Source organism: Polaromonas sp. CG_23.6, from assembly GCF_029892315.1.
Taxonomy (GTDB): Bacteria; Pseudomonadota; Gammaproteobacteria; order Burkholderiales; family Burkholderiaceae_C; genus Polaromonas.
Genome location: NZ_JARXUY010000001.1, coordinates 1419713 through 1477383, shown reverse-complemented (window position 1 = coordinate 1477383; position 57671 = coordinate 1419713). Strand labels below are relative to the sequence as shown.

Here is a 57671-nt window from a genome sequence, read left to right as displayed (position 1 = left end):
GCTGCTGGCCGGCAGCGCGGTGTTGGCGGCCCAGACCAGCGGCCCGGTGGCAATCATGCCGACCGGCATGAACTGGCGCAGCGGGTCGTAGTGCGCGCCGGGCACCGACGCGGCCACGGTGGTGAAGGGCGATGCGGCCAGCAGCAGCGTGTAGCCGTCGGCCGGCGCCTGCGCGACGTATTGCGTGCCGATGGCGCCTGAGGCGCCGGCGCGGTTGTCAACGACAAAGGTCGCATTCATGACCTCGCCGAGCTTTTGCGCCACCAGCCGGGCCATCGCATCGGTGCCCGCGCCGGGGGCAAAAGGCACGACGATGCGGACGGCGCGTTCGGGGTACACCGCCAACGGCGTGGACACGCCTTGCGCTAGCGCGGCCGGCATCCACAGGCCCACCACGGCGGCGGCTGACAGCGTCAGCGCCTGGCGACGGCGCGGGATGGCTTTTGAATCGACAGGCATGGTTGCGCGAAAAAGTGGGGAATAGCCAGATTGTCGCCTCGGACGATGACAACGGCATGACGGGTCAGCGCACGCTGCAGCCGTCCCGCTTGCGCTGCAAAAAAATCTCTTGGAGCCGTCGCCATGCAACCGTCCTGCAAGAGACCTTGCGCATTTGCAGTACCCTTTGCTTTTTCAGCACGTGTTCAACAAAAAGTCAGGAGACACCATGGATAAAGCCCTTTCCTCCGCCGAAATGGCGCTGCGCGAAGCCGCACGCGACTACCACCGCCTGCCCACACGCGGCAAGATTTCGGTCAATCCCACCAAGCCCCTGTCCAACCAGCGCGACCTGTCGCTGGCCTATTCGCCCGGCGTGGCCTATCCCTGCCTGGACATCCAGGCGGACCCGTCGCTGGCGCACGACTTCACCTCGCGTGGCAACCTGGTCGGCGTGATCACCAATGGCACCGCCGTATTGGGCCTGGGAAACATTGGCCCGCTGGCCGCCAAGCCGGTGATGGAAGGCAAGGGCTGCCTGTTCAAGAAGTTTGCCGGTATCGACGTGTTCGACATCGAACTGGCCGAAAACGACCCCGACAAGCTGGTCGAGATCATTGCCGCCATGGAGCCGACGCTGGGCGGCATCAACCTCGAAGACATCAAGGCGCCCGAGTGCTTCTACATCGAGAAAAAGCTGCGCGAGCGCATGAACATCCCGGTGTTTCACGATGACCAGCACGGCACCGCCATCATCTCGTCGGCTGCGCTGCTCAACGGGCTGGAGCTGGTGGGCAAGGAAATCGGCAACGTGCGCATCGCCGTCTCCGGCGCGGGCGCCGCCGCCCTCGCCTGCCTGGACGTGATGGTCGGGCTGGGCGTGCGGATCGAGAACATCTATGTCTGCGACTCCAAGGGCGTGATCTACGAAGGCCGGCCCGGCGGATTTGACGAATCCAAAGCTCGTTATGCGCAGCTAGGGGCCGAGCGCAGCATGGCCGATGCGGTCAACGGCGCCGACGTGTTTTTGGGCTGCTCGGCGGCCGGCGTCCTGACGCAGGACATGGTCAAGACCATGGCCAGCAAGCCCATCATTCTGGCGCTCGCCAACCCGGAGCCTGAAATCCGGCCCGAACTGGCCAAGGCCGTGCGGCCCGACTGCATCATCGCCACCGGCCGCTCGGACTACCCGAACCAGGTCAACAACGTACTGTGCTTTCCCTACATCTTTCGCGGCGCGCTCGACTGCGGCGCGACCAAGATCACCGAAGCCATGAAGCTGGCCTGCGTGCGCGAAATCGCCAACCTGGCCAAGGCCGACATCAGCGAGGAAGTGGCCCGGGCCTATGCTGGCCAGGAACTGACCTTTGGCCCCGACTACCTGATCCCGACGCCGTTCGACTCGCGGCTGATCTTGCGCATCGCCCCGGCGGTGGCCAAGGCCGCCGAGGCTTCTGGCGTGGCCACGCGACCGATTCAGGACATGGAAGCCTATCGCCAGAGCCTGAGCCGCTTTGTGTATTCCACCGGCATGCTGATGCGCCCGGTGTTCGGCGCCGCCCGCGCATCGTCAGCCAAGCGCGTGGCGTTTGCAGAGGGCGAGGACGAGCGCGTGCTGCGCGCTGCCCAGCTGGCGCTGGACGACGGCATCGCCACGCCGATCCTGATCGGCCGTCCGGCCGTGATCGAGACACGCATTCTGAAAGCCGGCCTGCGGATGCGCCTGGGCAAGGACGTGGAATGCGTCAACCCCGAGGACGATTCGCGCTTTCGCCAGTATTGGGAAGCCTACCACCGGCTGCTCGGCCGCGAGGGTGTCAGCCCCGAAGCCGCCAAGGCCGCCGTGCGCCGCTCGACCACCAGCATTGGCGCGCTGATGGTTCATCTGGGCGACGCCGACGCCATGCTGTGCGGCATGCACGGCCGCTTCGACGTGCACCTGGACCACATCCGCGACATCATCGGCCTGAAAGAAGGCGCGCCCGGCTTTGCCACGGTCAATGCGCTGATGCTGCCCAAGCACACGCTGTTCATCGCCGACACTTTCGTCAACGAAGACCCGAGCGCCGAGCAGCTCGCCAGCATTGCGCTGATGGCTGCCGATGAAGTGCGCCGCTTCGGGCTGCCGCCCAAAGTGGCGTTCTTGTCGCATTCCAACTACGGCTCGTCCAAGCGCTCTTCTGCCCTGAAAATGCGGCGCGCCCGCGAGCTGTTTGCCAAAATGGCGCCAGATGTGGAATGCGACGGCGAAATGCACGGCGACGCCGCCCTGTCCGAGACGATTCGCCGAAATGCGCTGATGGACACCACGCTGACCGGCGAAGCCAATATCCTGGTCTGCCCCAACCTGGATGCCGCCAACATCCTGTTCAACGTGCTGAAGGTCACCGGCGGTGAAGGCGTGACAGTCGGCCCCATCCTGCTGGGCGCCGCCGCCACGGTGCATGTCATGACGCCCTCGGCCACCGTGCGACGCATCCTGAACATGACGGCGCTGGCAGTGGCCAACGCGGGCGCGGGGCGCTGAGAGTCTGACCTGCGCCTTCCCCTATGGGGGAAGGTTGCCATGGGTCGTACTCGATTCTTGCGTCACGCTGAACCTGATTGGTCAAAGTCAAGGTTTGACAGTGTTTTGAGGGTCTTGCGCAGGTTCCGCTTGCGTAAGTCGCTATTGATTTTGTAGTGCCTGGACCGGCTCCATTCAACGACGAAGAGGGTTTGGAAATTCGGCCCTCGTTTGCATGGCCCTGAATACAAAATTATCTGCACTGTTCAACTCAGCATCCACGCTGTCGAGCAAATAGCCGTTCCATCACCTTTGCGGCACCGTCCGGTATCGTTTGACAAGCTGTGCTTGCTTTGCTAAGACCCTGACGCGCTGCCTTGCCATGTCCGAAAAACCGGTCAAGCGTACTAAAAATTGATGGCGACTTCCCCGCACACATGCAATCCAGTGCATTTTCTGGCAGGCTGGAACTGGGAAAGAATACAGGCGCCCAAGCAAAAAGCCCAAGTGAAGGATCACTTGGGCTTTTGATTGGAGGAGAGGGTGGGATTCGAACCCACGGTACCTTACGGTACGCCTGATTTCGAGTCAGGTACATTCGGCCACTCTGCCACCTCTCCAGTGTGTGGTGAGGGCAATTCTAGCAGGCTGAATGGCCGTTTCTGGCTTGCTTCAGGCCGCATGCGCCGAAAGAGTCGCCATGCCGCCCATGTAGGGCTGAAGCACTGCGGGAATATCGACGCCGCCGTCTTCGCGCTGGTAGTTTTCCAGCACCGCCACCAGCGTGCGGCCGACGGCAAGTCCGGAGCCATTCAGGGTGTGCACAAACTCGTTCTTGCCCTGCGCGTTCTTGAACCGGGCCTGCAGGCGGCGCGCCTGGAAGGCTTCGCAGTTGGACACCGAACTGATCTCCCGATACGTGCTCTGCGCGGGCAGCCAGACTTCCAGGTCGTAGGTTTTGGTGGCGCCAAACCCCATGTCGCCAGTGCACAGCAACATGACGCGGTACGGCAGGCCGAGCTTTTGCAGGATGGCCTCGGCATGGCCGGTCATGGCTTCGAGCGCTTCGTAGCTTTTTTCGGGATGAACGATCTGCACCATCTCGACCTTGTCAAACTGGTGCTGGCGGATCATGCCGCGCGTGTCACGACCGTAGCTGCCGGCCTCGGAGCGAAAACACGGCGTGTGGGCAGTGAACATCAGCGGCAATTGCGCTTCCTGGATGATTTCGTCGCGCACCAGATTGGTCAGCGGCACCTCGGCCGTCGGGATCAGGTACAGCGCGGCATTTTCGGCCTGGCCTTCCTGGCCGCCTTTTTTGGCCGCAAACAGGTCTTCCTCAAACTTGGGCAACTGGCCGGTGGCGCGCAGCGAATCGCTGTTGACGATGTAGGGAACATAGCATTCGGTGTAGCCGTGTTCGGCCGTCTGCACGTCGAGCATGAACTGCGACAGGGCGCGGTGCAACCGGGCCAGCGGGCCTTTCATGACGGTGAAGCGCGAACCGGTCAGCTTGGTGCCCAATTCGAAGTCCAGCCCCAGCGGCTGGCCGACATCGACATGGTCTTTGGGCTCAAAACTCAAGGCGGCCGGCTCGCCGCCCAGGCCTTCGAACGGGCTCCACTTGCGCACCTCGACATTGCCTGCCTCGCCGAGGCCCAGCGGGACGCTGTCGTGCGGCAGGTTGGGAACGGCCAGCAACAGCGCCTGCATCTCGATCTGGATCTGTTCAAGCCGGGCGGCAGAGGTTTCGAGCTCGGCCTTGGAGGCAACGACCATGGCCATCACGCCGCTGGCGTCCTCGCCCTTGGACTTGAGCTGGCCAATCTGTCGGGACAAGGTTCCGCGCTGGCCTTGCAGATCTTCGGTCCTGATCTGAACCGCCTTGCGTTCGGCCTCCAGCGTCTGGAAGGCCTCGACATCAAGGAAGGCTTGCGGATGCTTGCGGGTTTCCAGGCGGGCAATGGCCGAGGGCAGGTCTTTACGGAGCAGGTTGATGTCTAGCATGGGGTCGATTGTATTTTGTGCCTCAAGGGCCAGGAATGGGGTGGCCGCTTCAGTTCAGGCTGGCCGGATCGACGTTGGCGCCGCAAATGACCAGGCAGACGGTTTCGTCCGCACGCGGCACATAGCGCCGGCTGTGCAGCGCGGCCAGCGGCAAGGCGGCGGCAGGCTCGACGGCCAGCTTGAGTTCTTTCCACAGCCACAACTGCGCTGCCCGAATGGATTCATCGGTGAGCAGCAGCGCATCGCGCACCTGCGCCTGTGTGATGTCCCAGGCCAGGCTGCCGATACGCCTTGCACCCAGCGAATCGGCCGCAATGCCGCTGACCTCGACATCCACCGGCCGACCGGCCTCACGCGCCCGGAACAAAGCGGGGGCGCGCTCGGGCTCCAGCGCCACCACGCGGCTGTGCTGCCCGAACCAGCTGGCCACGCCGCCAATCAGGCCGCCGCCGCCCACGCTGACCAGCACCGAGTCCGGCAGGCCGCCCTGCCGTTCTATTTCCAGTGCCAAGGTGCCAGCACCCGCCAGCACTTCGGGCTGATCGTAGGCATGCGTCAGCAATGCGCCGGTTTCCTGCTGGCGCGCCAGGCAGGCTTGCAGCGCATCGGCATAGGCGGCGCCGCCGACCACCACGCGGGCGCCCAATGCGGCCAACCGGGCACGCTTGGCCGCGCTGGAGATGTCGGGAACAAACACTTCGCACGGCACGCCCAGTTCACGGGCCGCCGCCGCCGTGGCAATGCCCGCGTTGCCGCCCGATGCCACGATCACGCCGCTGGGCGGAATCGGGTTGGACAGCAGGCGGTTGAGCATGCCGCGCGCCTTGAAGCTGCCGCCGGTCTGCAGGTGCTCCAGCTTGAGCCAGACTTCGGCGCAGTCCACGCCCAGCGCCCGGCCAGGCAGCTTCCACAGCGGAGTTTGATGAATAAAGTGGCTGTAGCGCTCGTCGAACTTACGTTTACAGCTCTCTATTTGATAGCAATCAATGGCCATCGGCACTCAGCTCAACTGGTGGAGCTGGCTGCCGCCGAGTTCCAGCTGATGGCCCTGCGCGTCGAGCTTGAGTCCCTTGGGAAGCGGAAACTTGATGGTTTCCTCCACCCCGTCCATCTTGCGAATCGACACCGCGCCCAGTGCCTTGATGCGGTCAATCACCTGTTTGACCAAAATTTCGGGTGCCGACGCGCCCGCCGTCAGGCCAACGCGGCTTTTGCCGTCAAACCAGGTTTCCTGCAGTTCGCTGGCGTCATCGACCATGTAGGCCTCGGTGCCCAGCTTGGCGGCCAGTTCGCGCAGGCGGTTGCTGTTCGAGCTGGTCGGGCTGCCCACCACGATCAGGATATCAACCTGCGGGCTGAGCAGCTTGACAGCGTCCTGCCGGTTCTGCGTGGCGTAGCAAATGTCCTGCTGCTTGGGCTTGCGCACCTGCGGAAACCGCGCCACGATGGCTGCGCTGATTTCGGCGGCGTCGTCCACGCTCAGCGTGGTCTGCGTGACCACCGCCAGGCGCTCGGTCTGCAGCGGCGAGATGCGCGCCACGTCAGCCACGTCCTCGACCAGATGAATGCCGCTGTCGAGCTGGCCCATGGTGCCTTCGACCTCGGGGTGGCCCTTGTGGCCGATCATGATGAACTCGTAGCCTTCCTTGTTGAGCTTGGCGACCTCGACATGCACCTTGGTCACCAAGGGACAGGTGGCGTCGAAAATCTGGAAACCGCGCGCCCTGGCCTCTTCCTGCACGGCCCGGCTGACACCGTGGGCGCTGAACACCAGCGTGGCGCCGGGTGGCACATCGGACAGCTCTTCAATGAAAATCGCGCCCTTGACCTTCAGGTCGTTCACCACGTAGGTGTTGTGCACGATCTCATGGCGAACGTAGATCGGTGCGCCAAACTTGGTCAGTGCCCGCTCGACGATCTCGATCGCGCGGTCCACCCCGGCGCAAAAACCGCGCGGCTCGGCCAGCAGGATTTCTTCGAGCTGCGGGGCGGGTGTCGGTGCCGGTTCATGCTGGGGCGCAGCAAGGTTCTCCCGTGACGGAACAGCAGGCGAAGCGACAGGTATCTGGATATTTTTCACAGCACGCCGATCACGTGGACTTCAAACTCCACCGGCTGGCCAGCCAGCGGGTGGTTGAAGTCAAACTGCACGGCATTGCCGTCTTCCTTGATCTGCTGCACGGCGCCGGCGTACTGGCCCATGCCGTCAGGCGTGGGGAACTGCACGACGTCGCCCACGCTGTAGCGTTCATCCGGGTCACCCAACTCGTTTAGCAGCTTGCGCGCCACCCATTGCACCAGTTCGGGGTTGCGCTCGCCGAATGCCTCGCCGGCGGCCAGTTGCATCGTGGTGCGCGTTCCTTCTGGCAGGCCGAGCAGGCGCTGCTCGATGGCGGGCGACAACTCGCCATTGCCCAGGCTGAGCGTGGCCGGCTTGCCCTCGAAGGTGTTGATGATGCTCGCGCCGCCCGGTGCCGCCATTCGGTAATGCAGCGTCAGGAAGGAGCCTGGCTCGACCACGAGGGGCGTGGTGGACACAGTTGGGGGTTGCAAAGTGGACATAAGACTTTCGCGCCAGCCAGGGTCGGCCAGCAACAGGGACTGAACTGGCCCTATTGTAGAAAGCCCGGCTTGCGCGGGTTGGCCAGCAGGCCTTTTCATGCTTTTTCAACAGGGTTCACGGCCATGGATCGCCCTGCCCTGCGGCATACTCCACTTACTTTTGCTTGCACTTCTTCCTAAACGGCCTTATTCATGCTTCTTAAAGATCTGCCCGCAGACGCCCGTCCGCGCGAAAAACTGCTGGCGCGCGGCCCTGCGGCACTCAGCGATGCCGAATTGCTGGCGCTGCTGCTGCGCACCGGCCTGCCGGGCAAGAATGCGCTGCAGATGGGCCAGGAGTTGCTCGACAACTTTGGCGGTGTGGCCGGGCTGCTGCACACCGGACCCGAGGCGCTCAAATGCATCAAGGGACTGGGGCCGGCCAAGCGTGCCGAGATCGTCGCCGTGCTGGAACTGGCGCGGCGCGCACTGGCCGCAGAGCTGAAGGAAAAAGCGTTGTTCAGCACACCGCAGGCAGTGCGCGACTACCTTCAACTGCAGCTGGGCAGCCGTCCACACGAGATTTTTGCGGTGATGTTTTTAAACAGCCAGAACCGGTTGATTGCCCTGGAGGAAATGTTTCGCGGCACCCTGACGCAAACCAGCGTGTATCCGCGCGAGGTGGTGATCCGTGCGCTGGCGCTGAATGCCGCCAGCGTGGTGCTGGCGCACAACCATCCCAGCGGTGCGGCCGAGCCTTCGCGCGCGGACCAGATGCTGACCCATACCCTGAAAACCGCGCTGGCGCTGGTGGATGTCCGGGTGCTCGACCATTTTGTGGTGACGGCTTCGCAATCGGTCTCGATGGCCGAGCGGGGACTGCTTTAGGATGGGGCCTTTTGGCATCCATGCCCTTCCATTTCCACCGCCATCATGTTTGCGCCCTCCTTCCCACGCCAAAAAAGCCTGCTGATCCGGGACTTCAAAGATTTGCTGCCTGTGCGCCGCGAACTGGAACAGCGCGCCCAGCAGGAAGCACAACGCCAGGCCGAGGTCCGCGCTGCCGCAGCGCGGGTGCGCGCTGAACAAGAGCTGTTTTCACGCGCTGTCGGGCGCGTCATGGCGCTGGCTCCGCGACACCAGCCGGGTCTCAAGGCCAGCCTGGAACGGGCGCGACCGGCGCCAGTAGCCGAGCAGCGCCAGCGCGACGAGCTAGCGGTGATGCAGGAAGCGCTTTCCGACGGGTTTGACGTGGAAAGCCTGCTCGACACCGACGAAGCCCTGAGCTTTCGGCGCCCCGGCATCGGTGTCGATGTGGTGCGCAAGCTGCGCCGGGGCAACTGGAGCATCCAGCGCCAGCTCGACCTGCACGGTTTTCGGCGCGAGGATGCGCGCAATGCGCTCGGCGCCTTCATTCGCGACGCCAACAAAGCCGGCCTGCGCTGCGTTCGCGTGGTGCACGGCAAGGGCCTGGGCTCACCCGGCAAGACGCCGGTGCTCAAGGGCCGGGTGCAAAGCTGGCTGGTGCAGAAAAAGGAAGTGCTGGCCTTTGTGCAGGCGCGGCCGGCGCATGGCGGCGCCGGGGCACTGGTGGTCCTGCTGGCGCCGTGGTGAAAGGGCCAGCGCCTGAAACCGGTAATGCTATTGATTCAATAGCTATAAACGCCCATTCTTAAAGCGTAAAAGCCACTTTTAATACTTAATTTATCGCTCTTGCAAAGCGTGGCTGACTGCAGGCCGACAGTGTGCGCCGGTGCTAACGCAGACGGCATATTGACAATTCTTCCGGGCGGCTTCAGTATGCTTTGGTGGGCGCTTCCTGTGCGGTTTTGTATTTCTGCACGGGATGTCCCTGATGCCGGTGCAAGCCTGGCTGCAGGGAGAAACCATGGGTTCTGCGGACCGCCCAGACGCCGTTGAACCGGGTGGGTGAGACACAGCACCGAAAGGAGTCATCATGTCACGCCAATACATCGATTGCCGGGAATTTCCCAGCGCCATGAACTGCAGCGTCGCGCTGTCAGCGGACAGCGACAAGGAGCTGCTTGAGGCCGCCGTGCAGCATGCCGTCGCCGTGCATGGGCACAACGACTCGCCAGAGCTGCGCAAGCAGCTGGCCTCAATGTTCAAGCAGGGCACGCCGCCGCTGGCGGTGGCGCAGGCCGGCATGGCCAGCGCCTGATCAACACATTGGTGTCAAGCAGGAACCGCCGCCTTCACTCGCCGCGGTTGCGCATCCAGTCGGCGGTCTGGAAAAACGAGGCATTGAGCCGTGCACGCAGGGCGTCGTCCACGCCGGTTTCCTGCATTGCCTGGTCCATGCAGGCCAGCCACTGGTCGCGCTCCTTGATGCCAATGCTGCCGCCGCCGGTCTGCTGCGGCATGTGGCGCTGGCGCAGGCGCGGATGGCCGAAGCGTTCGGTGTAGTGTTGGGGGCCGCCCATCCAGCCGCACAGGAACCAGAACAGGCGCTCTCGGGCATTGTCCAGGGTGCTGCCGTGCGCTGCACGCAAGGCGGTGTAGGCCGGCTCCAGATCCATGAGGTCGTAGAAACGCTCGACCAGCGCCTTGACGCATTCCTCGCCACCGATCCAGGCAAAAGGGGTTTCGTGGAGTGGAGTTTCGGCGGGTTTGTCATCAGTGTTCATAGCGAGGATTTTATGAACCCGCCAGCCGCCCTTGCCGCGAAGTCGCGAATCCGGGGATACGCGACAGCCAGCGCGGCCGGATTCCCGCTTGTGCGGCAGTGCCAAGGCCACGCAGCTGGGTTTTACTGGGCCTTGCGCAGCGTTTCCACCACCGGGGTCTTCAGAACGGCGCGCAGTCCCCACCAGCCGGCGGCCAGCGCCAGGGCCGCGCCGGCCAGGCTGCCAAACACCGGCACAGTCCACGAACCGGTCCAGTTGAAGTCGAACACATAGCGCGCCAGGCCCCAGCCGACCACCAGCGCCACCATCGACGCCAGGAAACCGGCCAGCAAACCGACACCGGCCAACTCGGCGCGCTGCACCTGCCGCAGCAGTGACGCCCGGGCGCCCACGGCGCGCATGATGGCGAATTCTCGGGCGCGTTCCTCGCGGGTGGCGGTGATGGCGGCAAACAGCACCACCAGTCCCGCCGCCAGTGTGAAGCCGAACAGAAACTCGACCGCCCGGATCACCTGGTCGAGCACCCGCTGCACCTGCGCCAGCGTGCTGCTCATGTCCACATTGGTGATGTTGGGAAAGGCACGCACCAGCGTGTTGTCAAAGCTTTGCGGCCGGGGCTGCCCGCTGGCCACCGGGTCGGCGGGTTCGGGTGCGCGAAAAGCGCTGATGAAGGTCACCGGCACGTCGGCGGCAAGTTGTGCCACCGGGTACATGACGAAAAAGTTCACATGCATCGAGCCCCAGTCCACCTTGCGCAGGCTGGTGATCCTGGCTTCGTTGGTCTGGCCGGCAATGTCGAAACGCAGGCTGTCGCCAAGCTTCAGGCCCAGCGTTTCGGCCAGACCTTCCTCGACGCTGATGGCGCCTGCTTCATTGGGTGTCCAGCGGCCGGCAACCACCTGGTTGTGGGCCGGCTTTTCGGCGCTGTTGGACAGGTTGAACTCGCGGTCCACCAGTCGCCTGGCGCGGTCGTCCTCGTAATTCCCGGGCGTGATGTCCTTGCCGTTGATGGCCACCAGCCGGCCGCGAATCATCGGGTACCAGTCAAACTTGGTCACGCCGCCGTCCTTGAGCGCCTGCTGAAAGGCGTCGCCCTGGTCGGGCTGCACATTGATGACAAAACGGTTGGGCGCATCCGCCGGCGTCGCCTGGCGCCAGCTGCTGATGAGGTCGGTGCGCAGCAGCACCAGCAGCATCAGCGCCAGCAGGCCGATGGCCAGGGCGCTGGTCTGCACCACTGCATAGACCGGCCGGGCCGACAACTGGCGCGTGGCCAGCACCAGCCAGCGCGGCGCGGTGGCTTCATTGACGCTAGCGCGCAGCAGCCTGACGGCGGCGTAGCTGGCAGCGGCAAACACCAGAACGGCGCCGGCAAAGCCGCCAACGGCGATCAGGCCGAGCTTCAAGTCGCTGCTGGCAGCCATCAGCAAGGCTGCAAAGCCCAGAATGCCCACGCCCAGCACCAGCATCGACACCGGCTTAAGGTTGCCGACATCGCGGCGAATTACCCGCAGTGGCGGCACCTGGGCCAGTTGCAGCACTGGCGGCAGCCCGAACGCCAGCAAAAGCGTCAAGCCCATGCCCATGCCAAACGCCGCCGGCCAGAAGGTCGCAGCCGGCAAGGTAGCGCTGACCAGCCCGGCCAGCAACAACACAAACACGTAATGCACGGCAAAACCGAGTGCCACGCCCAGCGCGCTGGCCACCAGGCCGGCAAGCACAAATTCAAATGTGTAGGCCAGTGCAATGGTCCGCTGCGGCTGACCCAGCACGCGCAGCATGGCGCAGTCGTCCAGGTGCTTGGCGGCAAAGCTGCGCGCAACGATGGCGACGGCCACGGCGCTGAGCAGCGCGGCCAGCAGCGCCACCAGGTTCAGGAATTTTTCGGCCCGCTCCAGCGTCTGCTGCATCTGCGGGCTGCCGCTCTCCAGGGATTCGAGCCGCGCGCCGCGCAGCGCTGTTTCAGCGCCCGGCTTGTTCAGCTCGTCGGTGGCCCAAGTGACATAGGACTTGACGGCTTGCGCGTCATTGCTTGCCACGGCAAAGCGGTAATTGGTGCGGCTGGCTGGCTGGATCAGGCCAGTGGCAGCGACGTCAAGCTGGTTGACCATGACGCGCGGTGAAAAGCTGATGAAGCCGGAACCCCGGTCAGGTTCCTGCACGATCACGCGGGTGACGGTGAATCGGGCATCGCCCATCAGCAGCGGCTGGCCGAGCTTCAGCCCCAGCGCATCGAGCAGCGCTGCATCGACCCAGGCGGTGCCGGGTGCGGGAATGTCACGCGTCGGCTGCGCCGTGGTTTCATCAAGGCTGGTGGCTACCCTCATGTTGCCGCGCAGCGGGTAAGTTTCGGGAACAGCCTTGAAAGCCACCAGCTTGCTGGCGCCACCGTCCTCTTCCCGGGCGCGGGCCATGGTCGGAAAAGTGACGGTGGAAATGGCGTTCAGGCCCAGTGACCGGGCTTTTTCAATGAAAAGCGCCGGAATCGGGCCATCGCTGCGCACCACGGCATCGCCGCCGAGCAACTGCAGGGCGTCCCGCTGCAGCCCGCCATTGAGCCGGTCGGCAAAAAACCCGACAGCCGTAAGAGACGCCACAGCCAGCGTGACCGCCACCATCAGCAGTCGCAACTCGCCCGCCCGCAGATCGCGCAGCAGGGTTTTCCAGCCGAGCTTGAGAAAAAGAGTGTTCATGGCGTGACCTTAGCGCAGAACCGGTAAGGGGTACGCAATTAAGGGTTGATGTGCGGGGATAAGCAGTCTCGCGGCCAAGCTGGCCTTGCCAAGGTTTTCAGGTTATTTTTACAAGCCAAAAATGTAGTTTGCGCATATTGCGCTTGTGCTGACAGCTATCAAAAAAGAATCTTGTCTGCGCTGGCAACACGACTCACCCCGCACCGGCTGAAACAGAAGCTGCAACCAGCAAGCCAGGCTCCAGTCGAAGCCGCTCGGCATGGGTATAGCAAAGAAACCGTTTGTTGGTGGCACGGCCAATTGCGCACAAGCCGACCAATTGCGCCACCTGGTGGCCCATTTGCGTGATGCCGCTGCGCGAGACCACCACCGGCACGCCCATCTGCGCCGACTTGATGACCATCTCGCTGGTCAGCCGGCCGGTGGTGTAGAAGACCAGCCCTGAAGCAGTTGAAGCCGCGGCATCCGATACAGCATGCGCAGCTGAGTCATCCGCCTCTGCACCAGCAAGGGCCGCTGATCCGGCTTTGCCGGGCTGCAGGCGCAGCGCCCCTTCGGCGGGGTCCGATACAGCAAGCGCGGGGGAGTTCTGCGTCTCTGCACCAGCAAGGGCCGCGGAACCGGCTTTGCCGGGCCGCAGGCGCAGCGCCCCCTCGGCGGGGTCCGATACAGCAAGCGCGGGGGAGTTCTGCGTCTCTGCACCTGCAAGGGCCGCGGAACCGGCTTTGCCGGGCTGCAGGCGCAGCGCCCCTTCGGCGGAGTCCGATACGGCAAGTGCGGGGGAGTTCTGCGTCTCTGCACCTGCAAGGGCCGCGGAACCGGCTTTGCCGGGCTGCAGGCGCAGCGCCCCCTCGGGGGGCAGCGAACCACACGGAGTGGGGAGCGTGGGGGCTTCATTCATCCACATCCAGCCGGCGATGGTGTCGATGGCGTTGTGCCGCCCGACATCTTCGACAAACAGCAGCATGTCGGATTCGCCGGAAGCAGTTGAAAACAACGCGCAGGCATGAACCGAGCCGGCTGACTTGTAGGTGGTTTCCTTGAGCCGGATGGTGTTAACCAAACTGTAGAGCTGGCTTTGCGTGATGGCTGCCTCTTCGGGCAGTGCGATCTGGTCCACCTCGTCCATCAGGCCACCAAACACGCTGCCTTGCCCGCACCCGGTAGTAACCACCCGGTGTGCGGTTTTTTCCTCGATGTCCTCGATGCCGTGGCGCGTTTTGACGGCGGCGGCACCCACATCCCAATCAACCGTGATCGACTCGATGTCGGCGACGTCCCGCACCAGGCGCTGGTTGCGCAGGTAGCCCAGCACCAGCAGTTCGGGGTTCGCCCCCAGCGTCATCAACGTGACCAGTTCGCGCTTGTCAACATACACCGTCAGCGCACGCTCGGCAGGAATCGAGACTTTTTGCTGTTCGCCAAATTCGTTGACCGCATCAATCTCGCTGGTCAGCGGTGCCCGGGCTTTCGTCAGATAGGGAAGTGTCATGGAAAAAAGAGTACCGTAAAAAAAGGCCGGCACCTTGCGGTCCGGCCTTTCAGAAAAAGAAATAGCAAAAATCAGGGCTTTCTGGCCGGATTCATAACGGCATCAGGCACCGTGCTGCTGGGCGGGCTGGCAGCCGTGGTGGCTGGTGAATGGGCGCCTGACGCCTCAATGGGTTTGGCCGCATTAGCAGGTGCAGCGACGTAACTGCCCGGATTGGCACAAGGCGGAGTGGCCGTCGCCGGCTTGGTTTCTTTGCCAGCAGTCTGAGCAGAAGCCATATACATGGCGGCTACCCGGTCCTGCGCCTGACACAGCTGGTAAGCATCGACTTTTGAAGTCCATGCTGCCTTGCCGGCAGCTTCATCGGACTTGGCCTTGGCCTCGGCCGAAAGTGCCGGCAGTTTCGCCATTGCCAGCGTACAGACACCGAGCATCAGGCTGGTAATGAGGTATTTTTTCATGGAAATCCTTGGCTCTTGTCTTTATGCCTGAACCGCCGGTATGGCAGGGGGCACGGGTTGGCTGCGCTGGGCAGGAATGCGGCCCGCCTTGACCTCGTCATACCAGTATTCGTGGTGGTCTTTGGCCCAGGCTTCGTCCACATAACCGGTTCTCATTGCTTTGTAGGCATCCTGCATGCCGATGGTGCCCAAATAAATATGCCCCATGAACATGGCCATCATGAAAACTGTGGCCACGGCATGGACCATGTGCGCAATCTGCATGGTTCCCCGCTCATAAACCATGCCAGGCACAATTTTGTCCAGCACGAAGCCGGAGGACACCACGATCAAGCCCAGGAAGAACACGCCGCCCCAGAAAACAACTTTTTCACCCGCGTTGAAGCGGTTGGATGCAGGCTCGTTGCCTGAAAACAGGCCGCCACCTTTTCGCAACCAGTTCAAGTCGCCCTTTTGCGGCCAGTTGTCGCGCAAAAATGTAAAAAATACAATCACCAGCGACACGGCAAAAAGTGGACCGGCAAAGTTATGCATGTTTTTCAGAACATAGGTCAGCCAGCCATACAGCGTGCCCCCCATGACCGGCAACATGAAGAACTTGCCAAATGCCATCACCAGGCCCGAGATGGCCAGAATCGAGAAAGCTATCGCATTGGACCAGTGCGCTGCGCGTTCAAAAGGTGTAAAACGCTCAATCTTTTTTCCGTTGTCAGGCGTATGGTTCTTGATTGAACCCTTGCTGAAATAAAAGAGCGCAATGGCAAGCACCACGATCACCAGCAGCGCGCCGCCATAAGGAATCAGCCAGTTGTTGCGTACCTGGCGCCACGCGTCGCCCGCATTGGTCAGGCGTGAACCAGGATATTGCACGAAGGGCTGAATCAGGTTGCCAGCCTCCGGTGCCTGACTTTTGGGCAGGCTGCTGTGTCCCGTGACACCCGCACCGACCTGGCGCCACATGGGGGCATTGTTGCCGGGCTGGACCTTGGCGCGCTCGCCATTGGTCTGGCTGGCATAACCCGGAAGTTCATTGGCGTCAGGCTTGACTTCGAAAATGTTCTGGCTCTGGACACCTCCCATGGCAGGCGGTGCGCTGGGCGCAGCCTGGGTGGTGGCAGGCGCTTGCGCCTCCATGGCGGGCACAGAACCGACAGGCGCCGGGGCCTGCGCAGCAACCGGTCCTGCCAAACCAATTGCTATTAAAAATATAGCTAATTGCGCATGCTTCATAAGGCCTCCGGTCAGTTTATCTTGGAGTACTCGTTCTGGGTGTTCTGCATGCGGGTTTTCAGCCCCTGCTCCCAGCTGTTTTTGTCACCCGCGTTCCAGCCCGGGGTTACAAACGAGTTTTTCGCGCCTTGAAACGCGGCAACGTGGCCTTTGTTACCGCCCAGGGTCTGCGGTTTTTCGCCGCAGGCAGACAAGCCCGCCAAGGCGACCAAAACCGGAATCAGCAAGACAAGCCTTGTCATGATTTCGCTCCTGCTGGCGGCTGGCCCGCCTGCTTGGAGCCGTAAGCCGTGCCCCAGCCCCAGACTTCGGCGCCCTTGCCGCGCTGCACGACGCGGTTGCGGAAAATATCCGCCACCACATCGCCATCGCCCGCAAGCAATGCCTTGGTCGAGCACATTTCGGCGCAGGCAGGCAACTTGCCTTCCGCCAGCCGGTTGCGGCCGTATTTTTCAAACTCCGCCTGGCTGCCGTTGACCTCGGGGCCACCGGCACAAAAAGTGCATTTGTCCATCTTGCCGCGCACACCGAAGGTGCCGGTGGAAGGAAACTGCGGCGCACCAAACGGGCAGGCATAAGAGCAGTAGCCACAGCCAATGCAGATGTCCTTGTCGTGCAGCACCACACCTTCGTCGGTGCGGTAAAAGCAGTTGACCGGACACACCGCCATGCAGGGGGCGTCGCTGCAGTGCATGCAGGCCACCGAGATGGATTTTTCTCCGGGAACGCCATCATTGAGTGTCACCACGCGGCGACGGTTTACGCCCCAAGGGACTTCGTTTTCGTTTTTGCAAGCGGTGACGCAGCCGTTGCATTCAATGCAGCGTTCCGCGTCACAGACAAATTTCATGCGTGCCATTTTTATTCTTCCTTATGCTCGTTCGACATTACAAACCGTCGTTTTCGTTTCCTGCATCATCGTCACGCTGTCGTAGCCGTAAGTGGTGCCGGTGTTGATGGCTTCACCACGAACAACGGGGTGCGCACCTTCCGGGTAATACGCCAGCATGTCGGCGCCCTGCCAGCGACCTGAAAAATGGAAAGGCATGAACACGGTGTCGGGACCGACACGTTCGGTCACCATCGCCTGCACATTGAGACGCGCGCCGGTCGGCGTGCTGACCCAGGCGCGCTCGCCGTTGCGGATGCCTTTTTCGGCGGCCACCTTGGGGTTGATCTCGATGAACATTTCCTGCTGCAACTCGGCCAGCCACGGATTGGACCGGGTTTCCTCGCCGCCGCCTTCGTATTCGACCAGCCGGCCGGACGTCATGATCAGCGGAAATTTCTCATGCACCTTGTCGGCGATGTTCTTGTCCTGCAATGTTTTGTACAGTGTTGGCAGGCGCCAAAAAGTCTTCTTATCATCATGCGTCGGATATTTAGCCGCCAAGTCAGGCCGAGTGCCATAAAGCGGTTCCCGATGCTGCGGAATCGCATCAGGAAAGTTCCATACCACGGCGCGCGCCTTGGCATTACCGAACGGATAGCAGCCGTGGTTTTTCATGACCACACGGATGATGCCGCCGGATGAATCGGTCTTCCAGTTCTTGCCCTCGGCAGCGGCTTTTTCAGGTTCGCTCAATTCGCCCCACCAGCCGAGCTTTTTCACCAGGATGTGGTCGAACTCCGGATAACCCGTGGTGATGTCAGCCCCCAGCGAATGCGAGCCGTCTTCAGCCAGCAAGGTCTTGCCTTCACGCTCGACGCCAAAGTTGGCGCGGAAGTTTCCGCCGCCGTCCATGACGTGCTTGGAAGTGTCGTACAGGTTGGGTGAGCCGGGGTGCTTCAGCTCCGGCGTGCCCCAGCACGGCCATGGCAGGCCAAAATAGTCGCCTGTCGTGTCGTAACCGGTCAGCTTGTCCTTGCCGCCTTTGGATTTAAGGGTCTTGACATCAAACAGGTGCATGTTGCGCATGTGCGCCTTCAGGCGCTCCGGACTCTGGCCGGTGTAGCCGATGGTCCAGCAGGTCTTGTTGATTTCGCGCAGGATGTCCTCGGGCACGGGCTCGTCCATGCCCTTGACCTTTTGCATTTTGTAGTTCTTGGACAACTCCTTGCCAAAGCCCAGGCGGTCGGCGAACTGCTGCATGATCATGTGGTCGCTACGGCTTTCCCACAGCGGCTCAATCACTTTTTCACGCCATTGCAGCGAACGGTTCGATGCAGTCACTGAGCCGCTGGTTTCAAACTGCGTGGCCGCCGGCAGCAGGTACACCGCGCGGTTCGGGTTCAAATCTTCGGCCTTGCCGGGCATGGCGGCCATGGCAGCGGTGGCTGACGGGTACGGGTCCACCACGACCAGCAAATCGAGCTTGTCCATGGCCCGTTTCATTTCCAGTCCCCGGGTCTGGGAGTTGGGGGCATGACCCCAATAGAAGACGCCGCGCAGGTTGGAATCCTGGTCAATGTATTCGTTTTTCTCCAGCACACCGTCAATCCAGCGCGACACGGTGATGCCGGGCTTGCCCATCATGGCAGGCGAGGCGTAGCGGCTCTTGATCCAGTCAAAGTCAACGCCCCAGGTCTTGGCAAAATGTTTCCACGAGCCTTCGGCCAAGCCGTAGTAGCCCGGCAGCGAGTCAGGATTGGGGCCGACATCGGTAGCGCCCTGCACGTTGTCGTGGCCCCGGAAAATGTTGGTGCCGCCGCCGCTTTTACCTACGTTGCCCAGGGCCAGCTGCAGGATGCAAGACGCGCGAACGATGGCATTGCCAGTGGTGTGCTGGGTCTGCCCCATGCACCAGACAATGGTTGAGGGCCGGTTCATCGCCATCATCTGTGCCGCTTTGAACACTTGCGCTTCCGGCACGCCGCAGGCTTCCTCGACCTTGTCAGGCGTCCATTTGGCCAGCACTTCTTCCTTGATTTTCTCCATGCCGTAAACACGGTCGTTGATGTACTTGGTATCTTCCCAGCCGTTCTTGAATATGTGGTGCAGCATGCCGAACACAAACGGAATGTCAGAGCCGGAGCGAATGCGGATGTATTCGTCAGCCTTGGCGGCAGTGCGCGTGAAACGTGGGTCCACCACGATCATCTTGCAACCCTTTTCCTTGGAATGCAGCATGTGCAGCATGCTGACCGGATGGGCCTCGGCGGCGTTCGAGCCGATGTACAACGCGCACTTGCTGTTTTGCATGTCGTTGTACGAATTGGTCATGGCGCCGTAGCCCCAGGTGTTGGCAACACCCGCCACCGTGGTCGAGTGGCAGATGCGGGCCTGGTGGTCGCAGTTGTTGCTGCCCCAGAAACTCATCCACTTGCGCAGCAAATACGACTGCTCGTTGTTGTGCTTGGACGAACCGATCACATACACCGAATCCGGGCCGCTTTCTTTGCGCAAGGCCAGCATGCGCTCGGTGATTTCATTCAGCGCCGTGTCCCAGCTGATACGCTCGTACTTGCCATTGACCAGCTTCATCGGATAGCGCAGGCGGTACTCGCCATGGCCATGCTCGCGCAGTGCAGCACCTTTGGCGCAGTGCGCACCCAGGTTGATGGGCGAATCAAATACCGGTTCCTGACGCACCCAGACGCCGTTTTCGACTACTGCATCGACTGCGCAGCCGACTGAGCAATGCGAGCAAATCGTGCGTTTCACCTCTATTTTTGAGGTACCCGTGGCTTCACCAGATGCAGCGGCATTGGCTTTTTTGACCAGTGTCAGCTGCGTTGCTGCCAAACCGACGCCAACCCCCAAACCTGAACGCCGCAGGAAAGCGCGCCGATCCATGGTGGGCAGGGCGTGGGACAGACCACGTGTAAGGCTTTGCACAAAGCGCGGAGAACCTGCGCGGTGCGCTGTCGAACCCAAGGTACTGGAAGATTTTTTCGTGAGCAGCATGAAGCTCTCCGTGAGAATTAAAGAAGAAATATCCGGGAAGAGAGATCAGACGAGATCAGACGCGCGCCGTCTTGTAATAGCGCTCGACATGCTCCGAGACGCTATAGCCACCGCCTTTTTCAGGTGCGGGCTTGGGAACCGCAACGGCAACTTCAGCGAGCTGCACTCGCGGCAGCGCCATCACGGCAGCAGCGGCTGCGCCGGTGGCTGCGGCACCGAAGAAGAAACCCCGGCGGGAGGGTTTGGGCTGGCTTTCTTGCATTTTTGCTTCCTGAAATTTTGGCGGTATATATGTAGCAATTTTCATAACTTTACGTCAGAGACAAGCGCACCACAATGGGTCACGGAGATAATGTCCAAAAACCAAGGGGAAACCATAGCGAATCAAAGATTTACATGTGCGCACCATGCTGGATATGGCTGTCACTCCGTGGCGGCGATCACGGGCTGAAAATAAAAGGTCTCAGTCCAGCATGTCAAAACCCTGCGTTTCAACGCTGACAAAGGATTGCGCAAAGCCGCAGAGTGCACGGTAGAAACGCGCCTTCGGATGCCGCATGACCGCCTCGCACATCATGGGGAACCAGGGCTGCACATGGCGGGTGAAAAATGTCCGCTGGCGCGTGAGATTGGCCACTTCGACATCGTCGCCGGCAATCAGGTAACGCATGACTTCGCACAGGTAGGCAGCATGGTCTTCTGTCTCTGACATGGCGCCGTCGCGCGCCAGGCCAAGGTCCGCCAGGTCGGTGCGCAGCGCTGCCAGCGGTTTTTCATTCAGAAAGCCGCTGAGGTAGTGGGAGCCGAAAAGATAGACCTCGGGTTTGCCCACGCCGCCGAACAAGGCGTCGTATTCACGGCGGATTTCGTCCAGCGACTGTTCACGCGCAGCAGCAACCAGCTCGCCCCAGGGGCTTTCCAGCAGCGCGCCAGCGGCCGGGGCCTGGGTCACGGCCACGCGCAGCCTGTCGTGCAAGTCGGCTGAAGGCGCCGCATAAAGCAATGCGGCGAGCAGGCCGTAGACCTCGGCACGCGCGGTTTCTTCGTCGAGGGTGGAGGCGGTGAGTTGGGCTTGCATGGATCGTTGCCAGTGGTTAGCGAATGTCGGAAATCTTGACTTCGTTGTCGGCCGAATAGATGTCGATCACCCGGCAGTCGCTGCACATCTTCAGGCGATCAGCCGCCGCACCCTGGAACATGGCATGGCCGGCCAGTTTGCCCAGCATGGATTCGATTGCCTTGAGCGTACCGAAAGGCTTGCTGCAGCGGATGCAGGCATAGGGCTGCATCTCGTTGATCACCACGGCTTCCCTGCGCTGGGGCGTGAGCCTGAGCTGGGGCACCAGCGTCAGCGCGTTTTCAGGACAGGTCGTGACACACAGACCGCATTGCACGCAGTTTTTTTCAATGAACCGGAGCTGCGGGCGTTCGGCGTTGTCCTGCAGGGCGCTGGCCGGGCAGGCGCTGACACAGCTCAGGCACAGCGTGCAGGCATCCTTATTGATGGCCAGCGCACCCAGCGGCGATGCGGCCGGCAACGCAATCGCTTCGGTTTTGAGCGGCTTGACTGGTGTGATTGAGGTAGCCGACATAACCGGCGCCTGCGCCATCAAATGGTCGAGCGCCAGCTCCAGCGTGGCGCGCTTGTCGGCCTGCACGGCAAAGCCGGCGGGCTGGGCAACGCCCTGCGCAGGCGCGGGCTGCAACTGCAGATCAAGCGCCGCCAGATCGCGCGCATCTTTTGCCTCCAGCAAACGGAAATGCTCACCTGAAAAACCGAGTCCGGTGAGGATGGCCTGCGCCACGTCCATCTGCTCGCGCACGGCTTCACGGTACTGCGGCGCTTCTTCGCCAGTCATCAGCACCCACACCTGCGACGCGCCATACGCCACGCTGGAGAGCCACAGCTCCAGGCCGGTTGAAGCGGTGTGAAACAGGCCCAGTGGCATCACGCGCGCCGGCACACCACGAATCGCCGGGTCGAGCCGGGCCCTGCGGCCCAAGTCGCCGAGCAGACGCGTGCCGGCTTCCTGGCTGTGCAACAGCAGCGCGGCATGCTTTCCGCCGGATTTGGCGTAGGTGGTCAGCAAGGTCTTGATTTTTGTACCCTGCTCGGCAGGGCGCGGGTAGGCATAAGAAATGGCGCCGGTCGGGCAGACCGTGGTGCAGGCGCCGCAGCCAACGCACAGATTGGGATTGACCTTGATCTGCTGGCGACTTTTTTCACTGCTGATGGCAGAGGCCGAACACACGTCAATGCAGGCATTGCAGCCCACGGTGTTGTTGCGGCTGTGGGCGCACAGCTTTTGCTTGTAGTTGAAAAACTTGGGCTTTTCAAACTCGCCCACCAGCGAACGCAGTTGCAGCAGCATACGGCTGTCCTGGCCATCCCAGCGGAAATAGCCTTGCGGCAGCGCATGCTGGGTAAAGGCGGGTGTGGCGCGCAGGTCGAGCACCAGGTCGAATTTTTCGCTCAGTGCTTCGGGCTCGCGGCTGAAATCGATGGCGCCGGCGACGCCGCAAACCTTCACGCAGGCCCGGTGCGACTGGCACAGGCTCATGTCGATCTGGTAGTCAAAGCCAATGGCGCCTTCCGGGCAGGCCGACAGGCAAGCGTTGCAGCGGGTGCACAGGTCCAGGTCAATCGGGTTGTTGCGCGTCCAGTTCAACTCGAAAGCGCCCAGCCAGCCGGTCAGTTGCTTGATTTGCCCGGCCAGCACCGGATAGCGCCGTTCCTGCAGACCGCCGCCCTGGCCTGCGCCCAGACTGAACAGTGTGACGTCAAGCGCATCCGAGACCAGTTCGGCAGCGCGCTCGGCGGCATCGAGCGGGCCAATGATAAGCAGGCGACCGGCGCTTTTGTAGGTCACCGTGGGCACCGGTTCGGCATCGGGCAGATGGGCCAGCGCCAACAAGGCGGCAATCTTCGGGCTGGCCTGAATGGCGTCCTTGCTCCAGCCGCCGGTTTCCCGGATATTGACGAACTTGATAACGGACGTGGCGCCTTCGGTTTGCTGGGCGAGTTCGGCAAACAGCCGGGTTTCCTGGGTGCAGGCGACGATGACGTCGTCGCCGGACTGGATGGCTTTCTGGAATGCGCCCGCTTCGCGCCGGCACAGCGTCGAATGCAGCGTCAGGTTTTCATCAAGTGCCGTGCCCAGCGCGCGGGGCTGAAGGGGCATGGTCTGGTTGCAGTCGCAAATGAGAGTTGGCATGGTCGTCGGGTTGGCTGGCGCCGTGATCCTCGAAAGGCTCGGGCTGGCTGGGGAGTTCAGCGATTGGGGTTGTCGGACTGAGAATGTCTTGTGAATTTCCAGGCTGCCTCGACATCTCAAGGTCGTTTTCAACCAATTCAACCGATTTCGTTGAATTTACAGGAGATTGCACTGCAGCGGCTTCTGGATCACTCTCATTATTTTCATCATCTTCGTTAAAAATTTTCAACAGCTTGGCGCCGACCATCTGGCGCAGCATGGATTCCGGAATCGGGTCGGCAATGGAATAGTCGCTGATATAGATGTCGAGGCCGTCCATCACGTTGTAGTGCGGGTCGGTGAAGAGTTTTTTCATGGCGGCGTTGCGCACGTCGGCACCGACATTTTGGGCCATGAAGGGCTTGAAGTCGGAATCCTGGGTAAGGGCTTTCACGTCGTCCAGCGAGAGCAGTTTTTCCGGCGATTCTGCCGGCGGCGTCGAAGGCGCAGAGGCCTGGGCCGAGTCGGCTACAAGCGCGGCGGGTGAGGCGGCGGTGGCAATTACTGGCGCGGCTTTTACCGGTGCGGCAGGCTCGGCCAGTGGCTTGCCCTGCAGCACGTCGGTCTTGCGCCGCGACCAGCGGCCAAGGAATCCGGTGGGCTCTTCAGCCACGACCGCCTCCGCCTCCGCCAAACTTCTTTTCGGTGCTCACGCGGGCCGGGCTGCCAAAGCGGTCGACCAGCGGCTGAAAACTTTGCGGACGCTGGCGGCGCTTGGCTTCAAGCACATGGTGTTCATCAACAAAATGCTGTATCCACTGCACCACGTCGGGCGGTGCGGGCACCTGCTCGACGGTTTCCTGCGCATCGAGCCAGCGGCCGGCGTCGTGGTAGCTCACGGTGACGATTTGCGGTACGGCAACAGGCTCTTCGGCCAGCGCAGCTACTTCTTCCATGCGCCAGACGACCCAGAAGCACGGCTGCGGCGTGGTGACATTGAGGTAGTAGCCTTCTGCATCGCCCCGGTGCAACTCCACCCGGAAGCCGGGATGCAGCCAGCGTTCCTCGCGCTCGTCCTTCAGCAACAGGCGCGGTTGCGTCCCAAAACTGGTCTCATGCGGCACCACATCGGCCAGCGTCCAGCGCCACGGCTGCCACACGTTGTCGATGCGCTCGCGGCGCATCACCACGGCCACATCCATGCACGGTCTGCGAAGGGCGTCATCGGTGTCGGGGGATTGCATCAGGAAATCGGACATGGCCGAAGTGTACGGCGCGCCTGATGCCCGCTGGAATCAAAGTCTTTTTCCGACAGACGTCTGCGGTAGGATGCCACTACAGCTCGCCTGCAATCTGCGAACGGTTTGAGGCGACCGGCTGGTACACACGCTGGCAGGCATCGCGTGCTGCAATTTTGGCTGGAGATTCAATGGTCCATCAGGCATATTCACGAAGGGGATGGGGTCAGTGGCTGGGCAGCATGACGCTGCTGGCTTTTGCCGGTTGCGCCACACAACCCGACCGCAGCCCGCGATCCCTGGACGCTTCACGTACCGGGAGCGATATTGCGCTGTTTGCGCTGTCGCTGCTGGACAGGTCCTATGTGTACGGTGGCCGCGGCCCGGCAACCGGGTTTGATTGCTCAGGACTGGTGTCGCACGTTTATCTTGAGGCCGCCGGCATCGCACTGCGGGGAAGCGCAGCGTCGATGGCCAAAGTCGCACGCCCGGTGAATACGGCCGACCTGATGGCTGGCGACCTGGTGTTTTTCAACACCCTGGGCTATTCGTTTTCGCATGTTGGCATTTATGTGGGCGACGGGCGCTTCGTGCATGCCAGCAACCCGCGAACCGGCGTGAGGACGGACAGGCTGGACAGCAAATACTATGCAACCCGGTTTGAAGGCGCGAAAACAGTATTGAGCTAAGCGTGAGCGTTGAGTGCGCGTGTCGTTTTTTCAGCGCGCCTGCAGCGCCCCCGACCCACCGCCCGGCTTGTTAGCGGCCATTCCCAAACACTCCATCATGAGCGATGCAAGCCCGATTTTTAAAAAACACCGGGTCTGCATACATCCCAATCCCGCTTTCATACACTATAAAATTAATAGCTACTCACGCATACAGGACGTGCGCAATAGCCATTTATCATACATAAGCAGTTACTACTCAGCGCACTCGAAGGGCTTCGCACTTTCTTTTGTCATTACGGACGGAGCCTGCCCGGGACTCGATCCGGGCAGGCTCCGTCCATGACCTCTCTGGGAGAAGTCATGGGTAAGCAAGCCGGGCAATACACCTCGAATCCAGCGCCATCATTGTGGCAAATGGTGTGCCTGAGCAGGTTGCCAGTGTTGGGGCAGCAGCTGTGCAATAAGCCCGTCTGTAAGGGTGCGCTCTGTTACTCGATGACTCGCCGCTTCGCCTCACGCCGAATACCGTCATCAAAGAAAAGCAATTTCAGCAGTTTAGTAATACTTGACTGTGTGGGCAGTCCCTGTAAGCCAGGTAAAGCCCACGATAAAGAGTCGAATAGAGGCCCCGGTTCAACTTTTAGCATGCATATGGGGCCCAGAAGTAAGTGCTGATGGTGGGGTTGTAGCCCGGATTTGCAAACTTGGCAATGTAGAGCTTGCTGTTGTACGACACGACACTGCCGGCAGCATATTGCTGTCCCTGCACCCAGTTTGAAAAGGTGCATGTCGGTGGCGGTGGGGGTGGCGGTGGCGGTGCTTCAGAGCAGGAATATACCGCCCAGAAGTAAGTGCTGATGGTGGGGTCGTAGCCCGGGTTTGCAAACTTGGCAATGTAGAGCTTGCTGTTGTACGACACGACACTGCCGGCAGCATATTGTTGTCCCTGCACCCAGTTTGAGAAGGTGCATGTCGGTGGCGGTGGCGGTGCTTCAGAGCAGAAATATACCGCCCAGAAGTAAGTGCTGATGGTGGGGTCGTAGCCCGGGTTTGCAAACTTGGCGATGTAGAGCTTGCTGTTGTACGACACGATACTGCCGGCAGCATATTGTTTTCCCTGTACCCAGTTTGAAAAGGTACATGTCGCTGGCGGTGATGAGGAGGTTGTCGTGAACGACAAGGCATTCGATGTGCTTGTGTCAGGATTCACCACCGTAATTTGCGCAGTTCCGGCGGCTGCAATATCTCCCGCCGCAATCGCTGCCGAAAGCTGGCCGGAGTTGACAAATGTCGTTGTCCGGCTTGAGCCGTTCCAGCGCACCACGGAGGCGGTTACAAAATTTGAACCCTTCACTGTCAGCGAAAAACTCGGTCCCCCTGCTGTTGCCGTGGCCGGCGCCAGAGACGATACAGCAGACAGCAGGCTACTGGACTGCGGAGTCAGTTGGATCACTCTGGCTGTGGATGGCACGCCATTCTTCAAAAGGAAGACCATGTAATGGCCTGCGGGAACGGTCAGGCTGTTCGGTGCAACGATATTAATACCGCCAGCTGCCTGCGTGATGCTGGTCGAGCTAAAGAAACCTTGATGCATATTGTTTGTATGGGTGACCGAGGGCAGTGCAATCCAGCTCACAGCGTCGATGCCCGCCGCGTCAGGCGTGCCGACGAAAAGACTTTGCCCTTTGTTAACGCTGGCAGGCGCTGATGAAATGACAGGCCTCGCTCCCGCAAAAAGATAGGGCGGCGAAAATATTTCGGTTTGCGTGAGCCCATTGCCTCCGGCAACCAACACGCGGGCATCGGGCAGCAGCAGTGCAGTTGAGTGGTAAATCCTGGCAAGTCTGCCAGCCGCCATGAGGCGCCAGGACTCCGTGACAGGATTCCACAGCTCTGCTTCAAGCACCGGCATGCCCGGACTGCCATTGTTAAACCCTGGTCCGCGCGTGCCGCCGGTTGTCAGCACGGTGCCATCGGGCAGCATGGTTGCATTCATGGATCTTCGAGCCACGCTCATCGAGCCCACGGCACGCCAACTTGGCGTGGCTGCGTTCAGGTCGATGACTTCAGCGGTATTCGTGGGCGGATCGCTCCCGCCTACTGTGAGGATTTTTCCTGGCGCATACATCACGGCGCTGCCGTAATCCCGCACTGCATTGAACGTTCGATTGGCAACGAACGACCATGCCCCCGTGCCGGCAGTGTTCAGATATCGGGTTGCAACTTCGGGGCCTGCATTAAAAACAGAGCCATTAGGCGCAACAAACATGTACGGATAGATAGGCAGGCTCAATTGCGCGGCGGTGAGGTCGCGCCAGGTTCCGGTGGCGGCCTGCCACACTTGCGGCAAGGGATTGGTGCCGTTGGGCGTGTCCACGGCACCCGAGACCACCAGCACGTCCCCGTTGGGAAGCCCGGTCACGGTGGGATACCACCTGCCGAGGTTCATCCGCGCCTGCCGCGTCCAGCTGTTGTTGACAGGGTTGTAAATTGCGGCATCGGGCAGCCCAACCCAGTTGTCAATGTGGCCTCCTGCGACGAACAGCCGTCCGTCCGGCAAGAACGTATGCGCGCTGCAAAACGGATCGAAACCAATCCGGCTCAGGGCTGTCACGCTGCCCGACACGGGGTCCCAGAGCCTTGGGTCATCTCCACTTACGCCGTCCCCTGGCCAAAGCATGACGGTCAAATTGGGAAGCATGTGGATGTGCGTGGGGAAATAGGGGAAATCGGGCCCGTTTTGCCATTGACCGCTCGTTTGAGGGGTTTGCGCCCAAAGCCAGGGCGATCCAAGTGTGCACATTGCCAAGGCAAACCGTAGCAGCCACTGAACCATCAGGTAGACAGGATTTTTCATGATTGCTCTCACCTCAATGGATGCAAAACAAAAATGCGCCGGGCAGCATGGTGGTCCACATGCTCATGGGACTCCTGGGGCGCGCCAGTTTGCCCGTCATGCCCCATCACCACGATGTCCCCTCTCTTGTTGATGCTCAGTGCATCGGTCATCACCAGCCCAGGGATGGTCACCAGCGAATTGAGGTCCAGCATGCCGGTTGCCGCAGTCCAGACAAAAGCGCGATCGCCTTCGGTGCTGCTTGATGTGCCCACCACCTCGCCCCGGTTGTTGACATCGCGGGCTCGGCTGTCACTGCCGCCATTGAGCGTCCCAAGGTCCCGAATGCCGACGCCGCCTGGCTGCCACAGCACTGCCCGCGAACGGTTAGGAAATTCACCAGCGCCAATTGCCACGCCGGCGATGGCGCCGTTTTCAGTGATGCTGACAGCCTCGCTGTTGACAAAGCCAGGCAGTGTGCCCAGGCTGATGATGCCGCCCTTGCGCGGCCAGGCCACAGCCGTCTTCACTTCATTGCCGGATACACCCACGATGTCGCCCCTGTCGTTGAGGTCAAGGGCCCGTGTTGTCAGTGCGCCAATACTTTGGAGCAACTGGACCTCGCCGCGCCGGGTCCACCACACCGCGCGAATTCCAACATCCCCACTGGCATAGCCGGCAGCCTCGCCCAGTTCGTTGATCGCATAGGCTATGCCGCCGTTGGTGCCCGGTGGCAGCGTGAGTTTCTGTACCCCGCCCCTGCGCACCGCTCGGAAAGGATGAAGCGCCTCACTGGTGTTCAAGGCCCCGACAATCTCGCTCTGGTCATTGATGCCATAGGCAACGCTGTTGCCAGCGCCCTGCTCGCCAGCAACGTCCTCGACGGCGTTGTTTGCCATGAAAATCAGCGCTGACGAAGCTTTGCGTTTGTCCTTTTGGAAGCCGCCAGCCACCTCGTTGGTGGAATTCATTCCACGGATTACGGTGGTGGCGCCCGGATTGTCAAGCCTGGCGTACTCAATGGCAGTATAGGCAGGGCGCGTTTGCGCTTGCAACGATGGCAGATACAGCAGGGGGCCCACAGCTGTCACCAAGAGCAACGCCCAATGGAAGACATACAAGCCAAAAAAATGCTCCGAATGCTTATTTCTGCACTCAGTCTGTCTTGACTTAACCATGGCAAGCCTTTCAGCAGACGGTTGTTACCATCTTAAAATTTGTAATTGCAGCTTATTTCCTGTTTCGCATTGATTCACTGCTTCAACACCTGCACCCCTCGCAGCGACGCAATGCACTTGGAAAGTTTCATAACATCACAAGCAATTTTTTCCTTAAATACAGTTATGTATTAACAAGCAAAAAAAATTTCTGTACAAGCTGTACCTAACAAAAACCAAGCGTTCTTATATTTAGAAACATCCCCACGCTTCATAACCGTCGGTGACGTTACCCCGGAGTCAGACAGGTTTGACACCAGTTCAAGTTGTACTGATTTCACGCGGCTGGACGGCGCTGCCCCGGTTTTTGCATTTGGTGTTGCTGACGCCTGGCCTCCTCGAACCCAGCCCCCTCTTACTGGAGCGCAGCACAACCGAGAGTCTTTCTTGGGTCGGGTCCTTATCCACGACCATCGCGCCGCCGCTTGACGTCTTGTGAAGCTCCTGCGGCGTTTGATTTTTCAGGGACGTGTGTGGGCGCTGCCATGAAACATAAATGCCATAACGCTTTTTCCTCCTCGCTGTACAGAATCACGCCACGCCTTTGCGGGACCCTGCACCTGAGTCAAAACCACCTTTTAGCCGCCGTCTGCTCATAGCCTGCCAACTTGGCCACTGCGCCCCCGCGCCTGATGGCCACGGCGCAATACTTGAACTCCGGAATCTTGCCGAACGGGTCAAGCGCGGCGTTCGTCATCAGGTTCGCCGCTGCTTCGTAGTAGGCAAACGGGATGAACACCGCGCCGGACGGCGTGCCGTCGTCGCGGCGCACGTGGATGGCCACTTCGCCCCGGCGTGACAGCACGGTGATGACTTCGCCCGCCTGCACGCCGAGCTTCAACAAATCTGCGCCGCACAACGAAGCTGTTGCCATCGGCTCGATGGCGTCAAGTACGCTGGCGCGGCGCGTCATGCTGCCGGTGTGCCAGTGCTCAAGCTGGCGGCCGGTGATGAGCACAAACGGGTAATCGGCATCGGGCCGTTCGTTGGCCGGAATGATGTCAGCGGGCACCAGTTGCACGCGGCCGTCTTCGGTGTCGAAGCGGTCGATGAACACGGTGGGCGCACCGGGGTCATCGGCGTTCAGGCAGGGGTAGGTCACGCTGGATTCACGCTGCAGGCGCTCCCAGGTGATGCCGGCGATGGCGCTGTGCATGGCTTGGCGCATTTCTTCGTACACCGCTGCAACGCCGTGGTGCCCACCCTCGTACTGCCAGACCAGCCCCATGCCGGCGGCCATCTGCTGGACGATCCACAGGTCGGCCCGGGCATCGCCGGGCGGCTCAATCGCCTGCTGGCCGAGCTGCACCATGCGGTCGGTGTTGGTCACCGTGCCGGTTTTCTCGGGCCAGGCGGTGGCGGGCAGCACCACGTCGGCCAGCCAGGCGGTTTCGGTCATGAAGATGTCCTGCACCACCAGGTGCTCCAGGCTGGCCAGCGCGTGGCGCGCATGGTTCAGGTCGGGATCGCTCATGGCCGGGTTTTCACCCATGATGTACATGCCGCGCACCTTGTGCGGGTCGGCGTCGGGCGCCAGGATCTTGTGCATGATCTCGACCACGGTGTAGCCGGGCTGGTCATCGAGCGTCATACCCCAAAAATCTTCAAACCATGCATGCGCAGCCGGGCTGCTCACGCGCTGGTAGTTCGGGTACATCATCGGAATCAGCCCGGCGTCGCTGGCGCCCTGCACATTGTTCTGGCCGCGCAGCGGATGCAGGCCCGAGCCGGGCTTGCCGATCTGGCCGGTGACGGCGCAAAGCGCGATCAGGCAGCGCGCGTTGTCGGTGCCGTGGACATGCTGGCTGATGCCCATGCCCCACAGGATCATCGCGCCCCTGGCGCGGGCGAATTCACGCGCGACCTCGCGCAGCGTGGCCGCTGGAATGCCGCAGATCGGCGCCATCGCCTCGGGGCTGTAGCCCTGCACATTGGCACGCAGCGCTTCGTAATTGCTGGCGCGTTCCTCGATGAACGCCATGTCGGTCAGCCCCTCGTCGATCACCGTGTAGATCAGCGCATTGAGCATCGCCACGTCGGTGTCGGCCTTGAACTGCAGCGTGCGCCAGGCGTGGCGGCCAATGTCGGTGACGCGCGGGTCGGCCAGCACGATCTTTGTGCCCTTTTGGGCGGCGTTCTTCATCCAGGTCGCCGCCACCGGGTGATTGCCTGTCGGGTTCGAGCCAATGATGAAAATCAGCCCGGCGTTTTCCACGTCATGCACCTGGTTGCTGACCGCTGCGGAACCCACGCCTTCCAGCAGCGCCGCCACGCTCGACGCATGGCACAGCCGGGTGCAATGGTCCACGTTGTTGCTGCCAAAGCCGGTGCGCACCAGCTTCTGGAACAGGTAGGCTTCCTCGTTGCTGCCCTTGGCCGAGCCGAAGCCGGCAAGCGACTTCTTGCCCTTTGTGTCGCGCAGGGTTTTAAGCGCGCCGGTGGACAGCGCCAGCGCTTCGTCCCACGTCGCTTCACGGAAGACCTCGGACCAGTCAGCGGTGTCACGGTTGAGCGTTTGCAGCGCTGCAGGGTCTTTGGCGACACCGGTCTTGCGGATCAGCGGCACCGTCAGGCGCTGCGGGCTGTGCGCGTAGTCAAAGCCGAAGCGGCCCTTCACGCACAAGCGGCTGTGGTTCGCCGGGCCGTCGCGGCCTTCGACGCTGGTGATCTGGTTGTCTTTCACGTGGTAGGTCAGCAGGCAGCCGACGCCGCAGAACGGGCAGACCGAATCGACCTTTTTGTCGACGATTTGCGAGCCGACCTGCGTCTTGGGCATGAGCGCGCCGGTCGGGCAGGCCTGCACGCATTCGCCGCAGGCCACGCAGCTGCTGTCGCCCATCGGGTCGTCCAGGTCGAACACGATGGCGCTGTGCGCGCTGCGCAGGGCAAAGCCAATCACGTCGTTGACCTGTTCCTCGCGGCAGGCACGCACGCAGCGGTTGCACTGGATGCAGGCGTCGAGGTTCACGGCCATGGCGGGGTGCGACAGGTCGGCCCGGGGTTGCTCGCGGCGCAGCGCCTTGAGCTCGGGGCGGACCGTGACACCCATTCGCGAAGCCCATTCGCTGAGTTCACCGTGCTGCAGCGACTCATCCGTTTCAATCCACTTGTAGCCCGCATCCGGCATGTCCGACAGCAGCATTTCCAGCACCATCTTCTGGCTTTTCACGGCGCGATCGCTGCGGGCCTGTACCTCCATGCCCGCCGTCACACTGCGGCAGCAACTCGGCGCCAGCGTGCGCTCGCCGGCAATTTCGACCACGCAGGCGCGGCAGTTGCCGTCGGGGCGCAGGCCGTCCTGGTAGCAAAGTCGCGGAATATTCACGCCGTGGCGTTCGGCGGCCTTGAGGATGGTTTCGCCCGGGAAAGCGTGAAGGGTTTCATGGTCGAGTGTGAAGGCGATGGTGGGCAGCGCAACTTCATCGGCTTGGGCGCGTGCATTCATTCAGGCCACCTCATGAGAAAAGTATTTTTGAACGCAGCGCACCGGGTTGGGCGCGGCCTGACCCAGGCCGCAAATCGACGCATCGGTCATCACGCTGTTCAAATCTTCCAGCGTGGCGTGGTCCCACAGCGGCGCTTGCATCAGCTTGGCGGCCTTTGCCGTGCCGACGCGGCACGGCGTGCACTGGCCGCAACTTTCGCTGGCAAAAAACCGCATCATGTTCAGCGCCGCGTCACGCGCCTTGTCGTGCTGGCCGAGCACGATGACAGCGGCCGAGCCGATGAAGCCGCCGTGCGGCTGCAGGGTGTCGAAGTCCAGCGGCACATGCGCATGGCTGGCCGGAAAAATCCCGCCCGAGGCGCCGCCCGGCAAGTAGGCATAAAACTGATGGCCGTCCGCCATGCCGCCGCAGTATTCGTCGATCAACTCCTGCGCGGTGATGCCGGCCGGCGCCAGCTTGACGCCGGGTTGTTTTACCCGTCCGCTGACGCTGAAACTGCGCAGTCCCTTGCGGCCGTTGCGGCCAAAGCTGCTGAACCAGTCGGCACCCTTCTCGGCAATGTCGCGCACCCAGTACAGCGTTTCAAAGTTGTGCTCCAGCGTGGGCCGGCCAAACAGGCCCACTTCGGCAATATAGGGCGGGCGCATGCGGGGTTCGCCGCGCTTGCCCTCGACGCTCTCCAACATGGCGGACTCTTCGCCGCAGATGTAGGCGCCCGCACCCCGGCGCAACTCGATCAGCGGCAAGGGAAATGGCGGGTCGGCCTGCAGCTTGGCGATTTCGGCCTGCAGCAGCGCGCGGCAGTCGTGGTATTCGTCGCGCAAATAGATGTAGCAGGCGGCAATGCCCACCACCTGCGCGGCGATCAGCATGCCTTCGAGAAAGCGGTGCGGGTCGCGTTCCAGGTAAGTTCGGTCCTTGAAGGTGCCGGGCTCGCCCTCGTCGATGTTCACCGCCATCAGGCGCGGCGCGCTGTAGCCCTGCACGATGCGCCACTTGCGTCCGGCCGGAAAACCCGCGCCGCCCAGGCCGCGCAGGCCGGAGTTTTCCATGGCGTGCAGCACGCGCTCAGCGTCCTCTTCCCCGTTCGCCAGCCTTGCTGCCAGCGCATAGCCGCCGTGAGCGCGGTAGGTGGCGTAGTCGGTCGTGCCAGGCAGTTCGGGAATGCTTTTTTCCACCCAGTCAGCCACTACGAAATTGATAGCTGCTTGTGACCGTTGATATTGCGCCAGAGGCATTTTTGATGCATGAATTACGGCTTCAAGCGTGGCAAACGGCACCGGCGTCTGGTGCACCACCGCCACCGGTGCCTGCTCGCAGCGCCCGATGCACGGCGCGGCCAGCACGCGCACGTCCTGCGCGGCCAGCAGCGCCGGCAGTCCCGCCAGCAACGCTTGCGCGCCGGCCATCTCGCAGCTCAGCCCGTCGCACACGCGCACAGTCAAGCCAGGCGCCTGTCCATCGCCGCTGACGTCGCCCTTGACGACTTCGAAGTGGTGGTAGAACGTTGCCACCTCGTAGACCTCGGCCATCGAGAGTTTCATTTCCCTGGCCAGAGCCACCAGGTGCCGGTCGTGCAGGCAGCGGTAGGCGTCGTTGAGCAAATGCAGGTATTCGATCAGCAGGTCGCGGCGGTGGCCTTCGGTCGGGCGCGGCCCCACCAGCGCGCGAACTTCTTCCAGCGAAGCGTCATCAGCCTGCCGGCCCTTGAGCTGGCTCTTGCGGCGGATGCGCTCGCGCAACTGGTCAACCGTGGCGAGGGGAATGGCCTGGACGGCGGTTTTTTGGCTGGAAAGGTTCATGCGCCACTGTGGCGGTCAATGGCCACCACGTCAAATCGAATTTTTTTTCTGGGGCAATTCAATCGGCCAATGATCGGCCGGCTGAAAAGCTGGCGAACCCTGTCATGGACCCGTGTGCCAAGCAGGCTTGAACAGTGGAACAGCAACGCCGCGCGGGGGCAGGCAAAAACGAATCTCAGTTCGCGCCGCTCAAGCGCCAGTCGGCAGCCTCAATAGGCAAAAAGGCCTCAATCGCGGCGCTGGCGATCACGTGGGTGGTTTGCTGCTCGGGGTCATGCACGTCCAGTCCGCCGAAAACCGCCGTGACTTCAGCCCGCCCGCGCGGCAGTTCGGCGGCAACGACGGCCAGGTCCACCTTGTCCGGTTGCTGCACGCCGATGGTGACCTGCACGCGCATGTCGCGGTGGTCATAACCGAGCGACCTGAACAGCACGATGGACGAGTGGTGCAGCGCGTCATGCACTGCACGGCAGGCCGCCTTGGTGTAGTCGCCGCCATACAGGTCGTTGCCCGTGCCCATTTCGAGAATGATGCGTTTTTCAGCCATTTGCCGGCTCCATGTCAAAGGAAACGAGGATGGCCGCATGGGCCATGACACTGATGCTGTCGCCACCCGGCTTGGGGATGTCGAGCCCGCCCTTGACCACGGTGATGCTCGGCTGGCCGTAGGGGAAAACCTTCAGCAGCGCGTCAATGTCCACCGCGTCCGGCTGCTGCACCCCGATCTCGACGTCGATGATCATTGCCTCGCGGGGGAAACCAAAGGCTTCGGCCACATTCAGCGAGTTGTGCCACAGCGCATCGCGAATGGCCCGCGCCGCCGCTTCGGTGTAATCGAGGCTGCGAATCGACGTGCCCATGCCGAACTGGCTCACCACTCTTTTTTTCGCCATGTTTCATGCTCCTTTCAGTAAAAACGGGCTGTCGGCATGGCCTGGATACTGGCCTTTGTGCCAATCGGGATGGGCTGGAATTTTGTGAGTGCCCCGCTGTGGATGACTATGGCGTGGCTGTTTTTGCTGCATTGCCCAGCGCCCGGCTGTGCCGCCTGGTGTCTGGCTGCCACTGCGCTTGAAGCGGTCAAAGGCAGTTCTGGAAGTTTGGATCAAGCGGCGTCGCGCATGCGCGACACATAGTCAACATCGCGCGTGTCGACCACGGAAATACGGAATTCGGCGGGCTTGCGGTCAAAGGTGTAGGCCACGCGTTCGATGCGCAGCACCGGCATGCCGGCAGGCAGGCCGAGCAATCGGGCACTTTCAAGGCTGAGCAGCTCGGCGCGCACCCGTTCGTCGGCCTCAACGATCGTGATGCCAAAGGCAGACTGGTAAAGCCCGTAAATGGTGGAGTTGCGTGTGTTGAAAAGGTCTTGGGTCAAGCCGGGAAACATGGTCGTGGCGATGACGACATGGTCATGAATGACGGGCCGGCCCTTGAGCAGCAGCACGTTGTCAATGCAAAACACCGACTGCGTGCCATGCAGGCCCAGTGCCTGCGCTTCTTCCCGCGTGGCGCGGGACCGGGTGAACGACTGCAGGCGCACCTCCGGAAATTCGCTGACGCCGTCACGTCCGGCGATCTTGAAAAAATGAAACAAGAAGCGCTCGCGGTCCAGCTTGCCGACAAAGGTGCCGCGTCCCTGCTGGCGCACCAGCACATGCTCGGCCACCAGCTCATCCACGGCACGCCGCACGGTGCCGATGGACACTTCAAAACGCCGGGCAAGCTCGGTTTCATTGGGCAGCGCCACACCGGGCGCGGCAGCACCGGACTGAATATCTGCAATCAACTGCCGCTTGACTTGACGGTAAAGCATGGTCAAGGCTTGCCGCTGGAAGCCATTGCGAATTTGCCACTCAGCGGGGCGCCAGTGGCGACCCTGGCAAGGCGACACCCCCCCGGGCAGGTGCTCATGAAGTCCAAAGAGCGGAAGGCTCTGGGCTGGCTGCTTTTTTGTTCACGATAAGGCCTTGTTCACGGGTTGATTGCTACTCAAGCCAGCACTTTGTGCGTCCGGGGAGGACAACAAATCCTGAAGACGGTGCTGGCACAGGGCGATTGTAAAAGCCCTGGTTTCGCGTTCAGCGCAAGGCCTTGATGGCGTCGAGCGTCGCCTGGGACACGTCAATGCCTGAAGCATCGGCCCGGGCCATCAGGTCGAACCGGCGTTGCCCGGGAAGCCGCACGCCCTCGTCCACCAGCATGGCCGCCAGCAGGGCTTCAATCCGCTCGCCGTACACCGCCGTGCCGCCCAGCGCGCCCGGATCAATCACGATGAAGGCCTGGCCCAGCCGGGGCTGGTTGCCTTCATCGACGAAAAAGGTGTCGGCTTCGGCGCCAAAATGCGCGCCGGTCAGCGTGGTCACCAACAGCTCGACCATCAGCGCCAGCATCGCCCCCTTCACGCCGCCCATCGGCAGCATCGAGCCTTCCAGGCCTTTTTTCGGGTCGGTGGTCGGGTTGCCGTCTGCGTCCAGTGCCCAGCCCAGTGGAATGGCTTCGCCTTTTTTGGCCGCCACCATCAGTTTGCCGCGCGCCACCTCGGACAGCGACAGGTCGATGCTGACCGGGTGCCTGCCTTCGCGTGGAAAGATGGCGGCGATCGGGTTGGTGCCGAAAATCGGCCGCTTGCCGCCCGCCGCCGGCATGGCCGCAGGCGAATTGCCGCAGGCAATGCCCACCATGCCGGCACTGGCGACGGCGTCCAGGTGGTACGACGCCATGCCGAAATGGTGGCTGTTGGTGACAGCGGCAATGGCAATGCCGGTTTGCGCCGCGCGTGCAATCGCTTCGTCGATGGCCAGGCGGCAGGCCGGAAAGGCAAAACCGTTACAAGCATCGACCAGCACGGCGCTGGCACGCTGGTTCCTGATCGCCGGCACGGCATCGCCGAGCACGCGCCCCGCCTTGAGGTGGGCCACATACATGGTGACGCGTGACAGGCCATGCGACGGCAGGCCGCTGGCTTCGGCTGCCACCAGGGCAAGTGCCGTGGCACTGGCCTGGGCGGGCGATGCGCCGGCGTGGGTCAATGCGTCCTGGACCAGGGTGTTGAGTTCTTCGTACGAGTGCAGCATGGGGGTCAGGCTTTCAGGGCGCGGGCCACGGCGGCCGCAATCAGGGTGGAGACGCGCACATTGGATTCGGCGGTGACACCGGCCACATGCGGCGTGAGGATGGCATTCGGGCAGCCCTCCCAGGCAGAGCCGGCACCCAGCGGCTCGGACTCGAACACGTCAAACGCTGCGCCGCCAAGGCGGCTCTCGCGCAAGGCCGCCGCCACCGCCCGCTCGTCGGCAATGCCGCCCCGGGAGGTATTGATCACGATGGCGCCGGGCTTCATGCCTGCAATGCGTTCGGCCGACAGCATGTTGGCCGTGCCGGGTGTCAATGGCACATGCAGGCTGACGACATCGGCCTGGCTTAAAAGGTCTTCGAAGGAGGCGCATTGCACACCGCTTTCGGCCCAGACCGGGTTGTCGGCTGCCAGCATCGGGTCGTGCGCCATGACGGTCATGCCCAGACCTTGCGCCAGTTTGGCGGTGAGCCTGCCGATGCCGCCAAAGCCCACGAGCCCCAGGCAGGTACCGGAGATTTCACGCCCATTGGACAAAGCCGGTCGCGGCCATGTGCCGCTGGCCACGGCCGCGCTGGACAGGTAAACGCCGCGCAGCAGCACCATGGCAGTGCCAATCACATACTCGGCAACAGCCAGGGCGTTGGCGCCGGTGGCAGGGATCACCTGCATGCCGCGTGCTTCGCAGGCGCTCACGTCGATGTTGTCCAGGCCCACGCCCAGGCGGCCGATCACCTTGCAACGCGCCAGCGCGGCCAGCAATTCGCCGCGCACCTGGGTGCGATTGCGCACGATGAGCGCGTCGGCGGTCTGCGCCAGTTGCAGCAAGCGCGGCATGTCGTCGACCAGTGTGGGGTCAAACACCACATCGTGCTGGGCTTGCAACTGCGCGACTGCGCTTTCGTCCATGAATTCAGAGATCACTATTTGCATGTTGGGTTCTTGAGCCTGGTTGAATAAAAAAAATCGTCTCGTGCCAGAGGCGCTGCATTCAAGGCAGGGGCACCTGCAGCACGTGTTTGAACAGGGCGTACAGCAGGACGATCACCGTCGCGGCGGACAAGCTATAGCCCATCGCGGTGCGCAGTGTCCAGCGGTCGTGGTGGGCAATCAGCAGCAACGCGGCCATCGCCGCTACACCTGCAGGCAAAAAACCCAGGGGGCCAAGCGCGAAGCCCCAGGCCAGCATGACGAGGGCCACCAGCGCGCGGCGAAGGGACGATCCGTCGACCGCTGCGCCACGCCGGGTACGCTTGAGCACCACCAGCACGATATAGACGATGCCCAGAATGACCAGCAGCGCGCCCACGGTGCGCGGGAACACGGCGCCCAGGTCAGAGTAGTCGCGCGAAGCCCAGATGGCGCCAGCGCCGACCAGCACCATCAGGGCACTGCCGATGGCGCCTGGAATGTCGGGACGTTGTTCAGCCATTGTTGGCCTCCGTGAGGCGCGCCCGCCGCGCCGCCCACAGGGGCCACAGCAATCCAAGCACGATAAAGAAAATAATGGCCAGCGAAATCGGCCGCGCAAAGAATTCGGCCATCACGCTGCCACGCGCGCCACCGATCAGGTAGCCCTGCACATAACCGCGCTCGGCAATGGAGCCCAGAATCAGGCCGAGCACGATGGGCGAGGCGCTGAAACCCAAGCGGCTCACACCCCAGGCCAGCACGCCGAGCACCACCATCTGCTGCACTTCGTGCACGTTGTTGTGCACCGCATAGCTGCCCAGCACGGTCATCAGCGCCACCGAGGGCACCAGCACCGCCTTGGGAATGGCCAGGATGGAGCGGAACGCGAAGCGCCCGACCAGCAAGCCCACCGGCAGCATGATGAGGGTGGCCAGGATCAACCCCCATATGAAGGTGTAGACGATCGGCGCCTGTTCGGTGAACAGGGTGGGGCCGGTCCGGATGCCCTGCACCAAGAGCGCACCCAGAATGATCGCGTCCGGTGGTGTGCCGGGAATGCCGAGCACCAGTGTCGGGATGAAGCCGCCACCTACAGTGGCGTTGTTGGCAGACTCGGTCGCCACGAGGCCGTCGGGCTCACCTTTGCCGAAGTTTTCGCTTCGGGGGGATGAGCGTTTCGCTTCCGAATACGACACCAGCGAGGCGATGGAGCCGCCCGCGCCCGGCAGAATGCCGACCACAGTGCCGATGATGGAACTGCGCACCAGGTTGAACTTGGAGCGCTTGATGATGCCGACGGCTTCCTTCAGCCTGAAACTGGCGACCTGCGAGCCGGTCTTCAGGTGCGCCACCGGTGTGGCTACCAGATCGATCAGCACCGGTATGCAGTACAGCCCGATCAGCGCCGACACCACGTCGATGCCGCCCAGCAGGGATTTGAACTCGCCCACGTAACGGATGTCGCCGCCGACCTCGGCCACACCGACCATTGACAGCAGCAGCCCGAGGCCGCCGCCAATCAAGCCCTTGATGGTGCTGCCTTCGCCGAGCGAGGCGATCAGCGTGAGGCCGAACAACCCCAGCCAGAAATACTCGACAGGCCCGAACTTCAGGGCCACGGTGGCCATGGGCGGCGCCATCACCAGCAAAAAGGCAGCCCCCACCAGGCCCCCGGCGACCGAAGACAGGCAGGCCAGCGTCAGGGCCAGGTCGCCATCGCCGTTGCGTGCCATCGGGTAACCGTCGAATGTGGTGGCAATCGATGACGGCGTGCCCGGCGTGTTGAGCAGCACCGCAGCGTAGGCACCGCCATAGATCGCGCCGGTGTAGATCGCCCCGAGTGCAATCAGCGCGGCGGCCGGCGCCATGGTGAATGTGAACGGCACCAGCACGGCCACCGCCATGGTGGCGGTCAGGCCCGGCAAGGCGCCGATGACGGTGCCGGCAAAGACGCCGCCCAATGCCAGCAACAGATTGAGCGGCGTCAGCGCCGCCAGCAAGTAGTCAAGACTGCCCATGGAACTCCTCTACGGACTGGTTCAGGAAACAAAAATAAACCGGCATCCAGGGGTGCGGCGCAGGGTTCATCCGGCGCCGGGCCTGGCGGTGTTACTTTTTGACGATGCCCATTTCCTTGGCCAGTGCCCCATAGCGGCCCTTCACCTCGGTCATGAATGCACCCATCTGGGCCGGACCGACGTTGAGCATGGCAAAACCGCTTTCTTCCATCTTGCGGATGAATTCCGGGTCGGCATTGACCTTGGCCAGATCGGCCGCAAGCTTGTTCTGGATGTCGACCGGTGTGGACTTGGGTACCGCTACGCCGCGGTACGCACCACCGACCAGATTGAACCCCTCCTCCTTGAAGGTCGGACAGTCCGGCAACTGGGGATGGCGTTGCTCCATCGCCACCGCCAGGCAGCGGACCTGGTTGCCGAGCGACATCTGCACCGAGGTGTAGCCCCAGCTGCCGCTGACCTGCTTGCCCAGCAGCGCGGTGTTGGAGGCGCCTGTGCCGCCAAACGGGATGTAGGTGGTCTTGATGCCCGCCATCTTGTCGAACTGGCGCTGCGCCAGATGGTTGGCCGAGTTCGTGCCCGAGCCCGACAGCGTGGTCGCGCCCGGCGACTTCTTCGCCGCCTGAATGTAATCCTTCAGGTTCTTGATGGGGCTGTCGGCGGGCACCAGCAAAGCGTCGGGCGTGAAATGAAACCAGAACACCGTGGTGAGGTCATCGGTCTTGTAGCCAACGTCTTTTTCCAGCGGCTGCAGCACGATGTGCGGCAGGTTGGTGCCCATCACCGTGTAGCCATCGGCCGTCATGCCGTTGAGCTGGGACCAGGCGGCGGCACCGCCGGCGCCTGCCTTGTACTGGATCGCCAGGCCCTGGCCGGTTAATTTCTTGAACACCGACTCCTGAAGCCGGGCGGAGATGTCGGATTCGCCGCCTGGTCCGTAGGGGATGATGTAGTTGATGGTCTTGTCCGGATAACCGGCGGCGAAAGTCAGCGGTGCCGCGAGGGCAACGGCGACGGTGATCAGTGTGGTGCGAAAGCGGTATGCCATGGCTTGTCTCCAGGTAGATATGAACGCCGGCCCAACCAGTGGGTCAGGCCTGCGGTGGTTCACCTGCGCACCCGGATCTTGTGTCCGCTTGCGCGCAGGAGGGATGGCCCGAAGCTATGTCACGCGCTCTCGAACAGTCGGGTCATGACGAATTCACGGTGTCCCAGCGCTTCGGCCGAGGTGAAGCGGCCATTGACGGTCTGCATCATCATGTCGAGCAGCGCGTCGCCGGCATCGTCCATGGTCAGTTCGCGCTGCAGCAGGCCCGAGCAGTCCACGTCGATGTGTTCGCTCATCAGGCGCACGGTGCGCGGGTTGGCGCAGATCTTGATGACCGGCACGATGGCATTGCCGATGACGTTGCCCTGGCCGGTGGGGAACAGGTGCACGGCAAAACCCGAAGCCGCGCACAGCGTGACCATTTCAGCAGCGGCAGACGACGAGTCCATGAACCACAGGCCCGGCTTGTCAGGGGTCTCGGCCTTGTCGAGCACGCCGTCGACCATGCATTTCTTGCCGATTTTCTGGATGTTGCCCAGCGCTTTTTCCTCGATGGTCGTCAGGCCGCCGGCAATGTTGCCCTTGGTTGGCTGCGAGTCCGACAGGTCGGTCGTGGCGTGGCGCTTGATCATGGCCTGGTAGTCGTCGAACATCTTCATGAAGTCGGTGCGGACCTTGTCGGTGCGGCAGCGCGCGGCCACCAGGTGTTCGCCCCCGGTCAGCTCGGAGGTTTCGCCGAACACCAGCGTGGTGCCCAGGTCGTACAGCTTGTCAAAGGCATTGCCCACCGTCGGGTTGGCGCCGCAGCCCGACGTCGTGTCGGATTCACCGCACTTGGTCGACACCCACAGGTCGGCAATCGGGCATTCGACGCGAAACTTGCTCGTGGCGTGCTGGATCATCTTCTTGGCAGCCTGCGAAGCGCGCATGATGGTTTCATGGTCGCCATGGCCCTCAATGCCAAAGCCAACCACCGGTTTGCCCGTGGCGGCAATGCCGTCCACCACCTTTTTGGTCCAGCTGTCCTCGATGCCGATCACCACCACGGCGGCGACGTTCGGGTTGGAACCGGCGCCAATCAGCGTGCGGAAATGCAGTTCGAGGTCGGCGCCGAATTGCAGGCGGCCATAGGGATGCGGAATCGCCATGGTGCCCTTGACCGCATGGGCAACGGCTTCGGCTGCAGCGTTGGACAGGTCGTCCAGCGGCAGGATGATGACGTGGTTGCGCACGCCGACGCGGCCGTTTTCGCGGCGGTAGCCCCAGAAAGTCGTGTTTTTGTCGATGATGGACATGAGAGAAAGCCTTGGATGGAATTGAATGGGCGGACGGGTGGCAGCTGATTTACCAGCGCTTGGTCTTGATGTTGTGCACGTGGGCGTGGTCGCCGACCGCGATCGCCGCCACAACCTTGCCGATATCGGTGCCGTACTTGATGACGGTGTCGCCTTCGGCCATGCTTTTGACCGCCACCTTATGGCCAATCGGGATGGCCGCATTGGCCTTGATGGTGATGGTGCGGTCATCGTCCAGGATCAGGGCCGTCATGTCCTGACCGGCCTGAATACCTTCAACGACAACGACAGCCACGCTGTCTTTTTCTTCGTGCAATACGCAATGGATCACTGAAATTCTCCTTGAATGAATAAGCAATCGAGGGACCGGGGCCCCTGAATTTGAAAGTCGCGGCAGCATTGATCTGCCATACAAATATAAATCATCTATATGACTTGAAGAACAGGGTTTCCCCTCATGCGGGTTGTAAAAATGTTTTTTTGCGCTTTCTTGCCTCGGCCTTCACTGAAGAATGCCCTTCCTGGCATTGGTCAGCGCGATGTCCTGCGGCAGCGTGACGAAGATGACGCCAGACGTGACCACGCACTGGATTAACGCCAACTGCTGGAGGTTCAGTGCTTAACGGGCGACTGGCGCAACAGCTCGGGGCGGCTGCAAAGGCGAAGCGGAACGGCCAGAAGGTCATCCCCTTGTTCGTGCCTGCCCATGCGCGCACCAGGGCCGCCACAGCAGGTGGGTGCGTCTGGTGGCGGAGTCGGCCCCGCCGGGCAATTCGGGGATTGCTTTTTCCGGTACGACCAGCTGCTACAAAATTAGTAGCTGCTCGCGCCCGTCAGTATTGGGCCAGAGCTATATTTGATGAATAAATCACGAATTCAAACGCAGCCTGCAGCGGCGGCGTCTGGCGCACCGCCGCTGCAGGCTGGCTACGGAATCAGCCGCTCGGCCCGCAGCTGGGCAAACAGGTCGAAAAATGACTCGTCCGTGGCCTGGTAGGCCGCGAAGCCGAGCTTTCGGCTCCGCGCCATGTCGGTCATCACCTCCAGCGGGCGGCCCAAATCCAGGTCGGTGTGCCAGGGGGACGCCAGGCGGTCCAGCGCCGCCTCGGCCAGGCCGTGGCGTTGCGCCATCTCGCGCCACAGCGCATGGTCGTTGGCCATGATGGCTTCGAGCGGCTGAACGCTGCCGGTGAAGCCCGCCGCCGGCACGCCGAACCATTCGGCCAGCCTGCCCCACAGCCAGCTCCAGCGGAACAGGTCGCCATTGGCGATGTTGAAGGCCTCGTTGCGCGCGGCGTCCGTGTCGGCCGCCCAGACCAGTTGTTTGGCCAGCATCCGCGCGTCGGTGACGTCCGACAGCCCGTTCCATTGCGCTGCCGAACCCGGGAACTGGAACGCCCGCCCGGTTTCCTTGCAGATCGACGCATAGACGGCCAGCGTGGTGCCCAGGTTCATCGCATTGCCGACCGCCCGGCCGATCACGGTATGCGGGCGATGAATGCTCCAGGTAAAACGGTCGCGCCAGGCCGCTGCATAGACCTCGTCTTCCTGCGCGTAATAAAAATTCTCGACCGGCAGGCGCGGCTGGCTTTCACGCAAGGGCGTGTCCGGCAGCGTGCCGGACGTCGCATACGCATCGAACGGGCCCAGGTAATGCTTCAGGCCCGTGACCAGCGCCACATGGCGCAAGGTTTTGCGGGGCCCCAGCGCCGTCAGGAGGTTGCGCACCATGGCGGCATTGACCTTGATGTTCTCGGCCTCTGTCGCGCGGCGCATCCAGGTCGTGATGAACACATGGGTCGGCGCCACGTCTTGCAGCGCGGCCGCCAGGCTGGCGGGGTCGAGCAGGTCCGCCGCCACCGGGCGCAAGCCCGCCACGTCGTGTTTCGGCTGCCGTGCAAGCCCGTAAGTGAGCCATCCGTTGGCGATCAGTTCGCGTGCGACGCTGCTGCCGCCGATGCCGCTGGCACCCACCACCAAAGCGGTTCTTTGCATGATTTTTCTCCGTTAGAGTTGCCCCGGTACAGGGTTTTTACGGATACCAGTCTAATGGGATGGCACTTTTTGCAGCCTCCACGGCAGCCAAGCCCCCACCAAGTCACCTGAAAACTCAGTTCCCCGGCGCATCGCCGCGCCCAAACGCAGCGCCCGCAAGGCATTCGACAATGTAAAGGCTGACTGGCGCCAAGGCTTTGACGGCTGTAAAGGCGAAGCTGAACGGCTAGACGGTCATCCAGTTGTTCGTGCCTGCCCATTCGCGCAGCAGGGCCGCGACAGTAGCCGGATCAGCCATGTACAGATCGCACGCGCTGTTCGGGTTGAACCGGCTGAAAATAGCCTTCATCTCATCGTTCCAGGTCAACAGCGCCATGGACCATTTCGGGTATTCACGCTGTGCAATCGGCTCGTGGACCAGCATTTTGACTTCGCTATGACGCGAATCTTTTTCAATTTTCTGATACAGCGCGTCAACGATTGCGGCGTCGCCTTCCAGAAACTGCAGGTAAACGCTGTCCAGAAAACACATGGCGCCGCTGACGCCCCGTAGAGGATTGTTCTTTCGGGAAACAGCCAGAATTTCCTTGAGTTCCAGCGGCAGGGGAGAACTGGCGCGACTGACATAAATGGTCCGGATGAGCATGAAACAGTCCTTAGGGAAAAATGGCACTTGATATCAAATACCAAAGCAAAAATCCAGCGACAGGACCCATTCGAGGCCGATTGTCGATTTGACAGCTCGACTTTACCCTTGCGCTTTGCCCTTGAACTTGGTACGTAGTGGATAACCCTTAAAGTCCAGCTTGTCTGCTCATCATGCTCGAAAACGGTGACCCCATTTTGACAATTTCAGGTCCGCTCACAGACGGACCTGCAGGAACGCGATGAAAAAAGCAGCGTCCTTCATGGACCTGCAACTTTTCAATGCATGCGGCTCAGGTATTTTTGGAAATCGTGATGCTCGGGAACTTGGCCGAGAAGTCCTTCGCCTTGGCGGCCACAGTAATCGCCACCTTGCGCGCCACGGCCTTGTAAATGCCGGCCACGTCGCCGTCGGGGTCGGCCACCACGGTGGGCATGCCGCTGTCGGCCTGCAGGCGGATCTTGATGTCCAGCGGCAGCGCGCCGAGGTAGTCCATGTTGTAGTCGGCAGCCATCTTCTTGCCGCCGCCTTCGCCAAAGATATGTTCGGCATGGCCGCACTGGCTGCAGATGTGCACCGCCATGTTCTCGACAATGCCCAGGATCGGCACGCCGACCTTTTCGAACATCTTGATGCCCTTCTTGGCATCTAACAGCGCAATGTCTTGCGGCGTGGTGACGATGACCGCGCCGGTCATGGGCACGCGCTGGCTCAGCGTGAGCTGGATGTCGCCGGTGCCGGGCGGCATGTCAACGATCAGGTAGTCCAGGTCTTTCCAGTTGGTCTGGCGCAGCAATTGCTCCAGCGCCTGCGTCGCCATGGGGCCGCGCCAGATCATGGCTTCATCCTGTGCGACCAGGAAACCGATGGACATGACCTGCAGGCCGTAGTTTTCCATCGGCTCCATGTTCTTGCCATCCACGCTTTCAGGCCGGCCCTCGATGCCCATCATCATCGGCACGCTCGGGCCGTAGATGTCGGCATCCAGCAGGCCGACGGCCGCGCCTTCGGCAGCCAGCGCCAGCGCCAGGTTCACGGCGGTGGTGCTTTTGCCGACGCCGCCCTTGCCCGACGCCACGGCAATGATGTTCTTCACATTCGGCAGCAGTTGCACGCCGCGCTGCACGCTGTGGCTGGCAATTTTCACGGTGACATTGACCGACACATTGCCGACGCCGGCGACACCCTTGACGGCGGCAATCAGGCTTTTGCGCAGGCCGGCGATCTGGCTTTTGGCCGGGTAGCCAAGTTCGACATCGAACGCCACATCGTCGCCGCTGACCTGCAGGTTTCTCAGCGCCTTGGTGGTGACAAAATCTTTGCCGGTGTTGGGGTCGAGCACGGTTTGCAGTGCGTTCAGAATTGCCTGTTGTTCTACAGCCATCGGGAAAATCTCCATGTAATTCGGACAAGGCAGGCTGCTGCTTTTTTCAGGAAAGCCTGCGGGTTGCGGGGGGTTGACACGGAGTCTAACGCCGCCGCGCTGGCCAATATTCGCTAGGGGCATGCAAATTGCTATTTATTTTATAGCTGTACTCGAAGGCACAGCAGGCGCAATAGCCCTTTTTGGCTTGTAAAACACCAAACCCCGGCGGTGCGGATGGCACCCAAGCCGGAGCCGCCCCTTAAAATCGAAAATCAGCCCTCCACCGTCAAAAGCACATCCTATGTCCCAGCGCCGCCTGTTTGTTACCACCGCCCTGCCCTACGCCAACGGCAATTTCCACATCGGCCACATCATGGAATACATCCAGGCCGACATCTGGGTACGTTTCCAGCGCATGCAGGGCCATGCGGTCAACTTCGTCGGCGCCGACGACGCCCACGGCGCACCCATCATGATTGCCGCCGAAAAGGCCGGGAAGACGCCGCAGCAGTTCGTGGCCGACATCGCCGCCGGCCGCAAGCCTTATCTGGACGGCTTTCACATTGCCTTTGACAACTGGAGCTCGACCGATTCGCCGGAAAACCATGAACTGGCCCGGCAGATCTACCGCGACCTGCGTGACAACGCGCAGGGCTCGCTGATCGAGACCAAGACCATCGAGCAGTTCTTTGACCCGGAAAAGAACATGTTCCTGCCCGACCGCTTCATCAAGGGCGAATGCCCGAAGTGCCACAGCAAGGACCAGTACGGCGACAACTGCGAGGTTTGCGGCGCGGTGTATGCGCCGACCGACCTCATCAAGCCGTATTCGGCGCTGTCGGGCGCGGTGCCGATGCTCAAAAGCTCGGAGCATTTTTTCTTCAAGCTGTCGGACCCGCGATGCGTGGACTTTCTGGAAGGCTGGACGCAGGACGGCAAGCTGCAGCCTGAAGTCGCCAACAAGGTCAAGGAATGGTTCACCGTTCGCACCAATGCCGACGGCACGCAGAGCGAAGGCCTGGGCGACTGGGACATCAGCCGCGACGCACCGTACTTTGGCATCGAGATTCCGGACGCGCCGGGCAAATACTTTTATGTCTGGCTGGACGCGCCGATTGGCTACCTGGCGTCGCTGAAAGATTTGCTGACGAAGCGCGGCGAGAGCTACGACGATTACATGGCCGACCCGCGCCTGGAGCAGTACCACTTCATCGGCAAGGACATCGTCACCTTCCACACGCTGTTCTGGCCGGCGATGCTGAAGTTCAGCGGCCGCAAGACGCCCGACAACATCTTCGTCCACGGCTTCCTGACGGTGAACAATGGCGAAAAAATGAGCAAGAGCCGGGGCACCGGCCTGGACCCGCTGAAGTACCTGAGCCTGGGCATGAACCCGGAATGGCTGCGCTATTACCTGGCCGCCAAGCTCAATGCCAAGAATGAAGACATCGACTTCAATGCCGACGACTTCATGGCGCGGGTGAACAGCGACCTGGTGGGCAAGTTCATCAACATTGCCAGCCGCGCGGCGGGGTTCATCAGCAAGCGCTTTGCCGGCCGGCTGGGCGACGTCTCTGGCGACGGCGCCGCCCTGCTGGACGGCCTGCGCGCCCAGTCCGGCGCCATCGAATTACTGTACGAAGCCCGCGAATACGCCAAGGCACAGCGCGAAGTCATGCTGCTGGCCGACCTGGTCAACGCCTATGTGGACCAGAACAAGCCGTGGGAACTGGCCAAGAAGGAAGGCATGGAGGCGCGGCTGATCGATGTCTGCACCGTCTGCATCGAGGCCTTCCGGCTGCTGACGCTCTTCCTCAAGCCCGTGCTGCCCGCGCTGGCCGCGCAGGTCGAAGTCTTTTTGGGCATCGCGCCGCTGACCTTTGCCGACGCCGCCACCCGCCTCGGCAAGGGCCACACCATCGGCGACTACAAGCACCTGATGCAGCGCGTCGATGTCAAGCAGCTTGAGGCACTGTTTGAGCCTCCAGCGCAGGACACACCGGCATTGGAAGCTATTGAAAACATAGCTCCAGGCGGCGAGGCCATTGCCCCTGCCATCACCATCGACGACTTTGCGAAAGTGGACTTGCGCATCGCAAAAATTGTCAATTGCGAAGCGGTGGAAGGCTCGGTCAAGCTGCTGCGCCTGACGCTGGACGCGGGCGAAGGCCGGATGCGCAATGTCTTCAGCGGCATTGCGTCGAGCTACAAGCCTGAAGACCTGATCGGCAAGCACACGGTGCTGGTTGCCAACCTTGCCCCGCGCAAGATGAAGTTCGGCATCAGCGAAGGCATGGTGCTGGCCGCCAGCCATGCCGACGAAAAAGCCCAGCCCGGCATCTACGTGCTGGAGCCGCTGCCGGGCGCAGCGCCGGGCATGCGGATTCATTGAGCCGCCAGCCCCACGCTTCACGCACCACCCTGCCAGCCGAATCCAAACGGAAGTCGTCCATGACTGCTTTGTCGTCCTTTCTTGCCCGTCTGGGTACCTGCGCATTGATCAGCCTGCCGGCATTTGCCTTGCCGGGCTGCGCGGTGGTCGCCGTCGTTGACACCGTGGCCTCGGTGGCAGTGGGCACGGTCGGGCTGGCAGCCAGCGCCGTCATTGGCACGGCGCGCATTGCCGGCTCAGCCATCGGCGCCACCGCCGATGCGGTGCTGCCCGGCCCGGCCAAATAGGGTTGCGCGAGCGTGTGCTGCGGGTCCTGTGAAGTATTGATTTGGATGGCACGAGTTGCAAAATGTCCCGCCTGGGCAAATGAAGCTGGGGGCACCAGGTTCAGAAAACGCCATATTGCCTTGCAGGCGTCGTCCTGGTCAGCAGCTCAGCCCGTCGCACCAGCAGCAGCGATCAGGAGCTTCGCGCTCACGTCACCGGCACTGCCATCCTGCACGGCAGTGATGCGGCCCGTCTGCACCCGCTCCCGCGCAATGCCCTGCTGCACCAGGTAGTCGGCAATGGTCTGCGCACGCTGGGCTGCGAGCCTTTGCGTGGCGCTTTCGTCCAGCGCCCGGGTGGCCGTGATTTTTTCAAACATCGCCTCGTAGCGCTTGCGGCTGGCGTCGTTAGCGCCTGAGAAATCGCTGTCGAGCTGACGCACAGCATCCGCGCCTGTCTGCGCCCCGAACATCTGCTCCAGCACGCGCCGTGTCGCCGGGTCGTCATAGGCGATTGGACCGGGGTCTTGGTTCGCTTCCAGTTTGCGGCCAAGGGTTTTGGCAAGCTCGCGCGTGGCCTGCTCGCGCTGCAAGGCAAGCGCATCGGTTTGGGGATCATACGGCGCGCTCACCACGAGTTGCAGGCGCGGGCGTTCCTGCAAAGCGCGGGTCAGGGCATCGAGTTTTTCCCGCTGCTCAGGCCGCAGGGCGGCACTGCCGGGCGTAAAGTCGATGGCTTCGAGCGATTCGGCATTGCCGCCAAACAGACGGCCGAGTGCCCGGAAAGGCGCAGTCACGAGGCGTTGCAGCACATTGCCCAGCGCCTGCCTGACAGCGCTGCCAACGTTGAAACTCGGGTTGTCCAGGTTGCCGCGCACCGGTACGGACAAACGGATCTCGCCTTTGGCATCAGTGAGGAGCGCCACGGCAAGGTCGAGCGGCACGCTGATGGCGCTCGGCGCATTGACGCGCTCGCCCAGCGTGAAGTCCGCCAGACGGATCGAGTTTTCGCCCTGGAGCTCGCCACCGGCCACCTTGTATTGCAGGTCAAGCCACAATTTCCCGGACTCCACCTTGCGGCCCGCAAAAGTGGCCGTGTACGGAGAAAGCGGCGGCACCAGGACATTGTTGAACAGCACATGCAGGTCAGTGAACTGTGCCGGCGCGAAGGGCGTGATGCTGCCATTGACGCTGGCGGATCCATAGGGCTCGATCGTGCCGCTGGCCTGGATGTCGGCTCGGCGCGACTTGTCGTTCGAGATGCCGATCACCGTGCCGTCCAGCGCCTTGACCGTGGTGGAAAAAGGCAACACCAGACTGAGGTCGGCGTAGTCCACCTCGCCGCCTTGCAGCCGCACCCGCTCGACGCGCAGATCCCAAGGCGGGTTGGCGGCCGCCTTCGGCTGCATGTCTGCGGGTCCGGACTGCGGGCGCGCTGGCGGGTCACGCCTGAACACCTTCGCCAGGTTCACACTGCGGTCCTTGGCAATCTCGATCTTCGCGCCCGGTGCGTTCACCGTCACCTCCTGCACCGTGAAACGGCGCGAAGCCAGGTCAAAGGCGACGCTTTCGGCATCGAGTTGCTTCCATGACAAGAAACGTTGATCCGATCCTGCTTCGTTGACCAGCAGGTTGGCTATGCCCACACGCCCCTGCGCTTGCAGCACAGCCGGCGCTCCGCCCTGGTAGCGCAAGCCGGAGGAAGCCGAAACAGCACCCGAACGGATGTCGAGCGCGGCAAACTTCGCCAGCAGCGGCTGCAGCGGCGCCAGCGCAAGCCCGGTCACTTCGACTTGCGCCTGCACATTGGCGGCGCCAGGAGCAACCTTGCCGCTGGCACGCGCTGTTCCGCCCGATGCCAGGGACATGGTCGCGTCGAACGTGGCCGCACGGTCGCTGGCAACGTTTTTTGCGCTGGCCTGCAGCGTGACGCCCACAGCCAGCGGTGGTGTGAAACTGCGGTCGGCCAGCTTTACCTCCAGGGATTCGAGCCTGACCAGGCCCAGGTCGTACTGCCAGCTGGCCGCGCCTGAAGGAGAAGGCGAGGCCGATGCGGGCGCCACGGACGGAGAATTCAAACCCTCACCCATTGGGGTAGCCGGTGCCGGCAGCCCGGGCAATGCAAGCCGGCCATCGGCATGCCGCACGAGGCTTGCCGCACCGCCCTTCAAGACCAGTTCGCTGGCGCCGACGCGCTGGGCGGCCAGGTCCAGACGCCCTCCTGCCAGGGATGCGAATGCCAGGGCAAACGACGGCTGGCCAATGCCGGACGGGGCCAGTTCGAGTTGTTGGAGCTGCGCATTCAAGTCCTCCAGCGCAAGCTGCGGGGTGCTTGCGCCCAGCATGAGACGCAAACGGGCATGGCCGTCGATGGCCCCAGCCCGCAGCACCAGCGGCGTGGGGCGGCTGCGGTCGGTCATCTGCGCGCCGATACGGTTGAGCCGCAGGCTGTCCACCTGGAACGTCCAGGACGCGCCTGCAGCCTTTGCATCACCTGAAGAATTCCCGGCACCGCCAAGGGACTGTGCAGCCGCCGGTTGCAGCGCCTGGGGGCCGATACCGCCCTGCCTGGAGTGGTTCAGAGTTTTTATCAATGCGCCAGCCTGCGCACTGGCATGGGTCCACAGGCTGGGCGCGGCAACCGCCGTGCGGCTGCCAACACCGCCGGCGCCGGGCGGGCCGGTCTGCGCGCTCGACACGTCCTGAGACCGCACCAGCGACACCTGCCCGTCGTCCAGGCTGAGTTGCCGGGCCGTCAGCCGCTGGTCCTGCAGGTTGAACTGGCCCTGCTCCAGGCGGGCCGAGGCCAGGGTCAGCCCGGCCTGCAGCGCACCGGGCGTCTGCAACGTCGTCTGCTGCAGCCGGGCATCGATGCCACTGGCCTGCACCCGGGTCGCCGCGCCGCCGGCCAGCGAAAGCTGCAGCGAGCCAGACAGCTCGCCAATGTCCAGGGCCAGGAGAGACTTGCGGCGGTCGCGGTAATGCACACCGACCTGGTCGATGCGCAGCGCCGCCACTTCCAATGTCCAGTCCGGTACGGCCGGCTCAGTTTGTTGGGCCTGCCCGGCGGGTTCAACCTGGCGGGCAGGCGATGGCACGCCCAGCGCCCAGTTCATGCGGCCGTCAGGTGCCAGGGCCACGGTGGTTTCGCCGCCGTCGAACGCAAGCGTCTGCAGCGCGGCCGTGCGACGCGCAAAGTCCAGGCTGCCGCCGCCAGCGGTGATCCGCTTGATGGCCAGCAGCCGGCCGTCCTCACCGGCGCGGGCCATCAGCACGTCGCTCAGGTCCAAGGCCATGTCCTGCAATTGCAAAGACTGGCCGGCGCCGTAGGCATAACGGGCCGACAGGTCGGCGCGGGCATGCACTTCGGACAGGCCAAGTTGCCCGTGCAGAAACGGCCACAGCGCGCCCGCCTGCAGCCCGCGCAACTGCACATCGCCGGTTGTTTGCAGCGCCGGCTGCAATACGGCTTCGCCGCGCCAGTCCAGCGCACCCTCGTCCGGCAGTGTGGCTTTCACGCTGTAAGTGGCGCGCTGATTGGCCATGTTGGACAGTCCGGTCGCCTGCAGGCTGAGTGGCGCGATGGTCGCGCTGACCGGCTGGTCGCCGGTGAGGTCGGTAAAGACCAGACGGGCCTGCGACACGTCAAGCTGGTGCAGGACCGCCGCCTGCGCACCCTCGCCGGGTTTGCCGTCATGGCCGGCAAGGCGCTGCGCGAGTTCGGCCAGGTTCAGGCGGCCATCGGGTTCACGCACCAGATGCACCTGCAAGCCCTGGAGCGCCAGCGTGTCCAGCGTCCAGGTGCGGCGAAACAAGCCGGCCCAGGCCATGTCGGTGGACAACTGGTCAAAAGCGACCACCGGGCTGTCATGCGGGCCCTCAATGCGAACGTCGCGCATAGAAAGGGTCAGCAAAAAGGGGTTGACGCGCACAGTGCCTACCGAGACGCTTTGCCCCAGCCGTTGCTGCAGCCAGGGGGCAAGCCGGTGTTCGATCAGCCAGGGCATCAACAGGAATCCGGCTGCCGCATACAGCAGCACCAGCGCTGCCAGCACAAGGGCGGCCTGCTTCAGGCGACGGATTCGCATCACGACCGGTCCTTGTGTGGGGTCAGGTAGACACTTTCCCCTGTCTGGTCAGGACCACTTGACGTGCCACGCCTGTCCAGACGCTCACGACGAACCGCAGAAAGGAAAAAAAAGCTCGACTGAATGCGCATGCACTCAGTCTGGGGCCTGCTGCGGTTAGAGGTGTAAGTGCTTTCAGTTCGGAACTGTAGGACAACCAAGACCTTGTGAACCGTTGATCCGAATGATTCAGCATGTCGGCAGTCCCGGCGATAAAAAGGGCTGCCAAAACCGGCTGACAAGCCGGAGAGAAGTTGACCGACCGGGGCCGATAAACGCCTGCGTGAAGCGCAGGAATGTATTGCAAGTGCATGGCAAATGCTCACGCGCCCGTCGGCCGACCGGCGTCACGCTTTTACTGAAAAAATATGCGCCAACATCTCCATTTGATAACCGCTGTTGCACTGGCAGGCTGCGCTGCCAGCAGCCAGGCCAAGCCTCACGGTATCCGCCAGAGCGACATTCTTTCAGGCAGTTCCACTGTTGCCAGTGGCTGCATCGACCCTGCCACGGCGAAGCCTCAATGACAGGGTGCATGCAGAGCCTGGCTGGCGTGGGGCGCGACATCAGCCTGCGCGAGGTGGTTGAAAACGGCCGGGTGTTGCATGTGGTTTGACAACTGGCAGGGCATTGCCCGGGTGGTGGTGGTGATCGGCCTGTCGGCGTATGCGGCGCTGATCGCGCTGCTGCTTGCAGGCATCGGCCTGCCGTTTCCAACGCAACAGATCTTCTTTCGCGACCACACCGACATGGTTTGCAGGCCGGCGCCTACATACAAGACAGGCGATAACGCAAACAGTGAACGGGCAGATGTTGTTCAACCCCGGCCCACCGTCCGCCTGTCCGTATCCACGCTGACCATCCAACAAGGAGTACACCCCATGAATGAGGAATTTGCAGAATGCATGGAGCTTTGCAGTGACTGCGCCAACCAGTGCAACCAGTGCGCAGCCGCATGCCTTCAGGAAGACGATGTGAAGATGATGGCCCGGTGCATTGCGCTGGACATGGACTGCGCAGCTGCCTGCGCTTTCGCTGCGGCAGCCATGGCCCGCGGCAGCGAGCATGCCGCCGCCATTTGCGCGCTGTGCGCCGAGATCTGCCAGGCTTGCGGCGAGGAATGCCAGCAGCACGACATGGACCACTGCCAGCAATGCGCCGCCATTTGCCTTGCATGCGCGGACGAATGCCGCAGCATGGCCGCTGCGGCCTGAATGTACTGAAGCAGGTGCTGCTGGCCCAACGCACAAGCAGCTGTGGCACTTTTGCCATCGGCGCTGCCAGTCATGCGGCACTGTCATTGACCTTCTGAGCAGTTGCAGCCTTCGGCGATTGGGCTGCGTTTAGACCGGTGTGCATTGTCCATCCACCTGGCCTTTGCGCTTGATGAGTGCCGCCCGGTTTGTTCCTTAAAGCAAGGGTTTGAAATTTGTTTGTCTCCTGCGCTTTGGATGCGCCGGTTAAAGCGGGTGCAAGCGCACAATCTTTTCCCATGCACCTGCCCATTCAATTCGCCCGGTTTCGTCCGCGCCTGCTTTCGTCGTTGGCCGGCTACAACCGCGAACGCTTCTTCAAGGATGCAGGCGCCGGCCTGACGGTTGGCATCGTGGCGCTGCCGCTGGCCATGGCGTTTGCGATTGCCTCGGGCCTAAAGCCCGAAGCGGGCATCTGGACGGCGATCATTGCCGGCGCCATCATTGCCTCGCTGGGCGGCCCGGCGGGGGCGTTTATCGTCATCGTTTACGGCATCATCGAGCGCTATGGCCTGGCCAATTTGCTGATCTCCACCACCTGCGCCGGGGTGCTGCTGTTTTTACTGGGTTTCTTCAAACTCGGCACGCTGGTGCGCTATGTGCCGGTCAGTATCGTGGTGGGGTTTACCAACGGCATCGCGGTGCTGATTGCGCTGTCGCAGGTCAAGGACCTGCTGGGACTGAACATTGCCAAAATGCCGGCGGATTTTTTCTCGCAGATCAAGGCGATTGCCCTGAACATCGGCACGCTGAACCTGTACGCGCTGGGCCTGGGGCTGGCCTGCCTGCTCGGCCTGCTGGTCTGGCCGCGACTGTTTGACACCCAGACGCGCTATGCCCACGCCTTCACCAACCGGCTGATCCGGCTCATCCAGGCTGGCGAAGGCCTGCAGCTCAAGCGCGCCACCCGACTGGCTTCGCGCCTGCCGGGGCCGATCGTGGCGCTGCTCACGCTGACGGCGCTGGCTTATGTGTCGAGCCTGCCGGTGGAAACCATCGGCAGCCGCTTTGGCGGGATTCCGAGCGCCCTGCCGATCTTTGAATTTCCTGATTTCTCATGGTCGACGGTGCGGCTGCTGGTGGCCCCGACCCTCACGATTGCACTGCTGGGCGCGGTCGAGTCGCTGCTCTGCGCGCGCGTGGCCGACCAGATTTCGGGCCTGCCGCGCCACGACCCGAACCAGGAACTGATGGCGCAGGGCGTGGCCAATTTTGTCGTGCCGTTTTTTGGCGGCATGCCGGCCACCGGCACGATTGCCCGCACCGTGACCAATGTGCGGGCCGGCGCCACCTCGCCCATCTCGGGGCTGGTGCATTCGCTGACGCTGGTCGCCGTGGTGCTGGTGGCCGCCCCACTGGCCGTGCATGTGCCGCTGCCGGTGCTCGCCGGCATCTTGCTGTACGTCGCCTGGAACATGGGCGAATGGCGCGAGTTCGCCGAGTTAAAACGCGCCAGCAGCCACTACCGGCTGATCATGCTGGGCACGTTCTTTTTGACGGTGGTGTTTGACCTGACGGTGGCGCTGCAGGTCGGCCTGCTGCTGGCCTGCGTGCTGTTCGTGCGGCGCATGAGTTCGCTGTTCCAGGTGGTGGCGTTGACGAACAGCGGCGAGGAAGCCTGCTTCCGGCTGCACGGCTCGCTGTTTTTTGGCGCCGTGGCCAAGATCGACCCGATTTTGAACGTCGTCGAAAGCGCCCCGCAGGGCATGACGATCCGGCTTGATTTGCAGTCGCTGCAGTCACTCGACGCTTCGGGCCTGGATGTGCTGGAGCAACTGCAAAAAGCCATCGCCTCGCGTGGCGGCCGGCTGGTTCTGGCCGGCCTGAATGCCCAGCCCCGGGAAGTGATGGAACGCTCGGGCTTTTTGGCGCAGGTTGAAACGCTATAAAAATAATAGCTTACTGTGCTTTCTGCCATTGCGCAAACGGCTTTTTTTCTTTAAAAACCTGAACTGTTTAACGCCACCGCCTCACCCCATCTCCTAATCCCTATCCTTTGTCATTGCGGGCCTGACCCGCAATCCATCCGTGCGCGGTCAACCGTTCGGGGATACCCAACCGCTGCCTGGCTGCGGTTGGGTTGGGTGCTGTGGATTGCGGGGCGAGCCCGCAATGACAGAGTAAAGACAAAAGGCGTTTCAAATGCCATTTCCAACAACTCGTTAAAGGGTTGGCAAAAAACAGCGTCCAGTCGCCTACCGGCTCTTCGGATAGACGCTTTCCTCATCTGCCGACTGCGTGCGGACCACGCGCAGGTTTGCGTCAAACACTGCGGTAAAAATCATCAGGGTGCTGGGCGGATTCAGGTAGCGCCAGTCGTAATGCGTTTCGCGCTTCAGCGCAAAGGGCGTGACCTTCATCGGCTTGCCCAGCATCTTGCGCACCGTCTCCATCGGCATGCCGGGCAGCACGCGGGCAAAATTTTGCGGTGTGAGCACCTGGCGCAGCCCGGTCATCCGGCCATCGGGGCCAATGGTGATCATGTAATTGACCTGGCCCGCAGGCTGGCGGTTGTATTCGAGGGTGCGGGCACCCGGCTCGGCCGCCACGCCCGGCATGGGCAGCGACGCCATGTCGCTTGCTTCCCAGACTTTCTCGGGAACGCCAAAACGGGCCCATACATCAGTTTCGGTGGAAACACCTTCCTCCAGCTCCTTGATGCGTTCCTGGTCGCAGCCGGCCAGGCCCAGAATGATCGACAGCAAGCCCATGAACAACACCGCCTTTTTGGTAGCCGTCGGCAAAACCGCAGAGAAACACACAGTTTCCGCCACGGCGGGCTGACGAATGAATGATGGCATGGCAGACCCCGGTAAAATCCACCCACTATACGTTTTAGGCGGTCCAGACCCATGTCTCTTTTTCAACGCACCCACTACACCTCTGAAATCACCTCGTTCATCGACGGGCTGAAAGCGAAGAAGCCGACCCTCGAAGCCGAGCAGCGCGCCGGCCGCGCCATCTGGTGGGACAAGAACCTGAACCTGGCCGACCAGGCGGACTACGGCGA

General features: G+C 62.2%; 46 protein-coding genes, 1 tRNA gene and 2 pseudogenes (2 of these 49 running past the window's edge). 10 read left to right on the top strand and 39 right to left on the bottom strand.

The window, feature by feature from the left end:
• Positions 1-459 carry the 5' portion of a tripartite tricarboxylate transporter substrate binding protein gene (locus tag H4V98_RS06995; protein WP_196861566.1) on the bottom strand. It extends 558 nt beyond the left edge of the window, so 459 of the gene's 1017 nt are visible here — the first part of the coding sequence; the start codon lies at positions 457-459; the stop codon falls past the left edge of the window.
• 208 nt (positions 460-667) lie between these two features.
• On the opposite strand from H4V98_RS06995, the gene H4V98_RS06990 reads away from it, so the two are divergent.
• Positions 668-2965, top strand: coding sequence for an NADP-dependent malic enzyme (locus H4V98_RS06990; RefSeq protein ID WP_196861565.1), 2298 nt, complete (start codon positions 668-670; stop codon positions 2963-2965).
• Between the two features lie 511 nt (positions 2966-3476).
• Here the strand turns inward: H4V98_RS06990 and H4V98_RS06985 are convergent.
• The 5 genes from H4V98_RS06985 to H4V98_RS06965 all read right to left on the bottom strand — a co-directional run bounded on the left by H4V98_RS06985 (position 3477) and on the right by H4V98_RS06965 (position 7513).
• A tRNA-Ser gene (locus tag H4V98_RS06985) sits at positions 3477-3564 on the bottom strand.
• Positions 3565-3616: 52 nt separating this feature from the next.
• Complete coding sequence (serS, locus tag H4V98_RS06980; RefSeq protein WP_196861564.1) at positions 3617-4951, bottom strand: serine--tRNA ligase; 1335 nt, start codon at positions 4949-4951, stop codon at positions 3617-3619.
• Between the two features lie 49 nt (positions 4952-5000).
• A complete protein-coding gene (locus tag H4V98_RS06975; protein WP_196861563.1) occupies positions 5001-5945 on the bottom strand; it encodes a threonine/serine dehydratase in 945 nt (314 codons plus the stop codon).
• A 6-nt stretch (positions 5946-5951) separates the two neighbouring features.
• Positions 5952-6923: a 4-hydroxy-3-methylbut-2-enyl diphosphate reductase gene (ispH, locus tag H4V98_RS06970; protein ID WP_196861821.1), complete on the bottom strand. Its 972-nt coding sequence runs from the start codon at positions 6921-6923 to the stop codon at positions 5952-5954.
• 104 nt (positions 6924-7027) lie between these two features.
• Positions 7028-7513 (bottom strand): FKBP-type peptidyl-prolyl cis-trans isomerase, encoded by a 486-nt coding sequence (locus H4V98_RS06965; RefSeq protein ID WP_196861562.1) that lies wholly within the window; start codon positions 7511-7513, stop codon positions 7028-7030.
• A 192-nt stretch (positions 7514-7705) separates the two neighbouring features.
• Here H4V98_RS06965 and radC point away from each other — a divergent pair, with 192 nt between their 5' ends.
• The 3 genes from radC to H4V98_RS06950 all read left to right on the top strand — a co-directional run bounded on the left by radC (position 7706) and on the right by H4V98_RS06950 (position 9674).
• Entirely contained in the window at positions 7706-8380 is a 675-nt protein-coding gene (gene radC / locus H4V98_RS06960) for a DNA repair protein RadC (protein WP_196861561.1), read from the top strand.
• Between the two features lie 45 nt (positions 8381-8425).
• The gene (locus H4V98_RS06955; protein WP_196861560.1) at positions 8426-9106 is read left to right on the top strand and encodes a Smr/MutS family protein; all 681 of its coding nucleotides are present in this window, start codon (positions 8426-8428) and stop codon (positions 9104-9106) included.
• Between the two features lie 343 nt (positions 9107-9449).
• A complete protein-coding gene (locus H4V98_RS06950) occupies positions 9450-9674 on the top strand; it encodes a DUF1059 domain-containing protein (protein ID WP_196861559.1) in 225 nt (74 codons plus the stop codon).
• Between the two features lie 34 nt (positions 9675-9708).
• On the opposite strand, the gene H4V98_RS06945 is transcribed toward H4V98_RS06950, so the two are convergent.
• The 14 genes and pseudogenes from H4V98_RS06945 to H4V98_RS06880 all read right to left on the bottom strand — a co-directional run bounded on the left by H4V98_RS06945 (position 9709) and on the right by H4V98_RS06880 (position 24316).
• Complete coding sequence (locus tag H4V98_RS06945; protein ID WP_196861558.1) at positions 9709-10140, bottom strand: group II truncated hemoglobin; 432 nt, start codon at positions 10138-10140, stop codon at positions 9709-9711.
• Positions 10141-10262: 122 nt separating this feature from the next.
• A complete protein-coding gene (locus H4V98_RS06940) occupies positions 10263-12833 on the bottom strand; it encodes an FtsX-like permease family protein (protein WP_196861557.1) in 2571 nt (856 codons plus the stop codon).
• A 193-nt stretch (positions 12834-13026) separates the two neighbouring features.
• Positions 13027-13269 (bottom strand): annotated as a pseudogene (locus H4V98_RS06935) (formate dehydrogenase accessory sulfurtransferase FdhD); the annotation flags it as partial.
• Between the two features lie 456 nt (positions 13270-13725).
• Positions 13726-14325, bottom strand: a pseudogene (locus H4V98_RS06930) (formate dehydrogenase accessory sulfurtransferase FdhD); the annotation flags it as partial.
• Between the two features lie 71 nt (positions 14326-14396).
• Positions 14397-14786, bottom strand: coding sequence for a hypothetical protein (locus H4V98_RS06925; protein WP_196861556.1), 390 nt, complete (start codon positions 14784-14786; stop codon positions 14397-14399).
• A gap of 21 nt (positions 14787-14807) precedes the next feature.
• Positions 14808-16016: a formate dehydrogenase subunit gamma gene (locus H4V98_RS06920; RefSeq protein WP_196861555.1), complete on the bottom strand. Its 1209-nt coding sequence runs from the start codon at positions 16014-16016 to the stop codon at positions 14808-14810.
• An 11-nt stretch (positions 16017-16027) separates the two neighbouring features.
• On the bottom strand, positions 16028-16258 hold the full coding sequence (locus H4V98_RS06915) for a hypothetical protein (RefSeq protein WP_196861554.1): 231 nt from the start codon (positions 16256-16258) through the stop codon (positions 16028-16030).
• Positions 16255-16875 (bottom strand): formate dehydrogenase FDH3 subunit beta, encoded by a 621-nt coding sequence (gene fdh3B / locus H4V98_RS06910; RefSeq protein WP_029525759.1) that lies wholly within the window; start codon positions 16873-16875, stop codon positions 16255-16257. The genes H4V98_RS06915 and fdh3B overlap by 4 nt, the downstream gene beginning before the upstream one ends.
• A gap of 12 nt (positions 16876-16887) precedes the next feature.
• Complete coding sequence (locus tag H4V98_RS06905; protein ID WP_196861553.1) at positions 16888-19863, bottom strand: formate dehydrogenase subunit alpha; 2976 nt, start codon at positions 19861-19863, stop codon at positions 16888-16890.
• Between the two features lie 55 nt (positions 19864-19918).
• A complete protein-coding gene (locus H4V98_RS06900; RefSeq protein WP_280757362.1) occupies positions 19919-20125 on the bottom strand; it encodes a formate dehydrogenase in 207 nt (68 codons plus the stop codon).
• A gap of 201 nt (positions 20126-20326) precedes the next feature.
• Positions 20327-20941: a molecular chaperone TorD family protein gene (locus H4V98_RS06895; RefSeq protein ID WP_196861551.1), complete on the bottom strand. Its 615-nt coding sequence runs from the start codon at positions 20939-20941 to the stop codon at positions 20327-20329.
• Between the two features lie 16 nt (positions 20942-20957).
• Complete coding sequence (locus H4V98_RS06890; RefSeq protein ID WP_196861550.1) at positions 20958-23045, bottom strand: 4Fe-4S binding protein; 2088 nt, start codon at positions 23043-23045, stop codon at positions 20958-20960.
• Positions 23008-23730: a DUF3306 domain-containing protein gene (locus H4V98_RS06885; protein WP_196861549.1), complete on the bottom strand. Its 723-nt coding sequence runs from the start codon at positions 23728-23730 to the stop codon at positions 23008-23010. Before H4V98_RS06885 ends, H4V98_RS06890 begins: the two co-directional genes overlap by 38 nt.
• Entirely contained in the window at positions 23723-24316 is a 594-nt protein-coding gene (locus tag H4V98_RS06880) for a DUF3305 domain-containing protein (RefSeq protein WP_231374275.1), read from the bottom strand. Before H4V98_RS06880 ends, H4V98_RS06885 begins: the two co-directional genes overlap by 8 nt.
• 170 nt (positions 24317-24486) lie before the next feature.
• Here H4V98_RS06880 and H4V98_RS06875 point away from each other — a divergent pair, with 170 nt between their 5' ends.
• Positions 24487-24984 carry a C40 family peptidase gene (locus H4V98_RS06875; RefSeq protein ID WP_196861548.1) on the top strand — a complete coding sequence of 166 codons (498 nt, stop codon included), beginning with the start codon at positions 24487-24489 and terminating at the stop codon, positions 24982-24984.
• A gap of 622 nt (positions 24985-25606) precedes the next feature.
• Here H4V98_RS06875 and H4V98_RS06870 read toward each other — a convergent pair.
• From H4V98_RS06870 to apbC, 17 genes are all read right to left on the bottom strand, one after another.
• On the bottom strand, positions 25607-27592 hold the full coding sequence (locus H4V98_RS06870; protein ID WP_280757361.1) for a galactose oxidase-like domain-containing protein: 1986 nt from the start codon (positions 27590-27592) through the stop codon (positions 25607-25609).
• 239 nt (positions 27593-27831) lie between these two features.
• Entirely contained in the window at positions 27832-28773 is a 942-nt protein-coding gene (locus H4V98_RS06865; protein ID WP_196861546.1) for a hypothetical protein, read from the bottom strand.
• 811 nt (positions 28774-29584) lie between these two features.
• Positions 29585-32464, bottom strand: a complete 2880-nt coding sequence (fdhF, locus tag H4V98_RS06860; protein ID WP_196861545.1) for a formate dehydrogenase subunit alpha — start codon at positions 32462-32464, stop codon at positions 29585-29587.
• Positions 32465-34267, bottom strand: a complete 1803-nt coding sequence (locus H4V98_RS06855) for an NADH-ubiquinone oxidoreductase-F iron-sulfur binding region domain-containing protein (RefSeq protein WP_196861544.1) — start codon at positions 34265-34267, stop codon at positions 32465-32467.
• Between the two features lie 175 nt (positions 34268-34442).
• Positions 34443-34814, bottom strand: coding sequence for a Lin0512 family protein (locus H4V98_RS06850; protein ID WP_196861543.1), 372 nt, complete (start codon positions 34812-34814; stop codon positions 34443-34445).
• The gene (locus H4V98_RS06845) at positions 34807-35160 is read right to left on the bottom strand and encodes a Lin0512 family protein (RefSeq protein ID WP_196861542.1); all 354 of its coding nucleotides are present in this window, start codon (positions 35158-35160) and stop codon (positions 34807-34809) included. The genes H4V98_RS06850 and H4V98_RS06845 overlap by 8 nt, the downstream gene beginning before the upstream one ends.
• Before the next feature lie 212 nt (positions 35161-35372).
• On the bottom strand, positions 35373-36083 hold the full coding sequence (locus tag H4V98_RS06840) for a GntR family transcriptional regulator (RefSeq protein WP_196861541.1): 711 nt from the start codon (positions 36081-36083) through the stop codon (positions 35373-35375).
• Positions 36084-36348: 265 nt separating this feature from the next.
• The gene (locus H4V98_RS06835) at positions 36349-37344 is read right to left on the bottom strand and encodes an Ldh family oxidoreductase (protein WP_196861540.1); all 996 of its coding nucleotides are present in this window, start codon (positions 37342-37344) and stop codon (positions 36349-36351) included.
• A gap of 5 nt (positions 37345-37349) precedes the next feature.
• The gene (locus H4V98_RS06830) at positions 37350-38276 is read right to left on the bottom strand and encodes a hydroxyacid dehydrogenase (RefSeq protein WP_196861539.1); all 927 of its coding nucleotides are present in this window, start codon (positions 38274-38276) and stop codon (positions 37350-37352) included.
• A gap of 58 nt (positions 38277-38334) precedes the next feature.
• A complete protein-coding gene (locus H4V98_RS06825; protein WP_196861538.1) occupies positions 38335-38775 on the bottom strand; it encodes a tripartite tricarboxylate transporter TctB family protein in 441 nt (146 codons plus the stop codon).
• Positions 38768-40273, bottom strand: a complete 1506-nt coding sequence (locus H4V98_RS06820) for a tripartite tricarboxylate transporter permease (protein ID WP_196861537.1) — start codon at positions 40271-40273, stop codon at positions 38768-38770. Before H4V98_RS06820 ends, H4V98_RS06825 begins: the two co-directional genes overlap by 8 nt.
• Before the next feature lie 91 nt (positions 40274-40364).
• Positions 40365-41321: a tripartite tricarboxylate transporter substrate binding protein gene (locus tag H4V98_RS06815; protein WP_196861536.1), complete on the bottom strand. Its 957-nt coding sequence runs from the start codon at positions 41319-41321 to the stop codon at positions 40365-40367.
• Positions 41322-41440: 119 nt separating this feature from the next.
• Positions 41441-42616, bottom strand: a complete 1176-nt coding sequence (locus H4V98_RS06810; protein WP_196861535.1) for a UxaA family hydrolase — start codon at positions 42614-42616, stop codon at positions 41441-41443.
• 49 nt (positions 42617-42665) lie between these two features.
• Positions 42666-42947 (bottom strand): UxaA family hydrolase, encoded by a 282-nt coding sequence (locus tag H4V98_RS06805; RefSeq protein WP_196861534.1) that lies wholly within the window; start codon positions 42945-42947, stop codon positions 42666-42668.
• A 596-nt stretch (positions 42948-43543) separates the two neighbouring features.
• Entirely contained in the window at positions 43544-44611 is a 1068-nt protein-coding gene (locus H4V98_RS06800; protein ID WP_196861533.1) for an SDR family oxidoreductase, read from the bottom strand.
• A 226-nt stretch (positions 44612-44837) separates the two neighbouring features.
• Positions 44838-45257, bottom strand: coding sequence for a BLUF domain-containing protein (locus tag H4V98_RS06795; RefSeq protein ID WP_196861532.1), 420 nt, complete (start codon positions 45255-45257; stop codon positions 44838-44840).
• A gap of 292 nt (positions 45258-45549) precedes the next feature.
• Positions 45550-46641 (bottom strand): iron-sulfur cluster carrier protein ApbC, encoded by a 1092-nt coding sequence (gene apbC / locus H4V98_RS06790; protein WP_196861531.1) that lies wholly within the window; start codon positions 46639-46641, stop codon positions 45550-45552.
• Positions 46642-46924: 283 nt separating this feature from the next.
• On the opposite strand from apbC, the gene metG reads away from it, so the two are divergent.
• Complete coding sequence (metG, locus tag H4V98_RS06785) at positions 46925-49015, top strand: methionine--tRNA ligase (RefSeq protein WP_196861530.1); 2091 nt, start codon at positions 46925-46927, stop codon at positions 49013-49015.
• 59 nt (positions 49016-49074) lie between these two features.
• Positions 49075-49302: a hypothetical protein gene (locus H4V98_RS06780; protein ID WP_280757360.1), complete on the top strand. Its 228-nt coding sequence runs from the start codon at positions 49075-49077 to the stop codon at positions 49300-49302.
• Positions 49303-49448: 146 nt separating this feature from the next.
• Here H4V98_RS06780 and H4V98_RS06775 read toward each other — a convergent pair whose 3' ends face one another.
• Positions 49449-53369, bottom strand: coding sequence for a DUF748 domain-containing protein (locus H4V98_RS06775; protein WP_196861528.1), 3921 nt, complete (start codon positions 53367-53369; stop codon positions 49449-49451).
• Positions 53370-54313: 944 nt separating this feature from the next.
• Between H4V98_RS06775 and H4V98_RS06770 the strand changes: the two genes are divergently transcribed.
• A complete protein-coding gene (locus H4V98_RS06770) occupies positions 54314-54622 on the top strand; it encodes a four-helix bundle copper-binding protein (protein ID WP_231374379.1) in 309 nt (102 codons plus the stop codon).
• A 278-nt stretch (positions 54623-54900) separates the two neighbouring features.
• Positions 54901-56550, top strand: a complete 1650-nt coding sequence (locus H4V98_RS06765) for a SulP family inorganic anion transporter (protein WP_196861527.1) — start codon at positions 54901-54903, stop codon at positions 56548-56550.
• 306 nt (positions 56551-56856) lie between these two features.
• On the opposite strand, the gene H4V98_RS06760 is transcribed toward H4V98_RS06765, so the two are convergent.
• Positions 56857-57372: an outer membrane protein assembly factor BamE gene (locus H4V98_RS06760; RefSeq protein ID WP_196861818.1), complete on the bottom strand. Its 516-nt coding sequence runs from the start codon at positions 57370-57372 to the stop codon at positions 56857-56859.
• Positions 57373-57513: 141 nt separating this feature from the next.
• On the opposite strand from H4V98_RS06760, the gene H4V98_RS06755 reads away from it, so the two are divergent.
• Positions 57514-57671 carry the 5' portion of a DUF3460 family protein gene (locus tag H4V98_RS06755; protein ID WP_196861526.1) on the top strand. The gene runs 61 nt beyond the window's last position, so 158 of the gene's 219 nt are visible here — the first part of the coding sequence; it begins with the start codon at positions 57514-57516; the stop codon falls past the right edge of the window.

Excerpts from the sequence above, each read along its gene's own strand:
- H4V98_RS06990 (WP_196861565.1), top strand. The coding sequence starts at position 668 with ATGGATAAAGCCCTTTCCTCCGCCGAAATGGCGCTGCGCGAAGCCGCA.
- serS (WP_196861564.1), bottom strand. The coding sequence starts at position 4,951 with ATGCTAGACATCAACCTGCTCCGTAAAGACCTGCCCTCGGCCATTGCC.
- H4V98_RS06975 (WP_196861563.1), bottom strand. The coding sequence starts at position 5,945 with ATGGCCATTGATTGCTATCAAATAGAGAGCTGTAAACGTAAGTTCGAC.
- H4V98_RS06965 (WP_196861562.1), bottom strand. The coding sequence starts at position 7,513 with ATGTCCACTTTGCAACCCCCAACTGTGTCCACCACGCCCCTCGTGGTC.
- radC (WP_196861561.1), top strand. The coding sequence starts at position 7,706 with ATGCTTCTTAAAGATCTGCCCGCAGACGCCCGTCCGCGCGAAAAACTG.
- H4V98_RS06955 (WP_196861560.1), top strand. The coding sequence starts at position 8,426 with ATGTTTGCGCCCTCCTTCCCACGCCAAAAAAGCCTGCTGATCCGGGAC.
- H4V98_RS06950 (WP_196861559.1), top strand. The coding sequence starts at position 9,450 with ATGTCACGCCAATACATCGATTGCCGGGAATTTCCCAGCGCCATGAAC.
- H4V98_RS06945 (WP_196861558.1), bottom strand. The coding sequence starts at position 10,140 with ATGAACACTGATGACAAACCCGCCGAAACTCCACTCCACGAAACCCCT.
- H4V98_RS06940 (WP_196861557.1), bottom strand. The coding sequence starts at position 12,833 with ATGAACACTCTTTTTCTCAAGCTCGGCTGGAAAACCCTGCTGCGCGAT.
- H4V98_RS06925 (WP_196861556.1), bottom strand. The coding sequence starts at position 14,786 with ATGAAAAAATACCTCATTACCAGCCTGATGCTCGGTGTCTGTACGCTG.
- H4V98_RS06920 (WP_196861555.1), bottom strand. The coding sequence starts at position 16,016 with ATGAAGCATGCGCAATTAGCTATATTTTTAATAGCAATTGGTTTGGCA.
- H4V98_RS06915 (WP_196861554.1), bottom strand. The coding sequence starts at position 16,258 with ATGACAAGGCTTGTCTTGCTGATTCCGGTTTTGGTCGCCTTGGCGGGC.
- fdh3B (WP_029525759.1), bottom strand. The coding sequence starts at position 16,875 with ATGGCACGCATGAAATTTGTCTGTGACGCGGAACGCTGCATTGAATGC.
- H4V98_RS06905 (WP_196861553.1), bottom strand. The coding sequence starts at position 19,863 with ATGCTGCTCACGAAAAAATCTTCCAGTACCTTGGGTTCGACAGCGCAC.
- H4V98_RS06900 (WP_280757362.1), bottom strand. The coding sequence starts at position 20,125 with ATGCAAGAAAGCCAGCCCAAACCCTCCCGCCGGGGTTTCTTCTTCGGT.
- H4V98_RS06895 (WP_196861551.1), bottom strand. The coding sequence starts at position 20,941 with ATGCAAGCCCAACTCACCGCCTCCACCCTCGACGAAGAAACCGCGCGT.
- H4V98_RS06890 (WP_196861550.1), bottom strand. The coding sequence starts at position 23,045 with ATGCCCCTTCAGCCCCGCGCGCTGGGCACGGCACTTGATGAAAACCTG.
- H4V98_RS06880 (WP_231374275.1), bottom strand. The coding sequence starts at position 24,316 with ATGTCCGATTTCCTGATGCAATCCCCCGACACCGATGACGCCCTTCGC.
- H4V98_RS06875 (WP_196861548.1), top strand. The coding sequence starts at position 24,487 with ATGGTCCATCAGGCATATTCACGAAGGGGATGGGGTCAGTGGCTGGGC.
- H4V98_RS06865 (WP_196861546.1), bottom strand. The coding sequence starts at position 28,773 with ATGAATTCCACCAACGAGGTGGCTGGCGGCTTCCAAAAGGACAAACGC.
- fdhF (WP_196861545.1), bottom strand. The coding sequence starts at position 32,464 with ATGAATGCACGCGCCCAAGCCGATGAAGTTGCGCTGCCCACCATCGCC.
- H4V98_RS06855 (WP_196861544.1), bottom strand. The coding sequence starts at position 34,267 with ATGAACCTTTCCAGCCAAAAAACCGCCGTCCAGGCCATTCCCCTCGCC.
- H4V98_RS06850 (WP_196861543.1), bottom strand. The coding sequence starts at position 34,814 with ATGGCTGAAAAACGCATCATTCTCGAAATGGGCACGGGCAACGACCTG.
- H4V98_RS06845 (WP_196861542.1), bottom strand. The coding sequence starts at position 35,160 with ATGGCGAAAAAAAGAGTGGTGAGCCAGTTCGGCATGGGCACGTCGATT.
- H4V98_RS06840 (WP_196861541.1), bottom strand. The coding sequence starts at position 36,083 with ATGCTTTACCGTCAAGTCAAGCGGCAGTTGATTGCAGATATTCAGTCC.
- H4V98_RS06835 (WP_196861540.1), bottom strand. The coding sequence starts at position 37,344 with ATGCTGCACTCGTACGAAGAACTCAACACCCTGGTCCAGGACGCATTG.
- H4V98_RS06830 (WP_196861539.1), bottom strand. The coding sequence starts at position 38,276 with ATGCAAATAGTGATCTCTGAATTCATGGACGAAAGCGCAGTCGCGCAG.
- H4V98_RS06825 (WP_196861538.1), bottom strand. The coding sequence starts at position 38,775 with ATGGCTGAACAACGTCCCGACATTCCAGGCGCCATCGGCAGTGCCCTG.
- H4V98_RS06820 (WP_196861537.1), bottom strand. The coding sequence starts at position 40,273 with ATGGGCAGTCTTGACTACTTGCTGGCGGCGCTGACGCCGCTCAATCTG.
- H4V98_RS06815 (WP_196861536.1), bottom strand. The coding sequence starts at position 41,321 with ATGGCATACCGCTTTCGCACCACACTGATCACCGTCGCCGTTGCCCTC.
- H4V98_RS06810 (WP_196861535.1), bottom strand. The coding sequence starts at position 42,616 with ATGTCCATCATCGACAAAAACACGACTTTCTGGGGCTACCGCCGCGAA.
- H4V98_RS06800 (WP_196861533.1), bottom strand. The coding sequence starts at position 44,611 with ATGCAAAGAACCGCTTTGGTGGTGGGTGCCAGCGGCATCGGCGGCAGC.
- H4V98_RS06795 (WP_196861532.1), bottom strand. The coding sequence starts at position 45,257 with ATGCTCATCCGGACCATTTATGTCAGTCGCGCCAGTTCTCCCCTGCCG.
- apbC (WP_196861531.1), bottom strand. The coding sequence starts at position 46,641 with ATGGCTGTAGAACAACAGGCAATTCTGAACGCACTGCAAACCGTGCTC.
- metG (WP_196861530.1), top strand. The coding sequence starts at position 46,925 with ATGTCCCAGCGCCGCCTGTTTGTTACCACCGCCCTGCCCTACGCCAAC.
- H4V98_RS06780 (WP_280757360.1), top strand. The coding sequence starts at position 49,075 with ATGACTGCTTTGTCGTCCTTTCTTGCCCGTCTGGGTACCTGCGCATTG.
- H4V98_RS06775 (WP_196861528.1), bottom strand. The coding sequence starts at position 53,369 with ATGCGAATCCGTCGCCTGAAGCAGGCCGCCCTTGTGCTGGCAGCGCTG.
- H4V98_RS06770 (WP_231374379.1), top strand. The coding sequence starts at position 54,314 with ATGGAGCTTTGCAGTGACTGCGCCAACCAGTGCAACCAGTGCGCAGCC.
- H4V98_RS06765 (WP_196861527.1), top strand. The coding sequence starts at position 54,901 with ATGCACCTGCCCATTCAATTCGCCCGGTTTCGTCCGCGCCTGCTTTCG.
- H4V98_RS06760 (WP_196861818.1), bottom strand. The coding sequence starts at position 57,372 with ATGGGCTTGCTGTCGATCATTCTGGGCCTGGCCGGCTGCGACCAGGAA.